This is a genomic window from Pseudarthrobacter siccitolerans (genome assembly GCF_030823375.1).
In the GTDB taxonomy this organism is placed as follows: Bacteria; Actinomycetota; Actinomycetes; order Actinomycetales; family Micrococcaceae; genus Arthrobacter; species Arthrobacter siccitolerans_A.
Genome location: NZ_JAUSXB010000001.1, coordinates 1,478,569 through 1,535,627 on the forward strand (window position 1 = coordinate 1,478,569; position 57,059 = coordinate 1,535,627).

Below are 57,059 nucleotides of genomic sequence, written 5' to 3' on the forward strand. Positions count from 1 at the left end.
GCGAGCGGCAGATCCGCGTTGAGGGTCTCGCGGATGGGCTTGCCGTTGTCCCAGGTTTCGGCCACGGCGAGCATCTCAAGGTTCTCGTCGATCCGGTCGGCGATCTTGTTCAGGATGGCGGCCCGCTCTGCCACCGACGTCTTGCCCCACGACGGCGCGGCCTTGTGTGCGGCGTCCAGCGCCAGGTCGATGTCTTCGGCCGTGCCGCGGGCAACCTCGCAGAACGCCTTGCCGGTCACCGGCGTGATGTTCTCGAAGTACTGCCCCTTCACCGGGGCCACCCACTCCCCGCCGATCCAGTTCTCGTAACGGTCCTTGAACGTGACCTTCGAGCCCTCGGTTCCGGGCTGTGCGTAAACAGTCATTGCTAGCTCCTTTGCTGTGCAGAGGGCGGCGCTTGCTGCTGGCCGCCGCCGTTGGAGCAAGCGTAGGAGTGCGCAGGTTGCAGCCAGGTTGCACGGCCGCTGTGTGGTCAAGGGCCAACCACCGGAGGTACAGGCCCAACACCGGAGGCGGTGCCCTAGGCGTGCAGTTCGGCTTCCAGCCGTTCCAGATCTGCGACGACGGCGGCCCGCTTGGGTGAGCGGGCCGGCAGGAGGCGGAGGGCGGCGCGCCGGACCCCGACGTCGTCTGTTGCCTCGGGAAGTTCGGCGTACTTCAGCAGCGACTCGGCGCTGCCATCGGTCAGGACTGCCTCGCGCAGCAGCAGCGAGGCCTTGTTCCGCAGCTCCACGATGCCGGGGGCTTCGGACCGCGGGAGGACGGCACCCCGGTAGATTTCCAGGGCGATGCGGTGCGCGCCGCGCTGCAGGCAGCTCAGCACCTGGCCGCAGTCCGGCACCACATCCACGGGCAGCCGGTAGGGCCGCGAGCCTGGAACGGCGTCCGGGTTGAGCTGCTGCAGGACCTTGCGCAGCCGGACCATTTCGGCGCGGAGCGTGATGGCGGAGCCGTCCCCGGGGTAGAGCAGGAGGCTCAGTTCTTCCGCGCTGAGCCCGGCAGGGTGGGTGCTGAGCAGTGCAAGGATTTCGCTGTGCCGGGCGGACAACACAACGGTCTTGCCGTCCAGGCTGAGCAAAGCCTGGTCGCGGCCCAGCAGCTGCAAGCTGTTCCGGTAGAGGCTGCCTTCCTTGGCGCCCGCCCCCGGCGCGCGGGAAGCGGTGGCCGTGGCCCGGCGTCGTGATGACCCGCGGGCCAGCTCCGCGGCCAACTGGAGGCGCTCGACACGCAGCTGCGCCTGGGCGGCCGCCACGGTTGCCTCCACGAGGGACAGGGTGTGGGGCGCCACCGCGGTGGCCGTGCCCGTGATGTCCACGACGCCGAGCACCGCGCCGGAATCGGGGTCGTGGAAGGGCACGGCAGTGCAGCTCCAGGCGTGCACGGCCCGCTGATAGTGCTCCGCGCCGGCAATCTGGATCCCCCGGCCCAAGGCAAGAGCGGTTCCCGGAGCGCTGGTGCCCACAGTCGCCTCGGACCAGTCTGCGCCTGCAACAAACATCATGCCCTCCGCGCGGCGCTGCAAGGCGGGATCACCCTCCACCCAGAGCAGCCGGCCCACTTCATCACCCACTGCCACCAGCAGTCCGCTGTCGTGGCTGGGCTGGACCAGGAGCTTGTTGATGACGGGCATGATGGCGGCCAGCGGGTGCTGGCTGCGGTAGTCCTCCAGCTCATCCCGGTCCAGCGCCAGCGGGGCGGCAGGCCTGTCCGGGTTCGCCTTGAAGCCGGCCGAACGCTGCCACGACTCTCGGATCAGGCTCCGGAGGTTGCCGGGAGCATCCGCAAGGGCGCCGCCGTCGAGCTGCTCATGGGCGGCCAAGGCGCCGCGCTGCAGCGGTTCCGGCTGAATCAGGTTCTTCATCGAACTCCTGTGCTGCCTGAAGGCACGGCGTCATAATGCCGGCCTGGGGGTGGTCGCCATTGTAACGCGGCCTCCCTCCCCCACCTAGCTGCGGGAGATCCGGATCATGTCCTCGCGCGGGACCACCTTGATCCGTTCCCGCACTACGTGATCCAAGCCGTCGGGGCCGGTCCAGGCTGCGCCGAGGCCGGCTTCGTGGGCGTCGAGCTTGTTCCAGCCTTCCCAGGTGGTGTATTCGATGCCGCGTTCTTCGAGCAGGTCAATGATGGCCTGCGGGTCAGGGTTCCGGGCGGGCGGCAAGGTGAGCCGGTCCTCGAGCAGGAAGCCGATGGTCTCCAGGGCGTCCCCCTTGGTGTGGCCGATGAGGCCCACCGGGCCGCGTTTGATCCAGCCGGTGGCGTAGATCCCGGGCACCGGGTTGCCTTCGGCGTCCAGCACGCGCCCGCCCTCGTTGGGAATGACACCGCGCTTCGCGTCGTACTCCAGCTCGTCAAGCGCCGAGCCGTGGTAGCCGATGGCGCGGTACACGGCCTGCACGGGGTACTCGATGAACTCCCCCGTGCCCTTGGCGTTGCCGGTGCCGTCCAGCTGCATGCGTTCAAACTTGATCCCGCCCACTTTGCCCGTGCCGCTTTCCCCGCCGTCGGCAAGTATTTCCACGGGGCTGTGCAGGAAGTGCAGGTGCAGCCGGCGGGAGGACGGGTTATCGGACTCGGTGTGCTCTTCCACCAGCCAGTTCGTGAGCGTGTTCACCATGGTCTTGATCTGGTTGTTGCTGCGGATGGCGTCGTCCGAGGCTTCATCGAATTCGAAGTCCTCGGGGTACAGCACGATGTCTACGTCGTTCATGTGGCTGAGCTCCCGGAGCTCCAGCGGGGTGAACTTGACCTGGGCGGGGCCGCGGCGCCCGAAGACGTGCACGTCCGTGACGGGCGAGGCCTTCAAACCCCGGTAGACGTTGTCCGGGATCTCGGTGGTGAGCAGCTCCTCCGGGTGCTTGACCAGCATGCGGGCAACGTCCAGCGCCACGTTCCCGTTGCCGATCACGGCGATTTCCTTCGCCTCCAGCGGCCATTCCCGCGGCACGTCCGGGTGCCCGTCGTACCAGGAAACAAAATCAGCGCCGCCGAAGGAGCCCTGCAGGTCGATGCCCGGGATCGCCAGGTCGGCGTCCTTGACGGCGCCGGTGGAGAAGATCACTGCGTCATAGAAGGCACGGAAATCGTGGAGGGTGAGGTCCCTGCCGTAGGTGACGTTGCCCAGGAACCGGATGTCGCCGCGGTCCAGGACCTTGTGCAGCGCGTTGACGATGCCCTTGATCCGCGGGTGGTCCGGGGCCACGCCGTACCGGATCAGCCCGTAGGGCGCCGGGTAGGCCTCAAAGAGGTCGATGCTGACCTCAAAGTCGCCGTCCTTCACGCCGCTGGACTTGGTGAGGATGTCCGCAGCGTAGACTCCCGCCGGCCCTGCGCCCACGATGGCTACCCGGAGCGGACGTGATGGGGTGGTTTCGCCGTGGTTGGACACTCGGAGCCCTTCTAACCGATGAGGATGCGCGGTAAGAGCAGCGCACAGTCACTTATTCTAATTGGCCGCCGCTGCAAGGCTTCGCCTCGGGAAGCAGGCCTCACCCGCTTTTGGCCAGCGGGACCACGTTGCCTTCACGGTAGAGCAGCGCGCGGAGTTCGGCCTCGGCCGAGTCCGGCCGCTTGGGATCGATGGTTTCGCCCTCGTGGTAGTGGTCCAGGACGCGGGGGTCCACATAGCTTTTGCGGGCGATCGAGGGCGTGTTCCCCAGCACCTCGGCGGCGTCATACATCGCCCGGCTGATGGCCCTCTTCCGCTTCGCGGCCGTTCGCTGGGGGCCGGTCCTGGCCAGGCTCGCTGCCGCCGCCACCGTACCCCGCAGGGTCCGGAAGTCCTTGGCCGTAAAGTCCGAGCCGGTCCGCTCCTTCACGTAGGCGTTGATGTCCGCGCTGGTAACGGGCCGCCACTGCCGGCCGTCCTTGTACGCCAGAAGCCGGGCGTTGGGGCCCCGCCGCTTGAGCAGGCGCAGCAGGGCGGCAAGGTCGGGGTCGCGGATTTCCGACTCCCAGTCCTTGCCGCTCTTGGCGGGGAAGCGCAGGTGGATGCGGTCCTTGCGCACCTGGACGTGGGCGCAGAGGAGGGTGGCCAGGCCGCGGCTGCCGTTTTCGTTGGTGTACCGCTCGGACCCCACGCGCAGCGAGCCGCTGTCCAGCATCCGGAAGGCCGCAGCGAGGACGCGTTCGCGCGAGAAACCTTCGCCGCGCAGGTCCATAGTCACCCGGCGGCGGGCCGCCGGCAGCGATTCGGCCAACTGAAGGGCGCGGTCGAATTTCACCCGGTCTTTCCGCTCCCGCCATTCCGGGTGGTAGATATACTGCCGCCGGCCCACTGCGTCCACGCCGGTGGCCTGGATATGCCCGTTCTCGAAGGGGGCAATCCAGACGTCCGTCCATGCCGGCGGTATTCCGATACTTTCCAGCCGCTCACGGACGGGACCCGGGGGCAGGGTGGAGCCGTCCAGGTCCCGGTAACTGAAACCCTTGCCCGCTGCCACCCGGCGGTAGCCGCGCCCCGAAGCGTTGCTGCGCCGGAGCCTCATGGGGTGGTCTCCAGCCGGTCGGCATTTGTCATAAAAGCAAGCCTACTGACTATTTGCCGGAATACCTGCCCCGGAAGTGATGTTATGGATGTCGTGCCCTCTCCCGATGGATCCTTCTCCCCCGCCCGTGTTCCCGCTCCGTCCGCGCCAGGACCGGCAATGTCCGCGCAGCCGGTGCCGCCAGGTCCGGCAGGAAGTACCAAAGGGGCGTCGCCCAAGGCCGTGGACAAGGAGACGACGGCGGGAATCCTCTTTGGCATCGGCGCCTACGGGCTGTGGGGGCTGCTCCCGCTGTACTTCTTTGTGCTGATGCCGGCGGGCGCCGTCGAAATCGTGGCCAACCGCGTGGTGTGGTCACTGCTGTTCTGCGCGCTCCTCATCACGGTGACCCGCTCATGGGCCGCCCTGGGGCGGGCTTTGCGGAATCGCACCGTGTTCGGCTCGCTGGCCGTGGCCGCCTTCCTGATCGCCATCAACTGGCTGACCTACACCTACGCAGTAACTACCGGCCAGGCCGTGGAGGCCTCACTGGGCTACTTCATCAACCCCCTGGTCTCCGTCCTGCTGGGCGTCCTGGTGCTGAAGGAAAAACTGCGCCCGCTGCAGTGGGCGGCCGTGGCCATCGGCTTCATCGCGGTGGGAGTACTCACGTATTCCTATGGCAAGCTCCCGTGGATTGCGTTGACGCTGGCCATCAGCTTTGGCCTGTACGGCTTCGTCAAGAAACGCGTTGGGCCCAAGGTGGATGCCGCCACCAGCCTCAGCGTGGAAACCATGGTTCTTGCACCGTTCGCTGCCACCACCATGATCTACCTGGCCGCCTCAGGAACCGCCACCCTCACCACGCAGGGCCCAGGCCACTTCTGGCTGCTGCTGGCTTCCGGTGTGATCACGGCCGTGCCGCTGCTGTTCTTCGGGGCCTCGGCCCGCAGGCTCCCCATGACCACCATCGGGTTGCTCCAGTACTTCGCACCGCTGCTGCAGTTCATCCTGGCGCTGCTGGTGTTCAAGGAAGCGATGACCCTGGACCGCTGGATCGGGTTTGGCGTGGTGTGGCTGGCATTGCTGGTCCTGACCGTGGACATGCTGCGCACCGCGCGGAAGACTTCGGTGGCCCGGCGGAGGACCGACGCCTCCCTGAAATCGTCCTGACCCCTGTTGCCGGGAACCCCGGTGGAGTAGGTTGCTCGGATGGAGGACTCATATCAGGTCATCGTCATCGGGGCCGGATTCGCCGGCATCGCCGCCGCCAGGGAGCTTGGCCGCAAGGGCGTTCGCGTACTGCTGATCGATTCGAACAACTACCACCAGTTCCAGCCCCTGCTGTACCAGGTGGCCACCTCGCAGATCGGTGTCTCGGCCATTGCCCGGCCCATCCGGTCGGTCTTCCGGCGGCACAGGAACGTGCGCGTCCTGACGGCGGAAGTGGCCGCCATCGACGCCGAAAACCACACCGTCACCACCGCCGGGGGCGACATGTTCCGGGCCCGGATCCTCGTCCTCGCCGTCGGCGCCGTACCCAACTTCTTTAATACTCCCGGCGCCGAGGAGAACGCCTTCCCGCTGTATTCGGTCACGGACGCCACCAGGCTCGGCACCAGCGTGACCCGGCTGCTGGACCGGGCTGACCGGGAGCCGGGCGCCATGGTGGATATGGTCGTGGTGGGCGGCGGGCCAACCGGCGTGGAGACTGCCGGCGCCCTGGCGGAAAACATCAAATTCGTGGTGACCAAGTACTTCTCCCCCGAACTCGCCGCCCGGTGCCGCGTGCACCTGGTGGACATGGTGCCGAACGTCCTGGCCATGTTTTCGTCAAAGTCGCAGGAGTACACCCGCAAACGCCTTTCCAGGATCGGCGTCCAGCTGCACATGGGAGTGGGCGTTACCGAGGTCCGGGCCGACGGCGTGACGCTGGCCGACGGGACGGACATCCCGGGCGGAATCGTCGTCTGGGCCGGCGGCCTTGAAGGCGGTGACCTCCTGGCCGGCTCCGGCCTGCCGCAGGGGAAAGGTGGCCGGATCGACGTCCGGACGGACCTGACTGTTGCTGACGCGGAAGGAGTGTACGTCGTCGGCGATGCTGCCAACATCACCGATTCAACCGGGGCCAAACTGCCCCAGCTTGGCTCCGTGGCGCAGCAGGCCGGCAAGTGGGCTGCCCGCAACATCCACGCCGATCTCAACGGCGGTACCAGGCAGCCTTTCCATTACGTGGACAAGGGGTATATGGCGATGATTGGGCGGGGCGCCGCCGTGGCCGAACTCGGCCGCAAACGCGTCCAGCTCCAAGGTCCGCTGGCTTTTGTGTCCTGGCTCCTGGTGCACCTTGCGCTGCTGTCCGGATTCCAGCAGAAGGTCCGCGCCCTGTTCTCCTGGCTCAACGGGTACGTCCTGCACAGTCCGGCGCAGGTGGTCATCGGCGGGCCGGACAACGAGATCCGGTAAGAGCGCCCAATAAGCACCGCGCCAGCCGTACTTAAACCCCTGTTGCCCCGGAACAGAAAGTTCCGGGGCAACAGGTTTGTTCGCGCCGTTGCGAGGGGGCGCTAACTCTGTGCGGACCGCGTTACGCGTTGGCCTTGATGGCCGCGGCCAGGACCTCCAGGCCGTCGTTCAGCAGTTCATCGGTGATGACCAGCGGCGGCAGGAGGCGGATCACGTTGCCGTAAGTGCCGCAGGTGAGGATGATGACGCCTTCCTTCAGGCAGGCGGCAGCAACAGCCTTAGTCAGCTCCGGGTTGGGTTCCTTGGACCCTGCCTGGACGAGTTCGATGGCCAGCATGGCGCCGCGGCCGCGGACGTCGCCGACCACGGCAGAACCTGCACCGGCCAGCTCGCTCTGCAGTTCGCGGAGCCGGGCGGTGGCGAGGGATTCGATGTGGCGGGCACGGCCGTTGAGGTCGTATTCCTCCATGGATCCGATGGAGGCCAGTGCGGCGGCGCAGGCTACCGGGTTGCCGCCGTAGGTACCGCCCAGGCCGCCCGGGTGGACGGCGTCGAGCAGTTCTGCCCGGCCGGTGATGGCGGACAGCGGCATGCCGCCGGCGATCCCCTTGGCCATGGTCAGAATGTCCGGGATAACGCCTTCGTGGTTGACGGCGAACCATTCGCCGGTGCGGCAGAAACCGGACTGGACCTCATCGGCGATGAAGACGATGCCTTTTTCCTTGGCCCAGTCGGCGAGCGCCGGCAGGAAGCCCTCGGCCGGGACGATGAAGCCGCCCTCGCCCTGGATGGGCTCGATGATGATCGCGGCCACCTGGTCGCCGCCGATCTGCTTCTCGATCATGGTGATCGCCCGCTTGGCTGCCTCGGCACCGGTGATTTCCGGGTTTTCCTCGCGGAACGGGTAGCTCATGGGCATACGGTAGACCTCGGGCGCGAACGGGCCGAAGTTGGTCTTGTACGGCATTGCCTTGGCGGTGAGTGCCATGGTGAGGTTGGTGCGGCCGTGGTAGGCGTGGTCGAAGGCGACGACGGCGTCACGCCCGGTGGCCAGGCGGGCCACCTTTACCGCGTTTTCCACTGCCTCCGCGCCCGAGTTGAAGAGCACGGTGCGCTTCTCGTGGTCCCCCGGGGTGAGGCGGTTCAACTGCTCGGCGACAGCCACGTAACCTTCGTACGGGGTGACCATAAAACAGGTGTGCGTGAAGTGCTCCACGGCTTCCTTCACGGCCCCGACGACGGCGGGATCGGATGCGCCTACGCTGGTCACGGCGATGCCTGAGCCCAGGTCGATAAAGGAGTTGCCGTCCACGTCGTGGATGATGCCGCCGTCGGCGTCCGCGACATAAACAGGGACGGTGGAGGCGACGCCGGCAGCAACTACGGCTTTCCGGCGCTCGGTCAGGGCGACGGACTTCGGACCCGGGAAGTCGGCCTGGACGCGGCGCTTCTGCTCCAGGCGGAAGGTGATGTCTGATGCGGTGGTGGTCATGGGAAACCTTTCAGGAATGGCGGGGAAGTGTTGGGGCGTGTTGCTGTGGCGGGGCGCTACGCGTCAAGTGCACTCATCACATGCTTGATGCGCGTGTAGTCCTCGACGCCGTACATGGAGAGGTCCTTGCCGTAGCCGGACTGCTTGAAGCCGCCGTGGGGCATTTCGGCGGTGAGCAGGATGTGGGTGTTGATCCAGACGGCGCCGAAGTCCAGGTCCCGGCTGAGCCGCATGGCGGTGCCGTGGTTGGAGGTCCAGACGCTGGAGGCCAGGGCGTAGTCCACGTCGTTGGCCAGCTCCACCGCTTCCGCCTCCGTGCTGAACCTCTGCACGGTGATGACGGGGCCGAAGGTTTCCTGCTGGACGATGCTGTCCGTCTGCTTCGCACCGGTGATGATGGTGGGTTCGAAGAAGAAGCCCTTCTCCCCTGCCCGGTGTCCGCCGGTTTCGATCCGGCAGTTCGCGGGCAGGTTCTCCACCACCGAGGTGACCTGGTTGAAGTGGTTCACATTGTTCAGCGGGCCGAAGTAGTTGTCTTCGTCGTTCTGGGAGCCGGTGTGCAGGGTCTTCGTGTGTTCCACCATGGCGGCCACCACGTCGTCGTGGACTGAGTCCTCCACCAGCACCCGGGTGATGGCGGTGCAGTCCTGGCCGGCGTTGAAGAAGGCGAATTCGGCGATGGCGGCCGCGCTCTTCTTGATATCGGCGTCCTTGAACACGATGGCCGGCGCCTTGCCGCCGAGCTCCAGGTGGGCGCGCTTGAGGCCCTTCGCGGCACCGGAGGCGACGGCGATGCCGGCGCGGACCGAGCCGGTGATCGAAACCAGGCCGGGGACTTTGTGGTCCACCATCATGGCGCCGGTCTGGCCGGTGCCCAGCACAACGTTCAGGACGCCGGCCGGCAGGATGTCGCCGGCGAGGCGGGCCAGCACCAGAGTGGACTCGGGGGTGGTGTCCGAGGGCTTGAGGACAACGGTGTTGCCGGCGGCGAGCGCGGGGCCGACCTTCCAGATGGCCATCAGGAACGGATAGTTCCAGGGGGCCACCTGCGCCACGACGCCGATGGGTTCGCGGCGGACGTAGGAGGTGTGGCCTTCGAAGTATTCGCCGGCGGACTTGCCCTCCAGGATGCGGGCGGCTCCGGCGAAGAAGCGCAGCTGGTCGGCGCCGGCGGCGACTTCCTCAGAGGCAATCAGGGAGCGCACCTGGCCGGTGTTGCGGTGTTGCGCCTCCACGAGTTCGTCGCTGTTGGCCTCGACGGCGTCAGCGAGCTTGAGCAGCATCAGCTGCCGCTGGCCCGGTGTGACGTGCTTCCAGCTCTTGAAGGCTTCCTTTGCTGCGGCCATGGCCGCGTCCACATCCTGCTGGTTGGAGATGGGCGAGAGGGCCACTACTTCACCGTTGGTGGGGTTCACGATGTCCAGCGTGCCGCTGCCGGCGGGCGTGACAAAAGAACCGTTGATGAAGTTCTGCAAGGTTTGGACCACGGTGTGCAACCTCTTTCCTGGGGGCCATCGGCGTCGAAACAGATGGATCTGACTGCCTTGAGCCTATGCCAGCACCCCTGCCCCGTGAATAGTCACCTGCACACCTTTTCTGCTGCTTTTTAGTGCGGTTGACTAGCGCCCGTTTATCCTTGGTTCATGGCCATTTCCCTTGCCGCCCTCCTGGGTGTCCCATCCCTGAACCTGTCCAAAGTGGGGGTCGCCGAGACCACCTGGCACCAGGACATCAACTGGGTGGCAGTGACCGAGCTCGAGGACCCGCAGCGCTTCATCAACGGCGGCGAACTCGTCCTCACCACCGGCCTGCGGCTGAAATCGGCCCCCGAGCAACGGCGTTTTGTCCGCCAGGTGCAGCGGGCCGGCGCCGTGGGCATCGGCTTCGGGGTGGGGCTTTCGCACGAGGCAGTGCCCCCGGCCCTTCTCGCCGAGGCCAACCGCTGGGGCCTGCCCGTGGTGGGGGTCCCCTACGAGACGCCGTTCATCGCCATCGGCAAGCTGGTGGCGGATGCCCAGTCCGCGGACCACTACGCCAAGCTGGAACGGCTGATCGCCGGACACCAGGTGCTGGCGCGTGCACTGCTGACGGGCGGCGGCCTGGCCGAACTCCTGAAACACCTGGGCGGCATGCTCCGGGCGGACATCGCGCTCACGCAGTTCACGGCCCAGCTGTACAACAGCACCAGGGACGCTCCGCAGGCCGATACCTGGGCTTCCTACCCCATCCCCACCGGCCGGCGCGACGCCTGCACCCTGTGGGTCCGCAAGCCCTTCGAAGACTCCGGCATCATCGGGTACGCACAGAACCTGATCAGCGTGGAGCTGAACAACATGGTCAAGCAGCGCCAGGCCGAGCGTGCGCTCTGCGGACAGGTCCTGGAAGACGTGATCCACGGAGCCCTTGAAACCAGCGAGGCCCAGCGCCGCCTGGCCGGTGTGGGCGTCAACAGCACCCGCAAGAACGTGGTGCTGCTGGCCGTCTCGGCCGCCCACCACAAGGCCCTGGTGAGCACCTCCGTGCCGCGGGAACTGGAGAAGTGCGTTGCCGCCGTCGTGGGCAAGGATCTGGTGCTGGTGATGAACGACGACGGCGGGGCGGCCCCCTCGCTGGCACGGAAGTTGAGCGACCACCTGGCGGAGGCGGGGATCCATGCGACGATCGGCATCGGCGGGGCGTACACCAAGCCGAACGGCCTGCGCTGGAGCTACTTCGAGGCGCGCGACGCCGCCAGCCACGGGCTGCCTGTCAACGAGCCGGAGCGGCTGAGCCTGACGTCGCTGCTGCTGGCCAGCGAGGACGTGCCGCTGGCGGATATGGCCCACGAGTCTTTGAACCCCCTGCGGACCTTCGACGCCGCCCATGGTGCGGAGTTGATGACCACGCTGGAAAGCTACCTGAACAACAACGGTTCCGTGGCCGCCGTCGCCGAGGAGCTCACGCTGCACCGGAACACGGTCAGGTACCGGCTGGCGCAGATCACCGAACTGACCGGTTATGACCCCGCGGTTACGACGGACAGGGTGCAGCTTTGGCTTGCACTTGCGGTGGCCCGGCTGTCCGCCCGGCAGGGGAAGTAGCGCCAACCGCAACGCATGTGGGGACTAGATAACCCCGCGCCGCAGCAGGGCGCGGGACTTCTTCCGGGCCTTTCGGTACTTGGCCTCGGCGGCGTCCATCAGTTCCGCCTGACGCTTCCCCAGCTCAGCCAGGGCCTGCGCCGCGGACTCAGGCACGCTGGAACCCGCTTCGATGTCGTGCAGCAGGTTCCGGGCAATCAGGGCATCCCGGAAGTCGCCTAGGATCTTCTGCTGCTTATGGGCGGCCTTGACCACTTTCCCGGCGCGCTTGCCGGTCACCAGCGCCGCTGACTCGGCCACATGGCGCAGCCGCTTGGCGTCCTTGCGCACCTGGTGGAGTGCGTCTTCGTGGTCAGCGCCGCGCCGGGCATTGCGGGCCGCCTTCTGCGAGCGCCGCAGCCGGCGGGCGGACTTGTCCACCGCCTTCCCGGCAATTTTGCGGCCCGGGGCCACCGCTTCCGCCCGCACCGGCGGGTGGTCGCGGAAGTCCTCCAGGTTGTCCAGCAGACGGAAGTAGCGCTCTGACTTGAGGGCCTCCTGGGCGCGCCGGTAGCCGGCGTTGAATGCCCCACCGGCCTTGCGCTCCACCTGCTCCTTGACGGCGTCTGTGGCGTCCCCCGGCGGGAGCTCGTCCAGCTGCCCCCGCAGCCGTTCCAGCACCACCTGGGAGTCCCGCGGATCACCGAGCAGCACGGCCAGCCAGTCGAGCTCATCCCGCAGGCGCGTGACCGGCATGGCCCGGTAAAGCTTCCGGTACGCCACCAGCGCGGAGCGGAGCCGCCGGATGGCGGACCTCATGTTGTGGATGCCCTCAGGTTCCTCCAGCCGGACCGCGGCATCCTCGGCGAGGAGCCGGCGGAGTTGCTCCGCGACATAGACGGTAACGACGGCGGCTGCCGGAGCCTTCTTCCCGGCAAGGAGCGCCGCCGGGCCTTCCCACTCCTCCGGAGCTGCGGCACCGCCCGGGTCACGGCCGAGTGCGCGGGCCAGCTTCGATGCGTGGCCGGCGGGGCGGGCGCCCGCCGCGGTGAGGACTTCCTCAGCAGGGGCAAACAGGTCCGGTCCGCCATGGACGAGTTCAAGCTCCCATTCGCGCCAGCTTTGCCGGTGTTCCGCCGCCTCTCCGTGGTGCAGGCGGGTGGCGTCCACCTGGTCGTCGGCCAGGTCCGCCAGATGGACTCCGTCCTCGCCATACAGTGCGTGCGTCGTGCGCCGGGTTTCGAGCCGGACTACAGGCCTCACTTCGTCTCCCCGCAGGTACGCCTGCACGCGCGCCAGCAGGCTGTCGGGAACGACGCCGGGCTGGCCCAGCGGTGCATGCACCTCCCGGCGCCGCTGCGGTTCTGTTTCCGCGGTGGCTTCCGGCGGCAGCTTCAGGTGCCACCCGGCGTCGGTTCCCCCGGTGCGGCGGCGCAGGGTGATGCGGTGTGAGGCGAGCGTGTGCTGGTCCGTATCGAAATAGACGGCCTCCAGGACGGCTGACCGGGGAGTCCCGACGCGGGCCACCCCCGGCAGTTCTTCCAGCGCGGGCACTGTGGCGTCATCACCGACGTCGTACTTCTTCTCGATCTCAATTCCCTGGGAAGCCATCACAGCCGTCCTTCCGCGTTTGGTCCAGCGCGGGCCTGACGGATTCGCGTCCCGGCCCCCGCAGGCAGTCTATTGCCCCGGCGTGATGGGCCGGGAGAGCTTGCCCACAAAACCCTAAACATCAAACGTCTAACCTTTAGGCTGGAGGGATGCCCGCCACTCCCCCTTCTCCTGCCGCCCTGTTCACCGCGCCCTCTTCGGCACCCGTCACTGCTTCCGCTCCTGCGCCTGCCGGCGTTCCCGCGCCTGCTGCCGCAAGGACTCCGGCACAGAAGCCGCGCTCCGCCGTCGTGTTCGGTGTTATTGCGCTGGTGCTGATCGGGCTCAACCTGCGTGCGGGCATCACCGGCGCCTCCGCCCTGCTGCACGACCTGCAGACAGTGCTGGGTTATGGGCCGCTGGTGGCCGCCATCATCCCGTCGATCCCCACGCTGTGCTTTGCCCTGGCGGGCGCGGCCACGTCCTGGCTGACGGGCAAGCTGGGCGTGGAAAAGGCCATCCTGCTGTCGCTCTCCATGCTGGCCGGCGGCCTCCTGCTGCGGGGCATCCCCGCCACCGGGATGCTGGTGCTGGGCAGTGTGGTGGGAATGTCCGGACTGGCTGTCTGCAATGTGGCCATGCCGTCCTTCATCCGCGAGCACTTCGCGCACCGGACCTCCCTCATGACTGCCGTGTATACGGTGACGATGACCACCGGGGCTACGGTCACCGCCGTCGCCGTGGTACCGCTGGCGCAGGCCCTCGGATCGCCGTCCGCCGCCGTCGGCGCCATTGGGATCACTGCCGTGGCCGCATTCCTGGGCTTCATCCCCGTGGCCCTGCACGCACACCGCAACAGCACGCGTGTGGCAGCACGCCACGTGTCCCCCTGGCCGCTGCTGCGGACCCGGAAAGGGCTGCTCCTGACCGCCATCTTCACGCTCCAGGCCCTGCTGGCCTATGCCCTGCTGAGCTGGTTCCCGTACATGCTCACCACCATGGGAATGAATGCCTCGGACAGCGGACTGATGTTCGGGCTGATGCAGCTGGTCTCGGTGCCCGCGGGCATGCTGCTCATCGCCATTGGCTCCCGTCCCGGAATGCTGCGCCCGGCCTTTTACCTGGTGAGCCTCACCATGGCGGCCGGTCTGGCCCTGCTCCTGGTCCTGCCCGTGGGGCTCGCTGTTGTTCCCGCCGTCCTGCTGGGGTTCGGCCTTGGCATCTTCCCCCTGGTGATGGTGATGATCAGCCGCAGTGGAGCGAGCACGGCCGAAACCACGGCGCTGTCCACGCTGGCGCAATCCAGCGGTTACCTGCTGGCCACCGCGGGCCCCTTCGGCATGGGATTGCTGCACAGCGCTACCGGCGGCTGGGTCCTGCCCCTTGCCCTGCTGCTGGCCCTGTCGCTGGTCCAGATTGTGGTGTCGCACCTGATCACGGGCAAAGCGATGACCCGCGGCATGGCCCACCCCGCATCCCCCGCCGCTGTCCACACTGCCGGATCCCCCACTGCCGAGGGGAAGTAGGACGCCATGGCCCTGAGCCCCTCCCGCCGGCCGCCGCTTGCCGAGGAAGTCACCGCCAAGCTGCGGAATATGATCCACTCGGGCGAATGGCCCCTCCACCAGCGGATCCCCTCCGAACCCGGCCTGATGACCGATCTGGGCGTCTCGCGCGGCACCCTGCGCGAGGCCATCAAGGCCCTGGCGCACAGCGGCATGCTGGAAGTCCGCCGGGGTGACGGCACCTACGTCCGGGCCACCAGCGAGATCTCCGGCGCCGCCCGCCGTATGTACCAGGACCATACCGAGGCACACATCCTGGAAGTCCGGCTGGGCCTGGACACGCAGGCAGCGCGGCTGGCGGCCCGGAATGCCACACCGGGCGACGTGGCTGCCCTGCGTGCCCTCCTCACCGATCGAACCCGCGCCTGGAACAGCGAAGACTATGAGGGTTGGGCGCGCGCGGACTGGGGCTTCCATGAGCGGGTGGCCCAGGCGTCCGGCAACCCCCTGCTGCATGAGCTCTATGTCAGCTTCGGCGCCGCGGTTCATGGGGATCTGCTTAAGCAGCTCCGCCGGCCGGGATTCGACGGACTCCAGCACGAGGGGCACGAACTGCTGCTGGCGGCCATTGAACAGCGCAATGAGGACACTGCCGTGGCCACCGTCAACCGCAACCTGAACTCCTGTGCGGAGTGGCTGGCGGCATAGTCGCGCTGGCCAGGGGTTTCGCTCCTCCCCAAACGATCAGTAGGCTTACTATCTGACGAAGGTTGTCTCCCTGGCGTATACACCCGCGAACCCAGGGCATCCGCCGACAAATGAGGAGTTCCCATGGCGCGAACACGCCTGACCGAACAGGTGCCGGGCACCGACACCGTGCAGCCGGCACCGGCGGCAAATCCAAATGGGCACGGCCCCACCGCGGCAGTCGAGCGGACGCCGCACGTCCCGGCCCCGGTCGCTGCTGCGAAGAAACGGGAAACCAAACAGCCCGGCGCACTCTGGACAGACGGGCTGGGCAGGGTGGGCAGCCGCTCGGCCCAGGTCCTGCTGATCCTCACCGTTGCCGCGGTGTCCGTTTACGCCCTGATGCAGATCAAGCTCCTGGTCATCCCGGTCCTGATAGCCCTGATCCTGGCTGCGGCGATCGGGCCTTTCGTCAACATGCTCCGGCGCCGCGGGCTTCCGGGCGGAGTGGCCACCGGCATCGCCTTCGTGGCATTACTGGCATTACTCGCGGGCATCGCCACCGTGATCTACTTTTCGGTCCGCAACCAGTGGGGCGAGCTGGCCCAGCAGGCGTCGTCCGGGCTGGACGAGCTGGAGCAGTTCCTGCTGACCGGCCCGGTTCCCGTCGAGCAGGAACAGCTGGACCAGGCACGTGAGGGAATCGTGCAGTTTGCCAGCAGCAGCCAGGTCCGCTCCGGCGCCATCACCGGCCTTTCCGTGGTCACCGAGTTCATCGCCGGGGCCAGCCTGGTGGTGGTCATCCTGTTCTTCTTCCTCAAGGACGGCGCCAAAATCTGGAACTTCTTCCTCCGGCCCTTCAGCGGGAGCCGGGAGGCAAAGCTCCGCCGGGTGGGGAGCCGGACCCTCGAGGTGCTGGGCGGGTATGTGCGCGGCACCGCCATCGTGGCACTGGCGGACACGGTGGCCATCGGCGCCGCACTGCTGATCATGCAGGTTCCGTTGGCCTTTCCGCTGGCCATCATCGTATTCATCGGCGCGTTCATCCCGCTCGTGGGCGCCACCGTGGCTGGCATCCTCGCCGCCCTGGTGGCCCTGGTGGCGAACGGGCCGGTGGTGGCCCTGATTGTGGTGGCAGTGGTGGTGGCCGTCAATCAACTCGAAGGTGACCTTCTGCAGCCGATCGTGATGGGCAAGTCACTGCAGCTCCACGCCCTGGTGATCCTGATGGCACTGACCGCCGGCACCATTCTCGCCGGAATCGTCGGTGCGGTACTTTCCGTGCCCCTGGCCGCCGTCGCCTGGGCCATCATCCAGGTATGGACCGCGGAGGACCCGAACCTGCCGGACATGAACCCGGAACTGCCGCCGGCACACAGCCAGCCCGTCTAGTGCTTCGCATGGATCGAAGGACGACGACGGTCCGGCACCTGGGTGCCGGACCGTCGTCGTGCGCTGTGCGTTACCGCCGCTGCGGAAGGGTGATAACTAACCCCGCAGGCCCGCGAATACGTTCTTGGGCCGCTGCATCTCGCCGTGCTTTGCGCCGAGGATGACCACCAGGCCGGCGAACGCGGGGATGACCCACTGCAGCACTTTGAGCTGCTGCTGCGCCGCTTTCAGTTCGTCCGAAGCATCCGGCCGCGGCTCCGTGGCGCCCTCGGCGCCCTGGTCCGCGAGCTTCTCCACCTTCTTGCCGAGAATGCCGGAATACAGCGTCACCGCGGCGCCCACCACTGTCACGGCAGTCTTGATCACCGTGTCCCGGGCGACGCCTTCCTGCTTGGCGATGCGCTCCTTGTTTTCCCAGGCGATAGCAAGGTCCGCCACCAGGTGGGACGCGAACGCAGCCGTCTGGAAGGGTGCCCACTTCATCCATCCGGCGCTGGAGAGCCGCGTCCGCTCGGACGAATCCCTGGCCGCCGCCGCTGCACCGTTCAGTCCGATGGCACCCATCAGGGACCCACCGAACCATGCCGCTGCCGTCAGGTCGTGAACTGACCGGGCAATAAGATTTCCTGCCATGATGTGCATTCCTAACGTTGAACTTGGTTGAGATGCCGTGCCTGCGGACGTTACTTGCCGTGTCCCATCAAGGTCATGGTCCGCCCATGGTAAGCACACTTACTAATGTTACGAAAGCCCGTCTTGCTCGGGCGGACCGCGTAATATCAACGGCATGGGAACTACTGGGAGTTTGTTCGGCTGGGCCTTTGGTGACCCCGCCCGTGAAGATGAGGGCAGGTACGTGGAAGGGCTTCAGCGCGAGGCGTTCGGCAATGCCCGGGCCACCGCGGAAGCCAAGGGAGTGGCAGTGGTGCCAGGCTCCGAGGTCTTCACGGTGCTGAGTGGACACGATTCCCTGGTGGAGCTGGAGAATGCGCCCGGACAACTGGTGGTCCGCTGCACCGTCCACGTGGAGGGACCGGGCGCGGAGAAGATCCGCGCCGAAGGGCCCATGAACGGCTGAGTGATGTCGGACAGCGATTCCACCCTCAGCCAGGCCGCGGACGCCGTCGAGGAGGCCTCGAACCATCCGGCCCTCGACGTCCTTGCACGGGCCGGATTCGCCGTCATGGCGCTGTTGCACGTCATCATCGGGGCGATAGCCGTTGCTGTGGCTTTCGGCCAGCCCGGGGAGGCGGAACCAACTGGCGCCATTGAACAACTCGCGGCCAATACATGGGGGCCGGCCGTGATGTGGGCCTGCGTGGCCGCCTGCATGGGCCTCGCCTTGTGGCAAGCCAGCGAAGCCACGCTGCGTGTGCGCCGCAAGTCCGGCAAGGAGCGTTTGTCCAAGCTGATCTCCTCCGGCTTTCTCGCCGTCGCCTACGGCAGCGTGGGCCTCAGCTTCGCCGGTTTCGCCGTCGGGCTGCGAGGCGACTCCAGCGAGAGCACGAAAGATTTCAGTGCCTCACTGCTGGCCACCCCCTGGGGACCGTGGGCACTGGTGGCACTGGGCCTGACCATCATCGGGATCGGCATCTACTTCATCTTCAAGGGCATCCGCCGTGGTTTCAAGGATGAGCTCTTCCACTTTGACGGGACACGGCGCGGCCGGCTCATCGACGGCCTGGGCGTTTCGGGCCACATCGCCAAAGGGGCGGCCCTGGGCCTCACCGGGCTGCTTTTTGTGATCGCCGCCGCCAAGCACGATCCCAACGAATCAACCGGACTGGACGGCAGCCTCAAGGCCCTCCGCGACCACCCGTTCGGCCCGTACCTGCTGGTCGCCATCGGGGCAGGGTTCATCGCCTACGGGATTTTCGCCCTCATCCGGTCACGGTTCGGGCGGATGTAGTTCCAGGTATTTCCGGGTAGGAAGGAAGCATGACGCACTTGCTGCAGGACCCCCCACAGCGCGGCGGCTCCGTGCCGCGGGACGTCGCCCCCGCCGTCTCGGAGGCTGCGGGACATGCCTTGGCCCGCCTGTTCCAGGTCCTCAAAGCCGTCCGGCCCGTCCGGCCCATCCATCCGAAGGGCGTCGGCCTCACCGGAGAACTGACCCGGACCGGGATCTCCGGCAGTCCCAGCGGCCTGGACTGGCTTGATGCTCCGGGCACCGATTTGGTTGAGGCACGCTTCTCGCGATCAGTGGGGTTGCCGTCCCGGCTTCCAGACGTCCTGGGCCTCGCCCTTCGTCTCACGGCGTCCGACGCCGGGGCACGCGGCACAGCCTCCGACGGCGGCACGGCTTCAGGTGCGCCCGGCGGCGGAACGGCCGACGTGTTGTTTTCCTCCACGGGCTGGCGGCTCCCCGGAAGGTTCTTGCTCCACCCCAAACTCGACGTCACCACCGCCGCCCTGACAACGCTCATGCCCTACCGCGGCCGGAATGGACCGGTGCTGCTCGGGCTGCGGACTATCAGCCTGGCCGGCAGGTCAGTGGCATGCGGGCATTGGGTTCTGGGGCTGTACTGGGCCAAACCGGCAGGCCCGTGGCAGCAGTGCGGCGAACTGAGGCTGCAGGCCGCCCCGGAACCGGCCGATACTCCCCTGCGCTTTGACCCGCTCGAAAACCAGCCGCGGGGCGCAGAGGCCTACGCGTGGACGCGCCGCCTGCGGGAGCGCTCGTACCGGGCAGCGCAGCAGCCCGCGCCGCCCGGTGCCATCCGTGCCGCCGTAGGGTCCGCCGCCGTCGAACGTCCGGAAACAACAAGCAACCAGCCCGCACCAGCCACCACAGGAAGGAACGCCATGTCCACCGTGTCACAGCTGTTCAACACCCCCGCCGCAGACGTCTGGCAGGTCATTGCCGACGGCTGGCTGTACTCCGGCTGGGTGGTGGGTGCCTCACGGATCCGAGCGGTGGATGACACCTGGCCGCAGGCAGGATCGCGCCTCCACCACTCGGTGGGCGCCTGGCCGCTGGTGATCAACGACAGCACCCGCGTGACCGCCGCCGAACCGGAGAAGTCACTGGAACTTGTGGCGCGCGGCTGGCCGCTGGGTGAGGCCAAGGTGGTAATCACCCTCCAGGACCAGGGCAACCAGTGCCTTGTCACCATGGCCGAGGACGCCATCCGGGGGCCTGGCAAGAGGCTGCCTAAGATCCTGCGGGACCCCATGATTACCGTCCGCAACCGCGAGACGCTCAAGCGACTGGAGCTGATGGCAGCAGGCGGGGCCGGGAAGTAGCGCGGCCGGGTTAATTGATCGGCTACTGGGCGGTCAAGGTGAAGGTGGATGCCTGATCACCGTAGTCATCGGTGACCACCACCTTCACCGGCCCCTTCTTGACATCAAACGCGATGACGCCCTGGCGGCCGTCCCCGGCACCCACTTCCTCACTGGGCAAGCCGCCCATGCCGTCCTCCACATAAATCCGCTCGCCCTGGTTGCCCTCCGCGTCGTAGACCTCGAAGTTCATCGGCGCGGCGGTGCTGGTTCCGGTGAGCGTCTCCCAGGAAACCTCGAGCAGCAGGAATCCTCCGTTCGCCGGCTTCAGGTAGGACATGGCGGGAATCTCGGTGGTGTACAGCGAATCGAGGACGCCGATCTTCACAGTGTTGCCTTCGGACACGGTGACCACGAACGAGTTCTCTCGGATGGCGGCTCCCGGTGACGGAGCGGGCGCCGCCTGTGAGGCCGAGGGAAGCGGCGGCGGAACGGGGATATTCCGGCCCTCAGGTGCTTGGGCTGTGATGCTGATGGACACGATGGTCAGCAGGATTCCGGAGATCATGCTGGCGAGCCAAACGATTCCCGTGATGATCCAGGCCTTCTTCCTGTTCTCCGGGTAGCCTTCGAGCTGACGGCCATCCTTGTCCCTGGCGTTACCTGTCAGAGTGATGATCAGGTCCACGATTGCCCAGATTCCGAATCCGCCCAAGGTCAGCAGCTTGGCGACGCCGGTGCCAATCTTGCCCAGGTAGAAACGGTCCACACCCACGGTTCCCAGCAAGAGGGACAAAATCCAGGTGGTCACGAAGGATTTTCCTGGCCCGCCGGCGAAGGGGGCCTGGCCGTAGGGTCCCGGCTGGTATCCGCCCTGCTGCCCTCCCTGATACTGGCCGCCAAAGGTGGACGGAGCAGGCGGAACCGGCGGAACTGACGCGCCGTTTTCGGGTGCGTGCGGGTAACTGGGGTGACTCATGGATCTTCCTTAAGTTGGGGGCAGGCAGGATGGGACGGGCTGGCCTCAGCCCGCAAAGTATTTCTCCAGCGAATTTACTTTAAAGCGCAAAAAAGTGGGATGGGCAGAAATGCCCATCCCACGAATTTGACTTGCACCCCGCACCTGCAGCGGCACGCCCTGCCTCCGTACGGCAGGACGATGGACGCTCGGCGGCCCGGAAAAGCGTTAGACCTGCGCGGCCACACCATCGCGGGAAATAGTCACCATATCCTCGCGCGGCACCACCTTGATGCGTTCGCGCTTGACCTCAACACCGTGCGAGCCGCCAGCTTCCGTGGCTGCTGCGCCGAGGGCGAGCTCGTGGGCGTCCAATGCCAGCCAGCCTTCCCAGCTGGTGAACTTCACGCCGCGGGAGTCGAGGAGTTCCACCACGGCGTCTGCCGCGGGAACGGCGGCGACCGGAAGGTTTTCGCGGTCCTCCAGCAAGTAGGTCACGGTCTCGAGGGCGTCGCCCTTGGTGTGGCCGATCAAGCCGACGGGTCCACGCTTGATCCAGCCCGTGGCGTAGATGCCGGGCACGTGGGTGCCCGAGGCATCCAGGACGCGGCCGCCGTCGTTCGGGACGACGCCCTTCTTGTGGTCGAACTCGATCTCCGGCAGCGCGGAGCCGAAGTAGCCGATGGCCCGGTACACGGCCTGGACCGGGTAGTCCACGAATTCGCCGGTGCCGCGGGCGTTGCCCGTGCCGTCCAGCTCGGTGCGCTCGAACTTCATGCCGGCAACCTTGCCAGGCGTCTCGGCGTCGTCGTAGATCTCCACCGGGCTGTGCAGGAAGTGCAGGTGCAGGCGGCGGGAAGCCTTCAGCTCGGAGAGGTCCTCGGGCTGCTCGGCGATCCAGTTGGTGAGGGTGCCCACCATGGTCTTGGTCTGGTTGTTCGTCTGGATCTGGCGGTCCGATTCCTCGTCGAACTCGAAGTCCTCCGGGTACAGGATGATGTCCACGTCCTTGGAGTGGGACAGCTCGCGCAGTTCCAGCGGGGTGAACTTAACCTGTGCCGGGCCGCGGCGGCCGAAGACGTGCACGTCGGTGACGGGCGAGTTCTTCAGCCCGGCGTAGACGTTGTCCGGGATTTCGGACACCAGGAGGTCGTCGGCGTGCTTGGACAGGACGCGGGCCACGTCCAGGGCGACGTTGCCGTTGCCGATGACGGCGATTTCCTTGGCCTCCAGCGGCCATTCGCGCGGGACGTCGGGGTGGCCGTCGTACCAGGAGACGAAGTCGGCGCCGCCGTAGGAGCCGTCCAGCTCGATGCCGGGGATGTTAAGGTCCGCATCCTTGATGGCGCCCGTGGCGAAGATGACGGCGTCGTAGTGGGTGCGCAGGTCCTCGATGGTGAGGTCGGTGCCGTAGTCCACGTTGCCGAAGAAGCGGATGTCGCCGCGGTCCAGGACCTTGTGCAGGGCATTGACGATGCCCTTGATGCGGGGGTGGTCCGGGGCCACGCCGTAGCGGATCAGGCCGTAGGGTGCCGGGTAGCGGTCAAAGAGGTCGATGCTCACGGTCAGCTCGCCGCTCTTGACGGCTTCGCTCTTGGTGAGGATGTCCGCGGCGTAGACGCCTGCCGGGCCGGAACCCACGACGGCGACGCGCAGCGGACGGTCGGCAGAACCTACGGTGGTGCTTGATGACACGGCTGTGTTCCTTTTCTTCGTTCCGTCCCAACTAAGTAGCGCTAAGTGTCGTTATGAGGGCTCAGAACGACACTTGGCGCTACCCAGTTGGGTGGGGGCTAGGTGGTGAGGACGGTCTTGCGGGGGCTGTTCGGGGTGGTGGTGCCGTAGTCAGCGGTTTTGAAGTGCGCCGGCGCGAACGGGCTCACGCGCACCACGTCACCGATGACTATGACTGCCGGGTTGGCCACACCGGCGGCTTCCGCCTGGTCCGCAATGGAACCGAGCGTGCCGATGGTGACGCGCTGGTTCGGCAGGTAACCGTTCTCCACGATACCAACCGGGGTGCCGGCAGGAAGGCCGGCTTTGCCCAGGGCGGACGCGGATTCGCGCAGCTGGCCCACACCCATCAGCAGCACCACGGTGTGGTCCGGGCGGGCCGGAACCTCGGAGAGTTCCTCGTGGCCGGTCACCACGCTGAAGCCCTTAGCCAGGCCGCGGTGGGTCACCGGGATACCGGCGGCGGCGGGAACGGAGATCGCGGAGGTGACACCGGAAACCACTTCAACCTCGACGCCGTGCTGCCGGCAGTATTCGGCTTCCTCGCCGCCGCGGCCCAGGACGTAGGGGTCGCCGCCCTTGAGCCGGACCACGCGGTGGCCCTTGAGGGCTTCCTCAACGAGGATCCGGTTGATCTCCGACTGCGGCACGGGGTGGTGGCCCGGAGTTTTGCCAACCTCGATGACGCGGACATCCGGTGCCAGCTCATTGAGCAGTTCGCGGGGGCCCAGGCGGTCTGCGACCACGACGTCGGCCTGGCCCAGGAGCCGGCGGCCGCGGACGGTAATGAGGCCGGTATCGCCGGGGCCGCCACCCACCAGCGCAACGGAGCCGTTGCGGGCTGCGCGGCGGCGGCGGAGCGGCAGGTCCCCGGTTTCGAGGGCGGTGGCGACGGCGTCGCGCACGGCCATGGCGCGGCGCGGGTCTCCCCCGGCGTTCACGGCGATCTTCACGTCGTCGACTTCTGCGACGGCGGGGGTCCAGGCGGCGGACGCTTCATGGTCGGAGGCATTGACGCACCAGACGCGTTGCGCCTCGGCGTCGGCGGAGACCTGGGCGTCCACGGCGGAATCGCCGGTTGCGGTCTGGACGAACCAGACGCCGTCGACGTCGGACGGACGGTAGGTGCGCTGCTCCCAGGTGAGGAGGCCGGCGTCGGCCAGTTCCTGGAGTGCGGTGGAGGCATCCGGAGCCACGACGGTGACCCGGGCACCGGCGTCGAGCAGCCCCTTGGCGCGGCGCGCAGCCACCGGGCCGCCGCCCACCACCAGCACGGCGCGGCCCAATAACCGCAGCGCTGTGGGGTAGATATCCTGAATTGCCATGAATCAACGGTAGGGCCGCGTCACAATGGCCTACAAAGGCCGAGCAACAACAGGTCACGTAAGGTAACGCTGCGTAACGTACCGCGGGCCCTCACTCCAGGTCCGACAGGAAGCGCCCGCGCTCCCGGATGAGCCCCGCAGGTAGCAGCCCAGGACCAAACGTTCGGCAAGGCGACCCAAGAGGCTGATCGCGCCATTCCGGGGCAGAGGGCAGACGCAGGTGCCGGAAGTGACGCAAAAGCGTCCGGGGAACAGCAAAGCCCGACGTCGGGAGTCGCCGTCGGGCTCTACAGACACTGTGTTGGGGCTAGCGGGTGCTGCCGGAGAGAAGGCCTCGGCTCCGCAGGAGGCGCTTCTCAATGGGCGCGAAAACCAGCAGTTCAATGAGGATGCCAACGGCGAGGATCAGCAGGATTGCCGCCATGACCACGGTCATGTCGGACAGCACGCGGCCCTGGTCCAGCAGCGAGCCCAGGCCGAAGCCGATGGTGCCGCCCACCGCGATGATTTCCGCAGCCATGAGCGAGCGCCACGAGAAGGCCCAGCCTTGCTTAAGGCCACTCAGGTATCCCGGCAAGGCGGCGGGCAGGATGATCTGCAGCGCCATCTGGAGCCGCGATGCACCCAGGACGGTACCAACCCGTCGGTACTGCGGCGGGATCTGGTCCACGCCGGAAATGAGCCCGTTGATGATGGAGGGAATGGCGCCCATAAAGATCACGAAGTACACGGTGGCATCGGTAAGGCCGAACCAGATGATGGCCGCCGGAACCCACGCCACGGAGGGCAGCACCTGCAGGCCGGATATCAGCGGTCCAAAAGCTCTGCGCAGCGGAGCCACCTGGGCCAGCAGCAGACCCACCGGCGTTGCGATGGCCACGCTGATCAGGAACCCGACAACCCCGCGCTGCATCGAAGTCCAGACGGCTTCCTGCAGTTTGCCGTCACTCCAGAGCACGCCCATCTGGGTCACCACGTCCAGCGGACCGGGCACCAGGTCGCGGCGCTTCACCCCAAGCGAGACGTAGAACTGCCAGATCAGGACGAGGGCCACCAGGGCGGCGATGGGCAGGAGCACGCGGCTCCAGTCGACCCGGTGTTTGCGGTCAGCGTCGGACTGCAGCGAGTCCAGCCCGGACTCAAGTTCCCGCAGGTCCTCATGCCCGGTGGAAGACCGGGTCAAAGCGGCATGAACGTGCCTGGTCTGAGGAGTGGCATCTAAGGAATCGGCCGCGGGACCCGACGCGAGCTTGCGAGCTTCGGGAAGGCCGGTGCCGCTGCCTGAGCCGGCCGCTTCGTCCGCAGGACGAAAGCGGTCCGGCGAAGGGGCGGGGGCGGCATCGGGCGCGGAGCCGGACAGAGACTTACTTGGCATGGCGGCGAATCTCCTCACGCAGCCGGGCGGTGATGACCCCGGTCAGCTGGCCGGCAAGCCCGGCGTCGGTTCGGTGTTCCTCGGTGACTGCCCATTCCTGAACAACGCGGCCCGGGCGGGAGGACAGCAGCAGCACGCGCTGGCCCAGCCGGACAGCTTCGCGGACGTTGTGGGTGACAAAGACGATGGTGCGCCCGGTTTCCTTCCAGATGCGTTCCAGTTCGTCGTGCAGCAGGTCGCGGGTGATGGCGTCCAGTGCGGCGAACGGCTCGTCCATCAGCAGCAGCTGCCGGTCCTGGGCCAGCGACCGGGCCAGGGACACACGCTGGCGCATGCCGCCGGACAGCTCGTGCGGGCGCTTGTCCCCCGCGCTGCCAAGGTGCACCAGCTCGAGGAGCTCCTGCGCCTTCGCCTTGCGCTCGGCCTTGCCCATGCCGCGCAGCTTCAGGGCCAGTTCGATGTTCTCCCGGGCCGTGAGCCAGGGGAACAGCGCGGCGTCCTGGAACATAAAGGCGGCACCGTCGCTGGGCACTTCGAGGGCGCCCGACGTCGGCGCCTCGAGTCCCGCGATGATGTTCAGCAGGGTGGATTTGCCGCAGCCGGAGGCACCGAGGAGGGCTACGAACTCGCCCTGGCCGATGTTGGCGTTGACGTCGTCCAGCACCGGGGCGCCGTCGCCGAAGCGCTTGCCCAGGTTTTCCAGTACGACTGGCATGGTGCCGTCCTTAATTAGGTGGGTGAGGGGGTCAGTTTTGGCCGAGGCCGGCGGCGGAAACCGGATCCGTACCGCTGCCGCCGTCGTCGATGACGTCGTTCAGCGGCTGGAGGTCGAAGAGTCCGTTGATCTCGGCCTGCTTGGTGGTGCCGGCCTCCACACCGTCCTGCAGCAGCCGGGGGTAGCTTCCGGCCAGCGGGTCCAGGGTGAAGGTGATGTTGCTGAGGGACCGCGCGAGGACGTCGTCAGCAAGGGCTGCGCCGGCAGATTCCTGCAGGCCAGCGTTGATGACGGCGGCCTTCTGTTCAGCGGGGGCTTCGTTCAGCCAGGCCACCGATTTTGCGTGGCCGGCCAGGAGCGCCTTCACGGTGTCCGGGTGGCCGGCTGCGAACTTCTGGTTCACGATCAGAACGGTGGTGGGGAACTCGCCGGGTTTGCCCGTACCGGTGCCGTCCCACAGGTCCTTTTCGTCCACCAACACCTTCGCTCCGGCCTGGAGCACCAGGCGTGACGCCCAGGGCTCAGGCAACCACGCGCCGTCGAGCTTTCCGTCCTGGAACAGCTTCAGCGTCTGGGCGTTCTCCGTGGGGTTGATGGCGACGTCGCCGCTGCCGTCCACGTTCGTTTTGTAGCCCTGGTCCGCGAGCCAGGCGCGCAGGGCAACGTCCTGCGTACCGCCCAGCTGCGGGGACGCCAAGGTCTTGCCCTTGAGCTCCGCAGCCGAGCTGATCTCCGGCCTAACCACCAGCTGCGCGCCGCCGGCAGCAGCCCCGGCGATGATCCTGACGGACTCGCCCTGGCTCTTGACGAAGGAGTTGATGGCCGGGTTGGGGCCGATGTAGGCGGCGTCGATGGCGCCGGCGTTCAGTGCCTCGATGGCCGCCGGACCGGCGTTGAAGGTCTCGGTGCTGAGCGCGGTGCTGCCCAGGGCCTCGGCCAGGAAGCCCTCCTTGATGCCCACCAGTGCGGGGGCGTGCGTGACGTTGCCGAAGTAGCCCAGCTTCAGTTCTGCGGCGGCCGTAGGTTCAACGGCCTGGGCCTCGGTGTTGCGGGAAACAGTGGATGCCACCACGGCGCCGAGGGCGATCAGCAGGACCAGCCCAATGGCCAGGGCAGCCTCAATGGCACGCTTGCGCTGGGGGACCGCGCTTTCGCCTGCCACGATGCGGGTCATCCCGGGCTTGGAACTAGTCATTGTTTCACCATAGGGAGTGACCCAAACCCGTTCAATGAAGCGGAAACGGGGGGTCACGCAGGTTCATCTAGCGTCACATTCGGCCAACGCCGGCCGCAACACTTGGAGCCCGCCTTGCCCAATGTGCACAACATTCGAGTACTCACTACTCGTGCTTCCCGGTCGCCTCCCCCGTACCGTCCATAAAAAGTCCTGCTGGGAGGCTCATGGATGGATTGACTTTCAGGGGATTGTCATGGGTATCGAGCTTTGCAGGCATTTGTGCCGGATCGTTGCGCCGGGCGGGCAGCCTGATCGCGGAGGGCAGCCGTGATCCAGGGCAACGGATACGCGCCCCTCCTGGACCCATCCGTCCTGGAAAAGCTGCGCGAAGAACTCGAAGACGACGAGGGCGTCTGGAAAGTGTTCGTGCAAAACTTCATCGGACAACTGCCGGAACGGAATGAGAAGCTGCGGCAGGCCCTCACCACAGGTGATGTCAACGGAGCCATGGATGCTGTCCTCAGCCTCAAGACTTCCAGCGAAATGGTCGGGGCCGAACGGCTGGCAGGCCTGGCCATCAATCTTGAGCAGGCCCTGCGGTACGAGATCCTCAACGCTGATCCGGCCGTGGCGCTGCCCCATCTGGCCGCGGCCCACCTCCGGCGGATCAACCAGTGCAGCCGGCAGACGGCCTACCTCCTGCAGGCGGCCCTGCGGGGGAAGCCTGACCGGGATTGAGCGCCGGGGGCGGCTTCAGTTGCCCTTGACGTTAATCAGTTGCCGAAGCTTGTGCCGGACCTTAACGAGGTCTGCGGCATCCTGCATCACTTGGTCGATGGGTTTGTAGGCGGCCGGGATTTCGTCGATGAACGCCTCAGAAACCCGGAACTCGATCCCGCGCATGGCCTTCTTCAGCTCGTCCAGCGTGAAGGTCCTGCGGGCGGCGTTGCGGGAGTACTCCCGGCCGGCCCCATGCGGCGAAGAGTTCAGGGATGCGGGGTTCCCCAGGCCTTCCACCACGTACGACGCCGTCCCCATGGAACCGGGGATCAGTCCAGGATCGCCGGGGCCGGCCTGGATGGCGCCTTTCCGGGATACCCAGACGGACCTGCCGTAGTGGGTCTCCTGCTGGGTGAAGTTGTGGTGGCAGTTGATCCGTTCGCGTTCCTGCACGCGGCCGCCCACCCAGTGGCCGAACTGGGCGATGACCCGGTCCATCATTTCCTCCCGGTTCAGGAGGGCGAAGTGCTGGGCCCAGCGCAGCTCCGCCATGTAGCGGTCAAACTGCGGCGTGCCCTCGTCGAGGTAGGCGAGGTCCGGGTGGGGCAAGTGGATCTGGTTTTTCCGTGACACGTGCTGGGCGACTGCGATGTGGTGCTGGGCAATTTTGTTGCCGATGCCGCGGGACCCGGAGTGCAGGAACAGCCAGACCGCATCGGCCTCATCGGCACAGACCTCGATGAAGTGGTTGCCCGAGCCAAGGGATCCCAGCTGCAGCTCCCATTTGGCCACGTACTCGGCGGGGTTGAACCCGGATTTGGCGGCCAGTTGCTTCAGTTCGGCGATCCGCGGTTCAGCAGTAGGCAGCACAGTCCTGTTGTTGTGCCCCGCGGACAGCGGAACAGCCCGTTCAATGTTTTCACGGAGTTTCTTCCGGTCCTTCGGGAGGTCCGCCAGCGAGTACTGCGTCCGGACGGCAATCATGCCGCAGCCGATGTCCACCCCCACCGCCGCGGGGATGATCGCGTGCAGCGTGGGAATCACTGAGCCCACCGTGGCGCCCCTGCCCAGGTGGGCGTCGGGCATGAGGGCCAGGTGCGGATAGATAAACGGCAGCCCGGCGGTCATCACGGCCTGCTCCCGCGTCAGGTCATCCAGGATCGAAGCCCAGTTCAGGAGCTTCGGGCTGAGGGTTTGCATGCTTCGCCTCCGCGCAAACGAGGACTAACGTGACTCCTAGGCTAACCCCGTGGCGTGACATCGGCGCAGAAGAAGGAGACGCAACCGTGGTGAACGTCCAGACCCAGATCCATATCAACCGATCGCGGACCGAGGTGGCGGACTACGCGGCCAACCCCGACAACGCACCGAAGTGGTACGTGAACATCCACAAGTCCCAGCGGCTGACCACGGGCCCTGTTGGCACAGGCTCAAAGGTGGCGTTCACCGCGAAGTTCCTGGGCCGGGAGATCAACTACACCTATGAGTTCGTGGAATACGTTCCGGGCGAGAAGCTGGTGATGCGCACCGCCCAGGGCCCGTTCCCCATGCAGACCACCTACACCTGGACGGACGACGACGGCGGGACCCGCATGAGCCTCGGCAACACCGGGAACCCCGCCGGTTTCTCCAGGCTGGCCGGGCTGGTCATGGCACCAATGATCCGCCGCGAAACCCGCAAGGACCTGCAGAAGCTCAAGACGATTCTCGAGGGGCGCGCTTAAGTCCGCCCTTAAACGTCAAAATCGCCGGAGGGCTGCCGGGTCGCCGTCTTGAGACGGCGACCTTGCAGCGTTCCGGCGATTTCGGCGGGATCAGATCGAGTAGCGCTCATCCTCGTGGTCGCCCGGGTGGTCCTTGACCAGGCCGGCCGCCAGGGTGTTGCCGTCCAGCGGGTCGATCACCAGGAACGCGCCGGTGCGGCGGTGGTGCAGGTAGTTTTCGAGCGGCAGCGGCGCGGCGAGCCGGAGCTGGGCGTTGCCGATGTCGTTCAGTTCCAGGGTGGATGCCGGTTCCAGCTTGAAGGTTGCCAGGTCCAGCTTGCCGCCAACGCTGCGAACCAGGGCCTGCACGGTACGGGTGCCGTGCTTGACCAGCACCTTCTGGCCTTCACGCAAAGGCTTCGGGGACAGCCAGCACAGCGATGCGTACAGGTCGGCCGAAGCTTCCCGCACTGTGCCGGCAGCGGCGATGGTGTCACCGCGGGCCACGTCGAACTCCTCCGCAAGGCGGATGGCCACCGACTGCGGGGCGGCGGCTTCCTCCAGCGAGGCGCCGGCGAAGTCGATGCCCACTACGGTGGTGGTGCGGGGGTCCTGGCCGGGGGTCAGGACGGAGACCTTGTCCCCCACCTTGACCGAGCCTTCGGTGATCTGGCCGGCGTACGCGCGGTAGTCGCGGTAGGCCTCTACATCCAGGCCGGCGGCCACGGCGTCGGGAGCCAGGGCACCCTGCGGGCGGATGACCAGCTGCACAGGGAAGCGGAAGCTTTCCAGGTGGCTTTCCAGTTCATCGGCGGCCGGAAGGGTTTCGAGGACCTCAAGCAGGGCCGGTCCCGTGTACCAGGGGGTGCGTTCGGAGCGCTCCACCACATTGTCGCCGTCGAGCGCGGACACCGGGACCACCAGCAGGTCCGTGATGCCGTCTGAACCGAGACCCAGCTCGCGGCCCACCTGCTGCACGTCGGCTTCGATGTCCCGGAACACGGACTCGCTGAAGTCCACCAGGTCGATCTTGTTCACAGCCACAATCACGTGCGCCACGCGCAGCAGCTGCAGCACGGACAGGTGCCGGCGGGTCTGCTCCAGCACACCCTTGCGGGCGTCAATGAGTACGACGACGGCATCTGCAGTGGACGCGCCGGTCACCGTGTTCTTGGTGTACTGAACGTGCCCGGGGCAGTCGGCCAGGATGAAGCTGCGGCGGTCCGTGGCGAAGTAGCGGTAGGCCACGTCGATGGTGATGCCCTGTTCGCGCTCGGCGCGCAGGCCGTCGGTCAGGAGGGCGAGGTCGATGCCGCCCTTATCCCCGCCGAACCCGCGGTCCGCGGAGGTGCGGGCCACCGCGTCGAGGGTGTCAGCCAGGATGGCCTTGGAATCGTGAAGGAGGCGGCCCACCAGAGTGGACTTGCCGTCGTCGACTGATCCTGCGGTGGCGAACCGGAAGAGCGTTGTGGGCAGGGCTGTCTCCAGCTCCGAAGCCAAAGTGTCGGTGCTCATTTAGAAATACCCGTCCTTCTTGCGGTCTTCCATGGCTGCCTCGGAGATGCGGTCATCTGCACGGGTGGCGCCACGTTCGGTGAGGGTGGAGGCAGCGACTTCAACCACGACGTCGGACACGGTGTACGCGTCAGACTCCACCGCGCCGGTGCAGGACATGTCCCCCACAGTGCGGTAGCGGACGGTCTTGGTGATGACGTCCTCGTGCGGGAGCGGCTGGGAAACTTCGCCCACCGCACGCCACATGCCGTCGCGGGCGAAGACCTCGCGCTCGTGGGCGTAGTACAGGCCGGGCAGCTCGATGTTCTCGCGCTCGATATAACGCCAGATGTCCAGCTCGGTCCAGTTGCTGATGGGGAACGCGCGGACGTGCTGGCCCACGGTGTGACGGCCGTTGTAGAGGTTCCACAGTTCGGGGCGCTGGTTGCGCGGGTCCCACTGGCCGAATTCGTCACGCAGGCTCAGGATGCGCTCCTTGGCGCGAGCCTTGTCCTCGTCGCGGCGGCCGCCGCCGAACACGGCGTCGAACTTGTTCTGCTGGATGGCGTCCAGCAGCGGGACGGTCTGCAGCGGGTTGCGGGTTCCGTCGGCGCGCTCGGCGAGCTCGCCGCGGTCAATGAACTCCTGAACGGAGCCCACCACGAGCTTCAGGCCCAGTCGCTCCACCGTGCGGTCGCGGAAGTCGAGCACCTCAGGGAAGTTGTGGCCGGTGTCCACGTGCAGCACGGGGAACGGAACTTTGCCGGGCCAGAAGGCCTTGGTGGCCAGGTGCAGCATCACCACGGAGTCCTTGCCGCCGGAGAACAGGAGCGCGGGCTTCTCGAACTCGGCAACCACTTCGCGGATGATGTGGATGGCCTCAGACTCGAGGGTATCCAGGCTGGACAGGCGCGTGGAGACGGCAGCTTCAGTCACCTGGGTGGTCTCCTCAGTTAGGAAAGTGCTCATACGTGTAGTCCGCATTCTGTCTTGTCGGAGCCTGCCCAGCGGCCGGCGCGGGGGTCGTCGCCGGGCGCCACCTTGCGGGTGCAGGGCTGGCAGCCAATGGAGGGGTAGCCCTGGGAAAGCAGCGGGTTGACGGGCAGGAGGTTGTCGTCCGAGTACTGCACCAGCTGGTCGAAGGTCCACGCAGCCACCGGGTTCACCTTGACCAGGCCGTTGGCCTCGTCCCAGGTGACCAGCGGCGTGTTGGTGCGGGTGGGGGCCTCGTCGCGGCGGACGCCGGTAAACCACAGTTCGTAGCCGGACAGGGTGCGGCGCAGCGGAGCCACCTTGCGGAGGGCGCAGCACTGCGCGGCGTCGAGGGCGAAAAGGTCCTTGCCCAGGAGCCGGTCCTGCTGTTCCACGGTGTTCTCCGGGAGCACGTCCACCACGTTGACGCGGAGGTTGGCGGCCACCTCGTCGCGCGTGGCGTAGGTTTCCGGGAAGTGGTAGCCGGTCTCCAGGAACAGGACGTCGACGCCGGGCAGCTGGTCCGCGACCAGGGCCGGCAGGACGGCGTCGGCCATGGAGCAGGCGACGGCGACCGCGGGCAGGTCGAAGTTGCGCTCCACCCAGGCGATCACGTCGCGGGCGGGCGCGTCCCAGCCGAGCTCGGCAGCGCCTGACTCGGCGAGGTCCTTCAGTTCTTCCTTGCTGCGAAGCTTCCGGGTTTCGACGGGCTCAACCACCGGGTCTACCCCGAGAGAGGGGCCACGGCCGTCGGGGTCCCCGGCCGAGCTTGCGAGGTTGGGGAGCGGCTGGGGATTCACTGGAGTGCCTCCTCGTCTGCTGCGTGGGCCCACTCGGCGAAGGTCTGGCCTTCGGCGCGCTGGGCTACGAAGGTGCGGACTACGCGCTCCACGTAGTCGGGCAGGTCGTCAACGTAGACCTTGAGGCCGCGGACGGTGCGGCCCAGGCCCGCTTCCTCACGGTCGTTTGACGCCAGCCCGCCGCCCAGGTGGACCTGGAAACCCGGGGAGGGGTCGCCGTCGGGCGTTGGCAGCATCATGCCCTTGAGGCCGATGTCCGCGGTCTGGATGCGGGCGCAGGAGTTGGGGCAACCGTTGATGTGCAGCGACAGTGCCTGCGGCAACTGGCCCGAGCCCGCGAGGTCCGCGAGGCGGCGTTCCAGTTCGGCAACCGCGGTGGCGGCCGTGTGCTTGGTCTCCACGATGGCCAGCTTGCAGTATTCGATACCGGTGCAGGCGATGGTGCCGCGGCGGAACACGGACGGGCGGGCGGACAGGCCGAGGGCGTCCAGCTCGGCCACCAGGGGCTCGACCTGGTCCTTTTCGACGTCCAGGACAACGAGCTTCTGGTGCGGGGTGGTGCGCAGCCGGTAGGAGCCGCGGGCCTCCAGGGTGTCGGCGAGCTTGACCAGCCCGGCGCCGGAGAGACGGCCGGCCAGCGGGGTGGCACCGATGAAGAACTTGCCGTCCTTCTGCTCGTGCACGCCCACGTGGTCACCGGGGGTGGCCGGTTTGGGGGCGGCGGGGCCATCAGCGAGCTTGTAGCCCAGGTATTCGTCCTCCAGGATCTGGCGGAACTTCTCCGGACCCCAGTCGGCCAGAAGGAATTTCAGGCGTGCCTTGGTGCGCATGCGGCGGTAACCGTAGTCGCGGAAGATGCTGGTGACGCCCAGCCACACATCGGCGGCCTGGTCCGGCTTCACGAATGCGCCCAGGCGCTTGCCGAGCATCGGGTTGGTGGACAGCGCGCCGCCCACCCACAGGTCGTAGCCGATTCCCAGTTCGGGGTGCTCAATGCCCACAAAGGCGCAGTCGTTGATCTCGTGGACCACGTCCTGGCTGGGGTGGCCGGTGATTGCGGTCTTGTACTTGCGCGGCAGGTTGGACAGCAGCGGGTTGCCGATGAACCGCTCCCCCAGCTCGGCGATGAGCGGGGTGGGGTCGATGATCTCGTCCTTGGCGATGCCGGCCACGGGCGATCCCAGGATGACGCGCGGAACGTCGCCGCAGGCCTCGGTGGTGGACAGGCCAACACCTTCCAGGCGGGTCCAGATCTCGGGGATGTCCTCCACGCGGATCCAGTGCAGCTGGATGTTCTGGCGGTCCGTGAGGTCGGCCGAGTCGCGGGCGAAGTCAACGGAGATCTGGCCGATGACGCGCAGCTGCTCGGTGGTGAGCGCACCGCCGTCGATCCTCACCCGGAGCATAAAGTACTTGTCCTCGAGCTCGTGCGGCTCAAGGGTTGCCGTCTTGCCGCCGTCGATCCCGGGCTTGCGCTGGGTGTAAAGGCCCCACCAGCGGAACCGGCCGTGCAGGTCCTGGCCGGGGATGGCGTCAAAGCCCTCTTTGGAGTAGATGGTCTCGATACGCTCGCGCACGTTAAGGCCGTCGTCTTCCTGTTTCCAGGTTTCGTTGGCGTTCAGCGGCGTCTTGCCGTCCACTTTCCACTGACCGTGCGGTTTTGCGGCGGGTCGGGACGGGCGGGCCGGGCGCTTCGGGGCGGCGGTGTCCGCGGACGCTCCGGCTAGAGCTGTATCAGTCATGCATCGACTGTAGGTCCCGTCCGAATAGCGTCACAAAGGCCCGGAAACGTTGAGTCACCTAGGGAAATATTTCGTCACGAAACGCCGGACGGCCTTGAAGAAGCCCACCTCCTGTGTATTTGCCGCTGGTGGTGCAGGGGCCCCGGTTGTTGCGTCGCCAGGGGCTCCAGCGGGTGTTCCAGTGGGTGCAGCGGCGGCTTCACGGGCCTTCGCGACAGCGGCGTCGTACCGCTCCAGCGCGATCTCCGCAAGCACGGGCGACGGCAGCAGGGGTTCCGTAACAACGTCGGCCCCCGCCTTGGCGAGCTGGTCGTGGAAGAAGCCCGGCGCCAGCAGGTAGGAGGCAATCACCACGCGCCCACCGACGTCGACAGCCCCCGCGGACTCCCCCGCCCCGGCACCCCCCTCCAGTTCCTCGCGAAGCATCGCGACGGCGTCGGGCACTGAAGGCTTGGCGGAGGCACCATAGGCGGCCACCATCCGGTTGGGCCGCAGCTCCTGAAGCTGGCCCAGCAGTTCCTGGACGCTGACGGCGGCCTTGGGGTTGGACGAGCCAGCGGCGGCCAGGACGATCACATCGCGGTCCGTGACGCCGGCCTCGCGCAGCCGCTGGTCGAGGAGGGCGGCGAGGCGGGGATCAGGACCCAGCGGCGCCGCGGCCGCACTGCCGGGCCGGCTCTTCACCGCCCGCGCGATGTCCACCTTCACGTGGTAACCCACGCTCAGCAGCAGGGGCACAACCACGGCGGACTCCCCCGCCGGCAGCCCCGCCACCACGTCCACCAGGTCCGGCTGCTGGACGTCCACGTAGGCTTCGCGGACATCGAGGCCGGGGCGGAGCGCCGCAATGCCATCGCGCAGGGCGGTGACCTCCGCGGCGCCTTGTGTGTTGGACGTCCCATGGGCGCAGGCGATCATGATGGGGCTGTTCATAGGGGCTAGCGTAACGTTGGAGCCGCCCAGTCCGCCCTCTTTGAAACTGCCGGGACGCTCCATGACATTCGCCTTTGACAACGCGCCGGTGTGGCTGGATCTGCTGGGCGTTTTCTTCTTTGCCGTCTCGGGTTCGCTGCTCGCGGCGCGGAAGCAGATCGACATTGTGGGGTCGCTGTTGCTGGCTTCCCTGGTGGGCCTTGGCGGCGGCGTGATCCGCGACATCATCCTTGCTGTGGTCCCTGCTGCCTTCACCAATCCTGCGTACCTGGTGCCGCCGCTGCTGGCCACGGTCCTGGTGTATTTCCTGTTCTCCAGTGTCCAGCGGTACACGTCGCTGCTGACCCTGTTCGACGCCGGCGGGCTGGCCTTGTTCTGCATGACCGGCACACTTAAGGCGCTGGCTACCGGCCTGAATCCGGTGGCGTCAGTGCTTCTGGGAGTGACGACGGCGGTGGGCGGCGGCCTATTGCGGGACGTCACCGCCAACGAGGTTCCTCAGCTTTTCAATCCCAAGGACATCTACGCCCTGCCGGCCTTCCTGGGTGCCGCAATGACGGCCGTACTGTGGGTCCTGGGCGTGTTCAACGTGCTGACGGCAGCAGTCATCGCGGCCGCGGTGTTCACGTTCCGCGTCCTGGCCTGGCGCCGCTCCTGGCAGGCCCCGCTGGCCGTTCGCGGGTGGCACCGGGCAGGGGCTGGCCCCGGCGAATCGGCGGGCCGGGATTAGCTAGGATATGAGCATGACTGACATGTTCCTCGAGAAATTCCGTGCGCTGGTTCCGAAGTATCTCGAGGATGAATGGCAGGAAGAGGACGGCCTGTCCGCCGAAGAGCTGGACAAGGCCCTGGCCGACCACCAATTCCAGATTCCCCTGGTCCTGCGCGAGTTTTATCTGGCCATCGGCGGCTGCGAGGACCTCATGGAGGCGTACCACTACTTCTGGGACCCGGACGAGCTCGAAGTTGATGACGAGGGCTTCCTGATGTTCCTCGAGGATGAGGAAGAGGAATACACCTGGGGCTTCCGCGTGGGCGACCTCAGCGTCCCGGACCCCATTGTCTACCGCCGCAACAACGCCCGCGGGCAGTGGAAGTCCGAGGAGGGCACGTTCTCGGAGTTCGTGTTCGACATGTTCGAGTGGGCCTTCGAGGACGCCGAAGACTAGATTTCCCTGCCTGTCTCATTGCCTCCGCGCGCCGCGTCCCGCTGAGTTTCCCCACCTTTTGGGTCCTGCGACGGCGTGTCACCCGATTTTGCCCGGGTGTCGCCGGGGTTCCGGTCAAAACCTGGGGAATCTCAGCGCACAACCCTGCCCCGCAGCACCTGCCACACCTCGTCAACGATCTTCTGCGGGTTGTAAACCACCTCCGCGTAGCCATATCGGAGCACCGCATAGCCGGTGAGGGTGCTCGCGTTGTTCCTGACCCGGTCCTTCTTGACCTGGCGGGGCTCGAGGTGCGTGCCGCCGTCGATCTCCACAATCAGGAAGCCCTCCAGCAGGAAGTCCACGATGCCGATTCCCGGCAGCTCCACCTGCGTCTCGGTGTGGATTCCTTCGCTGCGAAAAAGGATGCGGGCCACTACCTCGATCGCGGAGTCGGCGGTACCGTCAACCAGGTCCAGCGCCCTTCTGGCGGCACCATTCCGCTTACCCGGCAGCCGTTCCCGCAGGTAGCCAAGGGTGGTCACGCCTTGCCGCGCAGCGCTTTCCACCATGACGGCGGCTTCCACCGCCGGAAGGCAGCGCAGGCTGTGTAGGAGGATGTCGGTGGTACTGGCAACCGGCCGCGGCCCATTGTGCGGAGCCAGGGACTCCCGGTGAACCACCGCATCCTTGGGGCCGGCATGGCGGCACAACAAGTGCAAGGCCTGCGGTTCATGCAACACCCAGAGCCCGCGGTGAACCGCAGCAGAGGCGCACGTGAGCACGCCGTTCCCCAGGACCGCACCCACCAAGTCCGCGGGAGCGTCCGGCAGAGCGACCACTCCATGCCGAAGACGGCGCATTTCGCCCGCTGCCACTGCATTGCGGATGCTGCGGTCCGTGAATCCGGCCTGCAGGAGGGTGGCGGTGCGGGCAACAGCACCGGCGTGTTTAAGGAAACGGGTGAGGTCCATGGAGCCAGCAGATCCAATCTGCGGCAAAGGCGGCAGGGCGGCCGAGGGCTATGTGGACAAAGAACCGCGGAATCTCCCCGGCTTTCGAGGCCCCCGCCGGTGTGTCGCCGCGACCCGCCGGGTGACTCAAGGATGACCGGCCAAAAGGTGGGGAAATCCAGCGGGAAAAGTTTTTGACAGGAGCAGTAACAAGGGACTTGCCTCTTGTGACAAAGCTGTCATAGACTATTCACGGATCCGCTAAACGCCTCCGGCGGGTCTGATGCGAACGGAGAGATAGCCTCGGTTCACAGCAACGTATGACTCGTATCGTTGCTGGGGACCGGGGCTATCCCGTTTAACGCAGCCACCGTACGTAGCCACAAAGAAGCCCGGCTCCGTCCACGGAGCCGGGCTTCCACAGAAAAAGGGCTAGCTGGCGCGGTCCACCACAGCCACCGCGAAGTTGGACAGCGATTCCTTGACCACGCCGTCGGGCAGCGGGGCCAACGCAGCGATGGCTTCGTCGGACCACCGGCGCGCCACTACCCACGATTCGGCAGTGACCGGGTGCTCGCGCAGGCCCGCAACGGCCTCGGCCAGTGCTTCATCCGAACTCAGGTCCCCGTCAATCAGCTTCAGAAGTTCGACGGCGGACTGGTCACCATCGAGGGCAGCCTTGCGCAGGAGCAGCACCGGCAGGGTGGGAACCCCTTCGCGCAGGTCCGTGCCCGGGGACTTGCCGGACTTGACCTTGATGCCCGTTACGTCAATGACGTCGTCGGCAAGCTGGAAGGCCACACCCACCTTCTCGCCGTACTCCACCAGCACGGATTCGTAGGAGGGGTCGGCCCCGGCGAAGATGGCACCGAGCTGCCCGGAAGCAGCAACCAGGGAGCCGGTCTTGTCCGCGATGACCGACAGGTAGTGCTCCACCGGGTCCTCGTCCGGCCGCGGCCCTACGGTTTCGTGAAGCTGGCCCAGGCACAGCCGCTCGAAGGTGCGGGCCTGGATGCCCAGTGCCCGGGAGCCGAGTTCGGACACCAGGATGGAAGCACGCGCAAAAATCAGGTCGCCGGTGAGGACAGCCACCGAGTTGCCCCACACCTCGTGGGCCGTGGGCGCACCGCGGCGGAACGGAGCGGAGTCCATCACGTCGTCGTGGTAGAGGGTTGCCAGGTGCGTCAGTTCCACCACGACGGCGGCCTGCACCACGGCGGGAAGGGACGCGTCACCCAGGTGTGCGCAGAGGAGCGTCAGCAGCGGCCGGATCCGCTTGCCGCCGGCCTCCACCAGGTGGCGCGACGTCGCGTCAGCCAGCGGGTCCGAGTTGGCGATGGCTTCGCGGAGCTTCTTCTCCACCCGGGCCAGGTTGTTGGTGATGGCCGGCCCCAGCTCGGCATCCCCGGCGATGGCGGCGAACCCCGCGGGCAGCTGCAGGCCGGTGGCGATGGCGGTGGTGTTCAGGCTGGGTTCGGAGTCCGGCAGGCCGTGTCCGGCGTGCGTCCAGCTGTGGTCTGCGGGGTTGGTCACGGGTTAACCCTAACTTTTTGTTGCGGATACCGCTGATTCGAAGCCGACGGAGTGGCGGATGTATTGGATGTGGCCGGAACCAGCGACTCCAGAACCCGGATCACCCGGTCCTCGAAGCCCTTGGCGGCGGGGTCCGTGAGGTTGGCCAGGAGCCGGACCACGAACCGCATGAGTACCGGGATGGGCATGCCGGTACGCAGCGCAAGCTTCATAACGGCTGGCTTGCCGATCAGGGCGGCGAACGCCCGGCCCAGGGTGAAGTGCGAGCCCCACTGCTCACGCACATAGTCCGCGTAGCGCGCGAGGTGCGCGTCGGCGTCGTACGTTCCGCCCGAGGAGGCACGGCGCGAGGAGGCGTCGATAATGAACTCAGCAGCGAAGCGGGCCGACTCCATGGCGTAGGAGATGCCCTCGCCATTGAACGGGGAGACCATGCCGCCCGCGTCGCCCAGCAGGAGCATGCCCGGCGAGTAATGCGGGGTGCGGTTGAAGCCCATAGGCAGCGCGGCCCCGCGGATCTCGCCCACCTGGTTTTCCGGCGTGAAGCCCCATTCGGCCGGCATGCCGGCGGTCCATTCGCGCAGGACCTGCTTGTAGTCGAGCTTGCCGAATTCCTTGGACGAGTTCAGGATGCCCAGGCCCACGTTGGAGGTGCCGTCGCCCACGCCGAACACCCAGCCGTAACCGGGCAACAGTTTTCCGTCGCGGCCGGGAAGCTCAAGCCAGCCTTCCATCCAGTCGTCGTCAGTGCGCGGCGAGGTGAAATACGTACGCACCGCCACCCCCAGTGGGCGGTCGTCGCGCTTCTGGATGCCGAGCGACACGGCGGTTCGCGTGGAGTTGCCGTCAGCGGCGAGAACGACGTCGGCACTGAACTCGTGCGTCTGCCCCGTCTTGCGTCCGGACTCGTCCAGGACGGCGGCCCGGACGCCGGTGACCCGGCCGTCGTCGTCCCGCAGCGCTTCAGTGACGCTGTGGCGCTCAAGGATTTCGGCGCCGGCCGCCTGGGCATGGCGGGCCAGTTCCTCGTCGAAGCCGAGCCGGGTGCGGATCAGGCCGTACTGCGGGAAGTCGGACACCTCGGGCCAGGGCAGCTCAACCGTGCGGCCGCCGGCGATCAGGCGAAGGCCCTTGTTGCGGCGCCAGCCGTCGTCGTCAGGGTGCGGCAGGCCCAGCTTCTGGATTTCACGGACGGCCCGCGGGGTGAGGCCGTCGCCGCAAACCTTCTCACGCGGAAAGCTCGTCTTCTCCAAGACGGTGACGTCCAGGCCCGCCCTGGCAAGGTAGTACGCGGCGGTGGAGCCGGCCGGGCCCGCGCCGACAATCAGTACTTTCACAGGTCAGCGCGTGATGTTGCGGCGCAGCTTGGCCACCGGGCCCTTGTGCGCGGCGATGGCAGCAGCGCCGCCGTTGGACGCCGAAGCGGGCTTGAAGGCGCGGTGGACGGCCACGATGCCGCCGGTCAGGTTGCGGTAGGTGACGTTGTCCCAGCCGGCATCCTGAAGCCACACGGCCAGGTGGTCCTGGTCCGGCCAGGCGCGGATGGACTCGGCGAGGTAGACGTAGGCGTCCGGATTGGAGGCGACCTTCACGGCGATGGCCGGCAGGGCACGCATCAGGTATTCCGTGTACATGGTGCGCCAGAGCGGGACCACGGGCTGTGAGAACTCGGCGATGACCAGACGGCCGCCGGGCTTGGTGACGCGGAGCATCTCCTGCAGAGCCTTCTTGGGCTCGTTGACGTTGCGCAGGCCGAAGGAGATGGTGGTGGCGTCGAAGGTATTGTCGGCGAACGGCAGGTTGGTGGCGTCACCGGCGATGAAGTCGATGTCCGGGCGGCGGCGCTTGCCGACCTTGAGCATTCCGAGGGAGAAGTCGCACGCCACCACATCTATGCCTGCATCGGCATATGGCTCGCTCGACGTGCCGGTGCCAGCCGCCAGATCCAGGACCCGCTGCCCCCTGGAGACTTCCATGGCTTCCACCACAACCTTGCGCCAGCGGCGGGTCTGCCCCATCGACAGGACATCGTTGACTACGTCGTATTTGGGTGCGACGTCGTCAAACATCGTGGCTACTTCGTCCGGACGCTTATCCAAGGATGCTCGGTTCACCATGACATTGTCTCAAATGTTCAGGAGGGTCCGGACCAAAGCGGTCTTCGCCACACGGGGCCTGGCCTGCGGCGCTACTGCAGGAATGCCCTCGTGTCCGCCGCCACCTGCTCCGGAACCTCCCAAAGCACCAGATGGCCGACGCCGGGATAGGACTTCAGGATTGAGCGCGGGATCCGTGCCGCGAGGGTTTCGTGGCCTGCACGGGGCAGGAGCCCGTCCTGTTCGCCGCGCAGGATCAGGGCGGGCGCGCTGATGGCTCCTGCTTCCGTTGGCGGTGTTGCTTCGCAGAGCCCTTGAAGCACCGATTTCCATACGTGCGCCGGCACCTTCATTCCGTCGCGCACCCGGTCCTCGAGATACCACTCAGGTACCGGTCGCCCGAGCGGGAACCACAGCAGGGACTCCCGCACCCAGTCCTCGTCGACCGGGTCGGCCAGGGCGTCAACCTCGTCCGCAAACGCTGGCCTGCCGTGCAGGGTCAGGGGTGCGCCCACCAGCACAAGCGCGTCCACGCGGTCCGGATCACCGACCGCCAGCTGCTGCGCCACATAGCCGCCGCTCGAGGACCCCAGCACGGCTGCGGACTCCAGCTGCAGGGCATCGAGGATGGCCGCCGCGTCCGCGGCCTGGTCTTTTAGCGAGTAGCCGTTCCCTGGTTTGTCCGCGTCTCCCTGGCCGCGCAGGTCCGGCGCTGCGATCCTGAATTCCGGAAGGAGCGGGACCAGCCGGTCGAAGCTCCGGCGCGATTCGCCCCACGCATGCAGCAGCAGCAGGGGCTTCGCGTGGGGGTCGCCCTGCAGCAGGCACGGCACCGTGATCCCGGTATTGAGCTGAAGGATGCGGACCTCGGAGTCCATAGCTGAAGGCTACGCCCGCGGGCAGTCCGAGGGTATGCACAGCTCAAGGCATCAGGGTCTACGCTGCCCGTTCAATAAAAGGGAGTACCGTGGAGCAATCATGACCAGCACGTTCCGCACCTTGACAGTCCCCCTTGATGGCCAACAATTCGCCGGGGGGCTGCCGTCGTTTTTGGTCCGGGACGACGTCCTCTGCTGGACCCGCCGGGAGGCCGGACTGGTGGGATTCGGCGAGATCGCCCGCTTCACCGCCACCGGCCCCGAGCGCTTCCTCGAGGCGGACATCTGGTGGCGCCACCTCGTCCTCGAAGCCGAGATCTCGGACTCCGTGGGGCTTCCGGGCACAGGTCCCGTAGCCTTCGGCTCTTTCGCTTTCTCCAAAACATCGGCCCACGAGTCCCGGCTGATCGTGCCCGCCATTGTGGTGGGCGTCCGCGACGGCCAGGTCTGGCTCACCCAGCTGACGTTCGACGACGGTCCCCTCACCAGGGAAGGCGCCCTCGCCGCCCTGGACCACTGGCTGGGCGGCGGTTCCGCAGCCGGCAGCACGACGGCGGCAGCGGACGCTGCGGGGGACGGCACCTCCGGAGGTCTTCCCGCCCGCGCGGGCGGCGCCGTCGTACGTCCCCTGCCCCTGGCTGCCGGGGCAACCCTGCATACGGGCTCGCTCAACGAGGAGGACTGGAAGGCGGCGGTCGCCGCGGGGGTGGCCGAGATCCGGACCGGGGCGCTGGAAAAGCTGGTGCTCGCGCGCGACATCGTGGCCACCGTGCCCACCGGCGTCAATGCCGCGAAGGTGCTGCGGGAACTCGCCGGGCGGTACCGCGAATGCTGGACGTACGGCGTGGACGGCCTGGTGGGCGCGACGCCGGAGATGCTGATCCAGGTGGAGGGGCGGACTGCGCAGGCGCGCGTTCTGGCCGGCACTTTGGACCGCCGTGATGCCCACGGCGAAGACGGGCTTCCCATGGACTACGCCACCCGGGTCCTGGCGGGGTCGGAGAAGCAGCGGCACGAACACGAGATCGCCATCCAGTCGTTGACCACCCAGCTGGCGCCGTTTTCCGAGGCAATGAACGCCCACGACGAGCCATTCATCCTGGAGCTGCCGAACGTGTGGCACCTGGCGTCGGACGTGAAGGCCGAGCTGGCTGAGGTGGAAGGCCACGTGCCCACCTGCCTGGCGCTGATCAACGCTCTGCACCCGACGGCCGCCGTCTGCGGCACTCCCACCCAGGTGGCCGGCGCCCTGATCCGCAAGCTGGAGCACCTGGACCGCGGGCCGTACGCCGGGCCGGTCGGATGGCTGGACGCCGCCGGAAACGGTGAATGGGGCATCGCGCTGCGCGGCGCCGTTATCGAAGGGCCGGACACTGTCCGTCTATATGCCGGCTGCGGAATAGTCGACGGTTCGCAGCCGGAAGCCGAACTCGCCGAGACCTGGGCGAAGTTCCGCCCGATGCTCGAATCCCTGGGAATCAAGAACTAAACCAGCGGGTCCGGTATCTGAGACAGCGTTGCTTCGCCTAGGCTTGAAAACAGGAGTAATTTAGTTATCCAATAGTGAAACTAAGTTTCCTGTGATGCACATCTCTTATTCGGCGCTACACTATGAACCGATTTAGTACCGCATACTCCTGCAACAAAAGGTAAGAAACATGCAGCTCAAGTCCCTGGCCACGGCCAAATTGACCGCCAAGGCAGCAGCACTCTTCGCCGTTGGCGCCCTCACCCTCACTGCCTGCGGCGGCGGAAGCTCCACCCCGGCAGCGTCCCAAGGCGGCGTCCAGCTCATCAACTCCGGCAAGCTCACGGTCTGCTCTGATATCCCGTATGAGCCTTTCGAGTTCGAGAAGGACGGGAAGACAGTCGGCTACGACGTCGACATTGCGAATGAGGTGGCGAAGGACCTCGGCGCCGAACTGAGCATCGTGGACAGCTCCTTCGAGGCCATCGAAACCGGCACCGCCCTGACCCAGTGCGATCTGGGCATCTCCTCCATCTCCATCACGGACACCCGTAAGTCCGTCATGGACTTCTCCAGCCCGTACCTTGATGACGACCTGGCCCTGGTTGCCAGCGACAGCTCCGGCATCAAGAGCCTGGACGATGCCAAGGGCAAGAAGGTCGGCGTCCAGCAGGCCACCACCGGCGCCGACTACGCCAAGGACAAGGGAATCGAAGCCCAGCAGTTCGAGGACACCGGCCTCCTGGTCCAGGCACTGCAGGCCGGCACCATCGACGCGGCACTTGGCAACCAGTCCGTGCTGGGCTACGCCATCAAGGACAACCCCAAGTTCAAGAGCGTTGAGGACTTTGCCACCGGCGAGCAGCTTGGCATCTCCATTAAGAAGGGCAACACCGCTATGGCGGAGAAGGTCAACGGCACCCTGAAGCGCCTGACCGACGACGGCACGCTGGAGAAGTTCAAGACCACCTGGTTCGGCGAGACCGCCAAGTAGCCACCGCCCTGTAGTCGCCGCGCAGGCCTGAGGCTTCCCCGCCTTGGCTCCTTCACGGCCCTCAGAACTACGCAGCTGGGGCCCCGGACGGGCTGTACCGCAGTCCGTCCGGGGCCTCTGCCACGCACAACGAATGTGAGCACCCCATGGCAATGACCGCACGTCAGCGAGCCAGAGTAAGCCTGTATGTCCAGGCCGGAATCTTTGTTGTGGCCATCGCCGCGCTGATCCTGGCCACCGACTGGAAGACCATCGGCAACAGCGTCTTCAACTTCGCCAAAATCGGGCCGATGTTCCCCGGCATCTTCACCACCGGCCTGGTCAACACCCTGATCTACACGTTCCTCGGCTTTATCGTGGGCCTCTCCGGCGGCCTGCTGCTTGCCCTGATGAAGCTCTCCAGCTTCCCGCTGTACCGCTGGATCGCCACCGGGTACATCGAGTTCTTCCGCGGCATCCCTGCCCTGCTGGTGTTCATCGCCTTCGGTTATGGCGTGCCCCTGGCGTTCGGCGTCTCGTGGAACATCACCCTGGTGGTCATGGTGTCGCTGGGCATCGTGGCCTCCGCCTACATCGCCGAGACCCTCCGGGCCGGCCTGCAGGCAGTGCCCAAGGGCCAGCTCGAAGCCGCCCGCTCCCTGGGCATGCCGCAGTGGCGCGCCATGGTGACCATCGTGATTCCGCAGGCCTTCAAGATCGTCCTGCCGCCGCTGACCAACGAGGTCATCCTGCTCACCAAGGACTCCTCGCTGATCTACGTCCTGGGCCTCACCGCATCCCAGTACGAGCTGACCAAGTTCGGCCGCGACGGCATCTCCAGCCTGGGTGCCGGACTGACCCCGCTGCTGGTGGCCGGCGCCTTCTACCTGGTGATCACCATCCCGCTGAGCCTCCTGGCCCGGAAGTTCGAAAGCCGCTCCGCGCGGACCAAGCGATAGGCAGGGAAGACCATGAACGACGTCGTCAACAACCCGCGCGGTGGTACGGCCACCGTGCACGCCGCCGGGGTGTCCATCAAGGACCTGCGCAAGTCCTACGGGACCAACGAGGTACTGAAGGGCATCAGCCTGGACGTGGCGCCGGGCGCGGTGGTGTGCCTGATCGGACCCTCCGGTTCCGGCAAATCCACCCTGCTGCGCTGCGTCAACCTACTGGAGCAGCCCAATCAGGGCAGCATCCACGTGGGCGGCTTTGAAGCCACCCACCCTGACGTGGACATCGACAAGATGCGCCGCAAGGTGGGCATGGTGTTCCAGCAGTTCAACCTCTTCCCGCACCTGGATGCCAAGCGCAACTGCTCCATCGCCCAGACCAAGGTCCTCAAGCGGTCACAGGCTGAGGCGGACAAGGTGTCCATGCACAACCTTGAGCGCGTCGGGCTGGGACACCTTGCCGACCGGTTCCCGGACCAGCTGTCCGGCGGCCAGCAGCAGCGCGTGGCCATTGCCCGGGCGCTCAGCATGGACCCCGAACTGATGCTCTTCGACGAGCCCACGTCCGCCCTGGACCCGGAAACGGTGGGCGATGTCCTCTCCGTAATGCGCAACCTCGCCAAGGAGGGTATGACCATGCTGGTGGTGACCCACGAGATGGGCTTCGCTCGTGAAGTGGCCGACCGCGTGGTGTTTATGGACGGCGGCGTGGTGGTGGAGGAAGGCGTGGCCGAGCAGGTCATTTCCGCCCCTACGCAGCCGCGCACCAAGGAGTTCCTGCGCCGCGTGCTGGATCCAACGCACATCGAGATCGAGGAATAGGCGCACCCGCGACCCCCTGATTCGCTTTCGACGCACAGATGCCCTGTCGCTACCGGAATTCCGGCAGCGACAGGGCATTTGCGCGTTATATCGAGTTCTGTCTGTCAAAAGGCAGCAGAGCAGCGTACGACGGCGGGACGCGCCAACAGATGCCAGCTTTCGTTCCGGCCGGGCCCTTTACTTCGCCGCGTGCGGGAGCCCACAATGGTCCCTCTACAGCCTCCACTGGCTCAGCAGCGCGCTGCCCATCCGGCTCCGTCCCATCCCGGCCGGCCATTAAGAGGAGCGCTGCTATGACAGATCGGACAACCACATCCCGGGCCACCTCTGCGGTATCTGATCGAGCTGCACGGCTGGCATCAATTCCCTCATTTCAGCGGGTGGACGCCTACATCACGGCGGCCAGCCTGCGCCGGAAGGGCCAGTCCGACGTCTGCGATTTCACTTTCGGCAACCCGCACCAGATGCCGGCCGACCGTTACGTCAATACGTTGCGGGACGCCCTTACTCCGCAGACTGACCAGTGGTTCGCCTACCAGACCAACGGCGAGGCCGCCCGGGAGGCTGCCGCGGAATCCCTGCAGCGGCTGCTGGACGTGCCGTTCCGGATGGAGGATATCTACCTCACCACCGGCGGCTTTGCCGCCATCGCCTTGGCGCTGAAAACGGTCGCCGATCCGGGTGATGAGGTTATATTCAGCCTGCCGCCGTGGTTCCTGTACGAGCCGCTGATCCTTGAGGCTGGACTCGTTCCCGTGAAAGTAAAGGTCAACACCACGACGTTCGACCTGGACCTCGACGCCATCGGCGCTTCCATCACTGAGCGCACCAGGGTTGTGATCGTCAATTCGCCCAACAACCCCACGGGACGGATCTATCCTCCCGAACTGCTGCTCCGGCTGGCGGAACTCCTGGAGGCGGCCTCGGCGAGGATCGGCCAGCGGATCTACCTGGTCTCGGACGAGGCCTACAACCGGATTGTGTTCGAGGGCGTCCGCTTCCACAGTCCGGTGGAGTTTTATGCGCACACGCTGCTTGCCTATTCCTACGGCAAAACCCACCTGTCCCCCGGCCAGCGGGTGGGCTACCTGGCGCTGCCACCGGCGATGCCGCAACGGGAGGAGATGCGCCCGGCCATCACCGGCCTGCAGGTAGCGATGGGATGGGTGTACCCGAACGCACTGCTGCAGCACGCGCTTCCCGAACTGGAGAAGTTCTCCATCGACGTCGGACAGCTGCAGCGGCGCCGGGACCGGCTTGTCGATGCCCTGGGTGGCATGGGTTACCTCGTCCACCGGCCGGAGGGCACGTTCTACCTGTATGTGACGTCCCCGATTCCGGACGACGAGGCGTTCACTGAGGCACTCGTCCGCCGGGATGTCTTTGTTTTCCCGGGCGTGCTGTTTGAGACGCCGGGTTTCTTCCGGATCTCCCTTACGGCCAACGAGGGCATGATCGAACGCAGCCTGCCTGCCTTCGAAGCGGCGATGAAGGAAAGCGTGAACAGGAACGGGACATGAGCCAACGGACCTACCCGCAGGGTGTCCCATGCTGGATCGACACTGAGCAGCCTGACATTGATGCGTCACCGTCGCCGGCCGGGACCAGGCGGTGGCGGACGCGCAGCCAGTTCACGCCCTCGGCCGGTTAGCCGTCCCCTGATCGACCCGCCATCCGGACGGGTCCGCACCTAGCGCGCCAGCACTCCCCCGACGGCCACGGCAACGGCTTCCTTGATCCGGGCATGCAGGGCGCGGAGGCCGCTGCGGTCCGTGCGGACTTCGATGATGGTGCGGCCTTCCACCGGCCGGGCGAGCGCTTCGGCGAGTGCCGCCGTCGTACTGACCGGACTGTGCCCGACGCCGTATGCCGCAGCGAGTGCCGCAATGTCCACTGAGTGCGGGGTACCGAAGAGGCGTTCGACGGCGTCACCGTACGTTCCGGCCTCACGCACCGCGCCGTGTTCCAGCAGGTCGAAGATGGCCCCGCCGGAATCGTTGAGGACCACGATCCGAAGCTGCGGCTGCTCCTCCCTTGCCCCAACCAGCAGGCCCCCAACGTCGTGCAGGAACGTGACGTCGCCCAGCAGGACAGTGGTTTCCTGCCGGCCGCCAAGGGCGATGCCGGTGGCGGTGGAGATGGTGCCGTCGATCCCTGCCAGGCCGCGGTTGGCGTAGACGGTGGCGGCGGGCTCGGGCGCGGGCAGGCCGGCCAGGTCCACGTCCCGGATGCCGTTCGAGGAACCCAGCATCAGCTGCCCGCGGGAATGCTTCCAGACGAGTGATCCCACGGACGGGCCGGTGGCCGGCGCGTTTTCCGTGAGGACAAGGTCCAGTGCGTGCTGGGCTGCCGAACCCGCGAGCAGCCAGGTGTCCAGCCAGTCGGACGGGCCGCGGCCGGCGAAGTCTGCGAGGTCGGCGAGGTTTTCCAGGGGCAGTTCGGTGCGCCTGCCGGGCTCGTACCAGGCGACGGGAACCGGCTGGTACAGAGCGGACGGCACGTCTGCGCGTGCAAGGAGGGCCGCCACCGGCCGGGACAACGTCGGCCGGCCGAACAACACGACCCGTTCGATGGGCTGCGCTGCACCAGGCCCGAAGTGCTCCAGCAGCAGCCGGTACGGTCCCACGGCGTTCGGCCCGAAGCGGGCATTCGAGGAAGGCTCCGCCAGCAGCGGCAGGCCGTGGGCGCGGGCGAAGGCCTCGGCGACCGGACCGGCGTCGTGGCCGGCCACCACCACGGTCCGGCGCTCGGGCAGGTCGGTGGAGGCGGGCGGCAGGTTCATAATGAGCGGCTCCGTGCCGATGCGGTAGCGCTGGCGTTCAGCCGGCGCGGACAACTGGTCGGACGGCTCCGGTACCAGCGGATCACGGAAGGCGAGGTTGAGCTGCACGGGCCCCGGGGCCAGATCCGGGAACGCGCCGGTGGCGGCGGAGAGGCCTGTCTGGACGGCCCTTTCCGGGCTGGAGCCCGCGGGAACGTCGACGGCGAACCGCACCTGGTCGCCGAAAATGTCGGGCTGGACCGTGGTCTGGTTGGCGCCGGTGCCGCGGAGCTCGTCAGGCCGGTCCGCGGAGAGGACGATCAGTGGAACCGCGGCGTGGTTGGCCTCCATCACCGCCGGAAGCAGGTTTCCGACGGCGGTCCCGGACGTGGTCAGGACGGCGGCCGGGGAACCGGTGGACAGTGCTAAACCAAGGGCTGTAAAGCCGGCGGAACGCTCGTCGATGCGGACCAGCAGTTCCACCCGGCCCTGCGCCGAAGCCTCAGCCAGCGCGTATGCCATGGGGGCCGACCGGGAACCCGGCGAGACCACCACGTGCTGCACGCCGCCGTCGACCAATGCCCCTACGGCGATCCGCGCCGCAGCCAAGGCCGTCAGCGAGGGTTCCGCGTCGGAAGAATCTGCGTCGGAAGTGTGGGAGGCGTCGGGGGCAGGTTCGTTCAGCGAAGTCACCAAACCAGTCTGCCACCCCCCGACGCCCCATCACCTCCTTCACCAAAACCCCCGACGCCCCATCACCTCCTGCCCCAAAAACCCGAACGCCCCATCACCTCCTGCCGCTGTGGACGGAAAGGTGATGGAGCGTCGCGGGAAAACCCGCGAAAGGTGATGGCGCGTCACGGGAAAACCCGCGAAAGGTGATGGCGCGTCACGGGAAAACCCGCGAAAGGTGATGGCGGGTCCAGGGAAAACCTAGCTGCGGAACACCTGGACCACGGAGGGACGCGGGGCACGCACCTTGCCCGCTGCCGGCGTCGTACCTGCGGCAACGTAATCCGGGAAGTAGGAGTTGGGCGCGTCGAAGGTGCCTTCCTCACCCGGGTGCTGAACCGCGACGAACACGGTGCGTTCCTCGTCGTGGATGATGGGTCCGCAGGTCTCGGCGTCGCGCGGAACGGCGAGGAACTGTTCCACCTTGCCGCGCTCGGCGCCATCCAGCGTGACCTTGAAGAGGCCGTCGTTGTAGCCGATGGTGGAAGGGGCGCCGTCGGTGGAGATCCAGAGGTTGCCCACCGAGTCGAAGGCCAGGTTGTCCGGGCAGGAAATGGGTGAGACCTTGTCCGCCGGGAACCCGGAGAAGTAGGTGGCGCGGGGCAGGGCCGGATCGCCGCAGACCAACAGCAGGTTCCAGTTGAACCTGGTGGAAGCCTGGTCGCCGGTCTCGGTGATTTCCACGATGTGGCCGTCGCGGTTCTGGTTGCGCGGGTTCACCTCCGTGGCGGCTTCATTGGTACCGGTTCCGCGGTTGGTGTTGTTGGTGCAGGCGACGTAGACCTTGCCGGTGTGCAGGCTGGGCTGGACGTCCTCGCAGCGGTCCATCTTGGTGGGGCCAACCTTATCCGCGGCCAGGCGGGTGTACACGAGGACCTCTTCGACGGACATCCCGTAGACCGCGGACTTGCCGCCGACCACCAGGGGCAGCCATTCGCCGGAGCCGTCGAAGGCGCCGTCTGCCGGCACAGCCCCCGTGCCCGTGATGTCGGCTGCCGGCGAGTTGCCGGTGAACTTGGCGACGTACAGGTCGCCCTCGGAAAGCAGCCCCATGTTGTGCTTGCGGTCACCCTCCCGGTAGGTGTCCCTGGAGACGAATTTGTAGAGGTAGTCGAAGCGCTCGTCGTCACCCATGTACGCCACCACGTGCCCGGACTCCGCAACGATCACGTTGGCACCCTCGTGCTTGAAGCGCCCCATCGCAGAGTGCTTGCGGGGCGTGGAGGTGGGGTCGAACGGGTCCACTTCAACGATCCAGCCAAACCGGTTGGCCTCGTTCTCATAGCCCGCGTTGCGGGTGTCGAAGCGCTTGTCGTCGAGTTCCCACTGGCGGGCTGTCGGCTTGGACGTCAGGCCGTAGCGCTTGTCGGAAGTGGACGTGCCGGGGGAAACAAAGTAGCCGTTGAAGTTTTCTTCGCCGGAAAGGATGGTGCCCCAGGGGGTGGTGCCGCCCGAGCAGTTGCCGAACGTGCCCTTGATGGCCTTGCCGGCGGGGTCGGCCACGGTCTTGACGAGGGCCGAGCCGGCAACGGGGCCGGTCAGTTCGTAGGTGGTGTCGGAGAGGAAGCGGCGGTTCAGCGGCGCGCCCTTGATGTAGGCCCAGGGTTTGGTGGTGTTCTTGCGTTCCAGTTCCACGACGGCGAGGCCATGGGCTGCGCGGCCGATGGCGCGGGTCTCCGCGGCGTCATATCCGGCCGGGACCATGATGTTCTCGTTGGTGTACTCGTGGTTGGTGAACAGGACGGCGCGGCGGCCCTTGCTGTCCGGGATCTCCAGGATGTCCGTGTAGTCGTTGTTGTAGCCGAACTGGCGGGCCTGGGCCGCTGCGGTCTGCTTGCCCAGGTCGAAGTCCGGGGAGTCGTTGAAGAGCGGGTCGCCCCAGCGGATGATCGGCTGCCAGGTGAACCCTTCGGGAACGGTGAAGGCATCCACCGCCTTGTCCACCGGCGCGATGGCCGTGAACTGCAGCTTGGACTTGCCGAAGCCTACCGTCGCGGCCTTCGACAGGCCGGCTGCGGAGGCGGGCTCGGCGGAGGTCACCGCGGAACCGAGGACGACGGCGAGGGCACCGGCGGCGCCCAGGCCCAGGGCGGCGCGGCGGGACATCGTGGCGGAGGCGATGTCGCGGAAGTAGCTGTTGGAGCTGGTGTTGCAGACGTCGCCGGCGCAGGCGTTGTCGCACTTGAGCGCACAGGTGACAGCACTGCGCTTGCCCTTGGTATGGCCGAGCATCGGCAGGAGCGGAAATTTGCGGGCAGTCGTTTCAGACATGGGGGCCTTCCAAGGTGTTTCTATGAGGTCCCGCCCACCCTGTCAGCCGATTTCTACGTCAAGTAGTCAGCAAGGTGAAATTCCGGTTAACCGCTTGTGACCTGCAGTAATGAGTGGACGCGGCGGAGCCGGGCCAGCCACCAGTCGCGGCGTTCCCGGGACGCTGCATACTGCTCAAGCAGCCCGGCGTCGGCGCTGACGTCACGGAGGCGGATGGCGCCGTCATCGGCCACCAAAGGATCCGTGGTGACGTCCGATTCGAACAGCGATACCGTCCCCAGCCCGCACGCATACGGCAGTTCGGGAAGTGCGGCCGCCAGCGCAAGGCCCGCGCGGATCCCCACCGACGTGTCCAGCGCCGAACTGACCACGGCGGGCAGCCCGGCCTGAGCGACGATGTCCAGGGCGCGCCGCACTCCCCCGAGCGGTGCCACCTTGACCACGATCAGGTCCGCCGCTCCGGCCCGGGCCACCTTCAGGGGGTCGGACTCCTTGCGGACGCTTTCATCGGCCGCGACCAGGACCGGTGTGCCCGCCAATTGCAAAGCGCGCCGCACCTCGGCCAGGCCCTCGATGGTGGGAACGGGCTGCTCAGCGTATTCAAGTCCGACGCCGGCCAGCCGGGTGAGTGCCTCGACGGCAGTGGGGACGTCCCAGCCGCCGTTCGCGTCCACGCGGATGGCGGCGTCCGGAAGGGCGGAGCGGACAGCGGCGAGGCGGGCGGCGTCGTCGTCGAGCGTCTGGCCCCGCTCGGCGACCTTCACCTTGACCGCGTCCACCCGGCCAAAGCGGGCAAGGACCTCCGGCACGCGTTCAGCCGCAACGGCCGGAACGGTGGCATTGACCGGGATCACCGCCCGCAGCGGTTCGGGAAAGCCTGCCCAGCCGGACTCGATGGCTGCGGCCAGCCAACGGGACGCTTCGGCGTCGCCATACTCGGGGAAGGGGCAGAACTCACCCCAGCCGGCCGGACCGCGCAGCAGCAGCGACTCGCGCTCCATGATGCCGCGGAACTTCACGCGCATGGGCAGGCTGACCACGTGCGCACCGGCCACGAGTTCCTCGATGGCGGGCAGGTCAGGCGGCGCTGTAGGCATGGACCCACTGTACAAGCGGCCACTGACAGGGCCCCTGCGGGCAGGAGCGGAGGCCGGGCCGCGGAGACCGGCTTGAGCGGCCACGGCCGGCCTCCGCTGCTACTCCTTAACCACCCGGATGGTGCCCAGCGACGGGTCCGCCGGATCGGGCAGGACCATGCCTGCCTTGAGCCCGGACTCGAGATACTCGATGACCGCCTCGTTGATCCTCTCCCCCGGGACAATCACCGGGATCCCGGGCGGGTAGGGCGTGATCTGCTCTGCCGCCACCCGTCCTGCCGCTTCCCCGGCCGGAACGTCCTCCCGGGGGCCGAAGAAAGCGTCCTGCGGGAGGGCCACCGTCTCCAGTTCCAGCTCCGACGGCGAGGGCAAGGAGATGTGGGCAGGCGCGGGAAGCGTCGGCGCAGCTTCGATGAGCGCCTGCAAGGCCTCCAGAAGCCGCTGCGCGGAGGCGTCGTCGTCGGCCATGGACAGTGTCGCCATGATGCGGCGGTGGTCGCTGAGGCCCATGTCCAGCCGGCGGTGTTCCCGGAGCCAGTCGGCCCCCTGGTAGCCGCTGATGCCCAGTTCGGAGAGGTCCATCAGGATCTGCATGCGGTCCAGGTCGTGTGAGGACTCGGCGGCCAGAAGTTCATCTTCGAGCACATGGATTCCCGGGAGCGCGTCAATGTCGCGGCGCAGCCTTCGGGCCAGGTCCAGCGCATTGCCCAGGAGTTCGCTCCCGTGCTGGACCATCTGGCGGCGCCAGCCATCCATGGCCGAGTACAAAATGACGTTCGGGCTGGTGGTCATCAGCAGATCCGCGCACTCGGACAGGTGCGCCGGGTCCACCAGATCGCCCTGGACGTGGTAAACCGAGCCCTGCTCGAATCCGGCACCCATCTTGTGCACGGACACCACGCAGACATCCGCGCCGGCACTCATCGCCCAGGTGGGAAGGCCCTCGTGGAAAGGCAGGTGTGCGCCCCACGCCTCATCGACGATGAGGGGCTTGCCGCGGTCATGGCAGACCTTCGCGATGCCGGCGATATCCGCACAGGTTCCGTAGGGCGTGGGGCTGACAATCAGCGCTCCGGCAGCCTCCGGATACCGTTCCCACATCTCCTCCACATCCGCCGGTGACGGCGGGTGGGCCAGGTGCAGCTTGGTGTCCCAGCGGGGCCGGATCCAGCGCGGCTGAACGCCAGAAAACACCAGCCCGGCCGTGATCGACTTGTGCGCGTCCCGGCTGACCAGCAGGTCACCTTTGCCGGCGGCCACGGCAAGGACTGCAGCCTTGACCGAAAGGGAACTGCCACAGGTGGAGAAGAAGGCCTGCTCCGCGCCCACGGCATCGGCCATGAGCTGCTCGGCTTTCTTGAGGTACCCGCCGGAGGATGAACGGTCGTCCAGGCCCGCAGAGGCCAGGACATCGGAATGGAACGCGTCACCCCCGAGGATCCGGCGCACGCGGGGGTCAGCCCCGCGGCCCTGCCGGTGTGCGGGCGGAGTGAAGCCGTAGCGGTCCAGGCTGTGGTAGCGCTCCATGGCGTCCAGCAGGGGTGCTTCGTTGTGGTCCAACATGCTCTCGCTTCCTTGATGCTAAGCAGGCTTACGATCTTCGTAGTAAGCCATCGTAGGGGAAGCAGCGGGCGAAGTCAGATCCCGGTCCCGGCCCTAGATCCACTTGTTGTGCCGGAACGTCCAGTAGAGAACCAGCCCCATGGCAATCATCAGGCCCAGTGCGAACGGGTAGCCGAACACCCAGTCCAGTTCCGGCATCGAGCGGAAGTTCATGCCGTAGATGGTTCCCACGAGCGTCGGGGCGAAGAGGATGGCGGCCCACGACGAGATCCGTTTAACCTGCTCGCTCTGTGCGAAGCTGGATTCGGTGAGGCGGCGCATCTCGTCGTTCTGCCGCTGGGCTACGAGCGCCGCGTTGACGGCGAGCGCATTCTGCAGCAGTGCGCGGAATGAGGCCACGCGTTCGTTGAGCCGCAGCACGTGGTCCAGCACATCACGGAGATGGTCCTGGAGTTCCGGATCGGGCACCCGCTCCGGCGTCCCGGCAGTCAGGACCTGCAGGATGCCCGCCAGGGGGCTGGTGGCACGCTGGAAGGTGATGACCTGGCGGGACAACTCGTAGATCCGGCGGGAAACCTCCGGGTCCGCGCCGAAGAGGTCATCCTCGATCTCGTCGATGTCGTTTTCCAGCCCCGCCGCCACCGGCTCGTACTCGTCCACCACCTGGTCCAGGATTCCGTAGAGGACGGCGTCCGGGCCCAGCGCGAGGAATTCGGGCATCGCCTCCATCCGGCGGCGGACCCTCGCGAGGTCCGGAGATTCGGCGTGCCGGACGGTCACCACGTAGTCCTGTCCCACAAAGACGTGGATCTCGCCGAAGTCCACCTTTTCGACGTCGTCCAGGTACCGGGCGGGCCGCAGGACCAGGAACACGCATTCGCCGTAGTGCTCCAGCTTGGCGCGCTGGTGCCCTGCGAGGGCATCCTCCACGGCGAGGGGGTTGAGGTCGAACTCCTCTGCCACGGACTGCAGTTCCTCGGCATCCGGCCGGTACAGCCCGATCCACGCCATCCCCTCACGCTGGCGGAGCGCGAAGTAGGTTTCGTCCAGGCTTCCAGGGTCCTGGGTGCGCAGCCCGTCCACGTACACGGCGTTATCGATGATGGTCACGGCGAACCTCCCGGGGACATGGCTGATGACGGTGCGGTGTCCCGGCCCCAGCTTTCGCGTTCACGCTCCCATTCGTCCAGGAGCGAGGGCATACGGGCCGCGAGGAACCTATAGAAACGGCCCATTTCCGCGACCCTCGCACCGGCAGCCGATTCTGCCGGCAAAGCCTCCGCCACGCCGTCGGTCAGGGCAGCGAGGCTCTGGTAGACGGGGCTCCGGCGGGTGGAGGCGATGTACCATTCGTCGTCGTGGAGCGCATAGATGTCGCGGCGGCTGCCCGGCCGGGAGACGCGCTGGATGAAGCCCACCGTCTGCAGGTACCGGACCGCGCCGGACACGGCCGCCGCACTCACCCCGAGCTTTTCCGACAGCTCCGCCGCGGTGAGCCGCCCCTCCTCGGACGAGACCAGGGCCATCAGCGCCCGGGCCGGCATCTTGGGGAAGCCTGCGGCGGAGAAACCTGCCGCAGCCAGTTCGACGGCGGCATGAACCTCCGCTTCGTTGCCCGCCGCAGCTTCCCCCGCCTTCACGGCAACGCCGTTTCCCGCCGCTGCATAACCGTCATGGCCACGGCTGCGGCGACCACAGCGATGGCGAACATCCACCACGCACCGCTCCAGTCCGCCGTCGTACCGCCGGATTGCTTGTGCAAACCCACGTTCCTGATGACGGTCTCCATACCCCGCACACTACTCAGCTTCAGGTTTTTGTGAAGACTGGAAATACTCCCTTTCCGAACTGGCTCCGGCGCTTCTTTCGGACAGGCCTGCCGCTGAAATTCCCCAGGTTTCGGCGGCAAACTCCGCGCGCCCCGGCAACACACCGAGTCAAACACCGGGGTTACAGCAACACCTGGGGAATCCCAGCGCCGGCCGAACCCCCGCTGAGCTGGACCCGGCCGGGCTGGAACAGTTGTTACACTCGCCGATGTGACCCCCTCCGGCTCCCGCCTTGCCACCCGCCCCTCGACCGGCCCGCTCTACGCGGCCGGATTCGTCACCGCGTTCGGGGCGCACAGCATCGCGGCGGGCCTGGGCGCCCAGAGTGGAAACATCGGCCTCACACTGCTTAATCTGGGGATCCTCCTGGCGCTGTACGACATCTCGGAGGTGTTCCTCAAACCCGTCTTCGGCGCCCTCAGTGACCGGATCGGCCCCAAACCGGTGATCGT

At 66.8% G+C, this 57,059-nt stretch carries 51 protein-coding genes (2 of these 51 only partly in view); 19 read left to right on the top strand and 32 right to left on the bottom strand.

Going from position 1 to position 57,059, the window contains the following annotated elements:
- The 4 genes from exaC to QFZ36_RS07010 all read right to left on the bottom strand — a co-directional run.
- Positions 1-365 carry the 5' end (the start) of an acetaldehyde dehydrogenase ExaC gene (gene exaC / locus QFZ36_RS06995; protein ID WP_306635001.1) on the bottom strand. The gene continues 1,159 nt to the left of window position 1, outside the view, so only the first 365 of its 1,524 coding nucleotides appear in the window; it begins with the start codon at positions 363-365; its stop codon lies beyond the left edge, outside the window.
- Between the two features lie 155 nt (positions 366-520).
- Positions 521-1,861 carry a GAF domain-containing protein gene (locus QFZ36_RS07000; RefSeq protein WP_306635002.1) on the bottom strand — a complete coding sequence of 447 codons (1,341 nt, stop codon included), beginning with the start codon at positions 1,859-1,861 and terminating at the stop codon, positions 521-523.
- 84 nt (positions 1,862-1,945) lie between these two features.
- Positions 1,946-3,388 (bottom strand): FAD-dependent oxidoreductase, encoded by a 1,443-nt coding sequence (locus tag QFZ36_RS07005; protein WP_306635004.1) that lies wholly within the window; start codon positions 3,386-3,388, stop codon positions 1,946-1,948.
- A gap of 100 nt (positions 3,389-3,488) precedes the next feature.
- A complete protein-coding gene (locus QFZ36_RS07010; RefSeq protein ID WP_306635006.1) occupies positions 3,489-4,487 on the bottom strand; it encodes a DNA topoisomerase IB in 999 nt (332 codons plus the stop codon).
- An 84-nt stretch (positions 4,488-4,571) separates the two neighbouring features.
- Here QFZ36_RS07010 and rarD point away from each other — a divergent pair, with 84 nt between their 5' ends.
- A complete protein-coding gene (gene rarD, locus QFZ36_RS07015) occupies positions 4,572-5,639 on the top strand; it encodes an EamA family transporter RarD (protein ID WP_373427025.1) in 1,068 nt (355 codons plus the stop codon).
- 39 nt (positions 5,640-5,678) lie between these two features.
- The gene (locus QFZ36_RS07020; protein ID WP_306635009.1) at positions 5,679-6,932 is read left to right on the top strand and encodes an NAD(P)/FAD-dependent oxidoreductase; all 1,254 of its coding nucleotides are present in this window, start codon (positions 5,679-5,681) and stop codon (positions 6,930-6,932) included.
- A 121-nt stretch (positions 6,933-7,053) separates the two neighbouring features.
- Here the strand turns inward: QFZ36_RS07020 and gabT are convergent, their stop codons facing one another.
- Positions 7,054-8,424 carry a 4-aminobutyrate--2-oxoglutarate transaminase gene (gene gabT, locus QFZ36_RS07025; RefSeq protein ID WP_306635011.1) on the bottom strand — a complete coding sequence of 457 codons (1,371 nt, stop codon included), beginning with the start codon at positions 8,422-8,424 and terminating at the stop codon, positions 7,054-7,056.
- 56 nt (positions 8,425-8,480) lie between these two features.
- Positions 8,481-9,911 (bottom strand): gamma-aminobutyraldehyde dehydrogenase, encoded by a 1,431-nt coding sequence (locus QFZ36_RS07030; RefSeq protein ID WP_306635014.1) that lies wholly within the window; start codon positions 9,909-9,911, stop codon positions 8,481-8,483.
- A gap of 156 nt (positions 9,912-10,067) precedes the next feature.
- On the opposite strand from QFZ36_RS07030, the gene QFZ36_RS07035 reads away from it, so the two are divergent.
- Entirely contained in the window at positions 10,068-11,504 is a 1,437-nt protein-coding gene (locus QFZ36_RS07035; protein WP_306635019.1) for a PucR family transcriptional regulator, read from the top strand.
- A 24-nt stretch (positions 11,505-11,528) separates the two neighbouring features.
- Here the strand turns inward: QFZ36_RS07035 and QFZ36_RS07040 are convergent, their stop codons facing one another.
- A complete protein-coding gene (locus QFZ36_RS07040; protein WP_306635022.1) occupies positions 11,529-13,094 on the bottom strand; it encodes a CYTH and CHAD domain-containing protein in 1,566 nt (521 codons plus the stop codon).
- A 149-nt stretch (positions 13,095-13,243) separates the two neighbouring features.
- On the opposite strand from QFZ36_RS07040, the gene QFZ36_RS07045 reads away from it, so the two are divergent.
- The 3 genes from QFZ36_RS07045 to QFZ36_RS07055 all read left to right on the top strand — a co-directional run bounded on the left by QFZ36_RS07045 (position 13,244) and on the right by QFZ36_RS07055 (position 16,657).
- Positions 13,244-14,599: an MFS transporter gene (locus QFZ36_RS07045; protein ID WP_306635024.1), complete on the top strand. Its 1,356-nt coding sequence runs from the start codon at positions 13,244-13,246 to the stop codon at positions 14,597-14,599.
- 6 nt (positions 14,600-14,605) lie between these two features.
- Positions 14,606-15,286: a FadR/GntR family transcriptional regulator gene (locus tag QFZ36_RS07050; protein ID WP_306635026.1), complete on the top strand. Its 681-nt coding sequence runs from the start codon at positions 14,606-14,608 to the stop codon at positions 15,284-15,286.
- 123 nt (positions 15,287-15,409) lie between these two features.
- Complete coding sequence (locus QFZ36_RS07055) at positions 15,410-16,657, top strand: AI-2E family transporter (protein WP_306635028.1); 1,248 nt, start codon at positions 15,410-15,412, stop codon at positions 16,655-16,657.
- Between the two features lie 96 nt (positions 16,658-16,753).
- On the opposite strand, the gene QFZ36_RS07060 is transcribed toward QFZ36_RS07055, so the two are convergent.
- On the bottom strand, positions 16,754-17,290 hold the full coding sequence (locus QFZ36_RS07060; protein ID WP_306635030.1) for a hypothetical protein: 537 nt from the start codon (positions 17,288-17,290) through the stop codon (positions 16,754-16,756).
- 154 nt (positions 17,291-17,444) lie between these two features.
- On the opposite strand from QFZ36_RS07060, the gene QFZ36_RS07065 reads away from it, so the two are divergent.
- Genes QFZ36_RS07065 through QFZ36_RS07075 form a run of 3 tightly spaced genes read left to right on the top strand, consistent with a single transcriptional unit; the run spans position 17,445 to position 19,903 of the window.
- On the top strand, positions 17,445-17,735 hold the full coding sequence (locus tag QFZ36_RS07065; RefSeq protein WP_142039092.1) for a hypothetical protein: 291 nt from the start codon (positions 17,445-17,447) through the stop codon (positions 17,733-17,735).
- A 3-nt stretch (positions 17,736-17,738) separates the two neighbouring features.
- On the top strand, positions 17,739-18,566 hold the full coding sequence (locus tag QFZ36_RS07070) for a DUF1206 domain-containing protein (RefSeq protein ID WP_306635032.1): 828 nt from the start codon (positions 17,739-17,741) through the stop codon (positions 18,564-18,566).
- Positions 18,567-18,595: 29 nt separating this feature from the next.
- Positions 18,596-19,903, top strand: a complete 1,308-nt coding sequence (locus QFZ36_RS07075) for an SRPBCC family protein (protein ID WP_306635034.1) — start codon at positions 18,596-18,598, stop codon at positions 19,901-19,903.
- Positions 19,904-19,925: 22 nt separating this feature from the next.
- Here the strand turns inward: QFZ36_RS07075 and QFZ36_RS07080 are convergent, their stop codons facing one another.
- The 6 genes from QFZ36_RS07080 to QFZ36_RS07105 all read right to left on the bottom strand — a co-directional run bounded on the left by QFZ36_RS07080 (position 19,926) and on the right by QFZ36_RS07105 (position 27,163).
- Positions 19,926-20,861, bottom strand: a complete 936-nt coding sequence (locus tag QFZ36_RS07080) for a TM2 domain-containing protein (protein ID WP_306635036.1) — start codon at positions 20,859-20,861, stop codon at positions 19,926-19,928.
- Between the two features lie 207 nt (positions 20,862-21,068).
- A complete protein-coding gene (locus QFZ36_RS07085) occupies positions 21,069-22,535 on the bottom strand; it encodes an FAD-dependent oxidoreductase (RefSeq protein WP_306635038.1) in 1,467 nt (488 codons plus the stop codon).
- Between the two features lie 98 nt (positions 22,536-22,633).
- Positions 22,634-23,899, bottom strand: a complete 1,266-nt coding sequence (gene cobA, locus QFZ36_RS07090; RefSeq protein WP_306635040.1) for a uroporphyrinogen-III C-methyltransferase — start codon at positions 23,897-23,899, stop codon at positions 22,634-22,636.
- Positions 23,900-24,206: 307 nt separating this feature from the next.
- The gene (locus QFZ36_RS07095; RefSeq protein WP_306635042.1) at positions 24,207-25,274 is read right to left on the bottom strand and encodes an ABC transporter permease; all 1,068 of its coding nucleotides are present in this window, start codon (positions 25,272-25,274) and stop codon (positions 24,207-24,209) included.
- Entirely contained in the window at positions 25,264-25,989 is a 726-nt protein-coding gene (locus tag QFZ36_RS07100; protein ID WP_306635044.1) for an ABC transporter ATP-binding protein, read from the bottom strand. Before QFZ36_RS07100 ends, QFZ36_RS07095 begins: the two co-directional genes overlap by 11 nt.
- Positions 25,990-26,020: 31 nt before the next feature.
- A complete protein-coding gene (locus QFZ36_RS07105) occupies positions 26,021-27,163 on the bottom strand; it encodes an ABC transporter substrate-binding protein (protein ID WP_306639129.1) in 1,143 nt (380 codons plus the stop codon).
- Positions 27,164-27,493: 330 nt separating this feature from the next.
- On the opposite strand from QFZ36_RS07105, the gene QFZ36_RS07110 reads away from it, so the two are divergent.
- Complete coding sequence (locus QFZ36_RS07110; protein ID WP_306635046.1) at positions 27,494-27,904, top strand: Hpt domain-containing protein; 411 nt, start codon at positions 27,494-27,496, stop codon at positions 27,902-27,904.
- Positions 27,905-27,919: 15 nt separating this feature from the next.
- Here the strand turns inward: QFZ36_RS07110 and QFZ36_RS07115 are convergent, their stop codons facing one another.
- Positions 27,920-29,086 carry an RtcB family protein gene (locus QFZ36_RS07115; RefSeq protein ID WP_306635048.1) on the bottom strand — a complete coding sequence of 389 codons (1,167 nt, stop codon included), beginning with the start codon at positions 29,084-29,086 and terminating at the stop codon, positions 27,920-27,922.
- A gap of 29 nt (positions 29,087-29,115) precedes the next feature.
- On the opposite strand from QFZ36_RS07115, the gene QFZ36_RS07120 reads away from it, so the two are divergent.
- On the top strand, positions 29,116-29,610 hold the full coding sequence (locus QFZ36_RS07120) for an SRPBCC family protein (RefSeq protein ID WP_306635050.1): 495 nt from the start codon (positions 29,116-29,118) through the stop codon (positions 29,608-29,610).
- Between the two features lie 90 nt (positions 29,611-29,700).
- Here QFZ36_RS07120 and QFZ36_RS07125 read toward each other — a convergent pair whose 3' ends face one another.
- From QFZ36_RS07125 to QFZ36_RS07145, 5 genes are all read right to left on the bottom strand, one after another.
- Positions 29,701-31,104 (bottom strand): sulfate adenylyltransferase subunit 1, encoded by a 1,404-nt coding sequence (locus QFZ36_RS07125; RefSeq protein ID WP_306635052.1) that lies wholly within the window; start codon positions 31,102-31,104, stop codon positions 29,701-29,703.
- Positions 31,105-32,052, bottom strand: coding sequence for a sulfate adenylyltransferase subunit CysD (cysD, locus tag QFZ36_RS07130; protein WP_306635054.1), 948 nt, complete (start codon positions 32,050-32,052; stop codon positions 31,105-31,107).
- A complete protein-coding gene (locus tag QFZ36_RS07135) occupies positions 32,049-32,774 on the bottom strand; it encodes a phosphoadenylyl-sulfate reductase (protein WP_306639130.1) in 726 nt (241 codons plus the stop codon). The genes cysD and QFZ36_RS07135 overlap by 4 nt, the downstream gene beginning before the upstream one ends.
- Positions 32,775-32,851: 77 nt before the next feature.
- Positions 32,852-34,597, bottom strand: a complete 1,746-nt coding sequence (locus tag QFZ36_RS07140) for a nitrite/sulfite reductase (RefSeq protein ID WP_306635056.1) — start codon at positions 34,595-34,597, stop codon at positions 32,852-32,854.
- Between the two features lie 54 nt (positions 34,598-34,651).
- Positions 34,652-35,530 carry a sirohydrochlorin chelatase gene (locus QFZ36_RS07145; RefSeq protein ID WP_306635058.1) on the bottom strand — a complete coding sequence of 293 codons (879 nt, stop codon included), beginning with the start codon at positions 35,528-35,530 and terminating at the stop codon, positions 34,652-34,654.
- A gap of 61 nt (positions 35,531-35,591) precedes the next feature.
- On the opposite strand from QFZ36_RS07145, the gene QFZ36_RS07150 reads away from it, so the two are divergent.
- A complete protein-coding gene (locus tag QFZ36_RS07150) occupies positions 35,592-36,260 on the top strand; it encodes a trimeric intracellular cation channel family protein (protein WP_306635059.1) in 669 nt (222 codons plus the stop codon).
- Between the two features lie 13 nt (positions 36,261-36,273).
- Positions 36,274-36,699 carry a hypothetical protein gene (locus QFZ36_RS07155; RefSeq protein ID WP_306635060.1) on the top strand — a complete coding sequence of 142 codons (426 nt, stop codon included), beginning with the start codon at positions 36,274-36,276 and terminating at the stop codon, positions 36,697-36,699.
- A 131-nt stretch (positions 36,700-36,830) separates the two neighbouring features.
- Here the strand turns inward: QFZ36_RS07155 and QFZ36_RS07160 are convergent, their stop codons facing one another.
- The 5 genes from QFZ36_RS07160 to QFZ36_RS07180 form a co-directional block, all read right to left on the bottom strand.
- Positions 36,831-37,652, bottom strand: coding sequence for a type IV toxin-antitoxin system AbiEi family antitoxin domain-containing protein (locus tag QFZ36_RS07160; RefSeq protein WP_306635061.1), 822 nt, complete (start codon positions 37,650-37,652; stop codon positions 36,831-36,833).
- Positions 37,653-38,063: 411 nt separating this feature from the next.
- Positions 38,064-39,164 (bottom strand): polyprenyl synthetase family protein, encoded by a 1,101-nt coding sequence (locus tag QFZ36_RS07165; RefSeq protein ID WP_306635063.1) that lies wholly within the window; start codon positions 39,162-39,164, stop codon positions 38,064-38,066.
- A complete protein-coding gene (locus QFZ36_RS07170; protein WP_306635064.1) occupies positions 39,161-40,501 on the bottom strand; it encodes a geranylgeranyl reductase family protein in 1,341 nt (446 codons plus the stop codon). Before QFZ36_RS07170 ends, QFZ36_RS07165 begins: the two co-directional genes overlap by 4 nt.
- A gap of 3 nt (positions 40,502-40,504) precedes the next feature.
- Positions 40,505-41,278: a demethylmenaquinone methyltransferase gene (locus tag QFZ36_RS07175; RefSeq protein ID WP_306635065.1), complete on the bottom strand. Its 774-nt coding sequence runs from the start codon at positions 41,276-41,278 to the stop codon at positions 40,505-40,507.
- A 74-nt stretch (positions 41,279-41,352) separates the two neighbouring features.
- Complete coding sequence (locus QFZ36_RS07180) at positions 41,353-42,138, bottom strand: alpha/beta fold hydrolase (protein WP_306635066.1); 786 nt, start codon at positions 42,136-42,138, stop codon at positions 41,353-41,355.
- A 100-nt stretch (positions 42,139-42,238) separates the two neighbouring features.
- Between QFZ36_RS07180 and QFZ36_RS07185 the strand changes: the two genes are divergently transcribed.
- From QFZ36_RS07185 to QFZ36_RS07205, 5 genes are all read left to right on the top strand, one after another.
- The gene (locus QFZ36_RS07185) at positions 42,239-43,627 is read left to right on the top strand and encodes an isochorismate synthase (RefSeq protein WP_306635068.1); all 1,389 of its coding nucleotides are present in this window, start codon (positions 42,239-42,241) and stop codon (positions 43,625-43,627) included.
- A gap of 169 nt (positions 43,628-43,796) precedes the next feature.
- The gene (locus QFZ36_RS07190; RefSeq protein WP_306635070.1) at positions 43,797-44,600 is read left to right on the top strand and encodes an ABC transporter substrate-binding protein; all 804 of its coding nucleotides are present in this window, start codon (positions 43,797-43,799) and stop codon (positions 44,598-44,600) included.
- Positions 44,601-44,746: 146 nt separating this feature from the next.
- Positions 44,747-45,538, top strand: coding sequence for an amino acid ABC transporter permease (locus QFZ36_RS07195; protein ID WP_306635071.1), 792 nt, complete (start codon positions 44,747-44,749; stop codon positions 45,536-45,538).
- Between the two features lie 12 nt (positions 45,539-45,550).
- Positions 45,551-46,354: an amino acid ABC transporter ATP-binding protein gene (locus QFZ36_RS07200; RefSeq protein ID WP_306635072.1), complete on the top strand. Its 804-nt coding sequence runs from the start codon at positions 45,551-45,553 to the stop codon at positions 46,352-46,354.
- Between the two features lie 293 nt (positions 46,355-46,647).
- Entirely contained in the window at positions 46,648-47,874 is a 1,227-nt protein-coding gene (locus QFZ36_RS07205; RefSeq protein ID WP_306635073.1) for an aminotransferase class I/II-fold pyridoxal phosphate-dependent enzyme, read from the top strand.
- A 170-nt stretch (positions 47,875-48,044) separates the two neighbouring features.
- On the opposite strand, the gene menD is transcribed toward QFZ36_RS07205, so the two are convergent.
- From menD to QFZ36_RS07240, 7 genes are all read right to left on the bottom strand, one after another.
- Positions 48,045-49,808 (bottom strand): 2-succinyl-5-enolpyruvyl-6-hydroxy-3-cyclohexene-1-carboxylic-acid synthase, encoded by a 1,764-nt coding sequence (menD, locus tag QFZ36_RS07210; RefSeq protein WP_306635074.1) that lies wholly within the window; start codon positions 49,806-49,808, stop codon positions 48,045-48,047.
- Between the two features lie 240 nt (positions 49,809-50,048).
- Entirely contained in the window at positions 50,049-52,118 is a 2,070-nt protein-coding gene (locus QFZ36_RS07215; protein ID WP_306635075.1) for a PhoX family protein, read from the bottom strand.
- 86 nt (positions 52,119-52,204) lie between these two features.
- Positions 52,205-53,215 carry an o-succinylbenzoate synthase gene (locus QFZ36_RS07220; protein WP_306635076.1) on the bottom strand — a complete coding sequence of 337 codons (1,011 nt, stop codon included), beginning with the start codon at positions 53,213-53,215 and terminating at the stop codon, positions 52,205-52,207.
- 99 nt (positions 53,216-53,314) lie between these two features.
- Entirely contained in the window at positions 53,315-54,778 is a 1,464-nt protein-coding gene (locus QFZ36_RS07225) for an aminotransferase class I/II-fold pyridoxal phosphate-dependent enzyme (protein ID WP_306635078.1), read from the bottom strand.
- A gap of 93 nt (positions 54,779-54,871) precedes the next feature.
- Entirely contained in the window at positions 54,872-55,888 is a 1,017-nt protein-coding gene (locus tag QFZ36_RS07230) for a magnesium and cobalt transport protein CorA (protein ID WP_306635080.1), read from the bottom strand.
- Positions 55,885-56,418 carry a GbsR/MarR family transcriptional regulator gene (locus QFZ36_RS07235; protein ID WP_306635081.1) on the bottom strand — a complete coding sequence of 178 codons (534 nt, stop codon included), beginning with the start codon at positions 56,416-56,418 and terminating at the stop codon, positions 55,885-55,887. Before QFZ36_RS07235 ends, QFZ36_RS07230 begins: the two co-directional genes overlap by 4 nt.
- Positions 56,415-56,567: a hypothetical protein gene (locus tag QFZ36_RS07240; protein ID WP_306635083.1), complete on the bottom strand. Its 153-nt coding sequence runs from the start codon at positions 56,565-56,567 to the stop codon at positions 56,415-56,417. The genes QFZ36_RS07235 and QFZ36_RS07240 overlap by 4 nt, the downstream gene beginning before the upstream one ends.
- Positions 56,568-56,817: 250 nt before the next feature.
- Between QFZ36_RS07240 and QFZ36_RS07245 the strand changes: the two genes are divergently transcribed.
- On the top strand, positions 56,818-57,059 hold the beginning of the coding sequence (locus QFZ36_RS07245) for an MFS transporter (RefSeq protein WP_306635084.1). The gene runs 940 nt beyond the window's last position; only the first 242 of its 1,182 coding nucleotides appear in the window; its start codon is at positions 56,818-56,820; its stop codon lies beyond the right edge, outside the window.

Coding starts and splice junctions, on each gene's coding strand:
- QFZ36_RS07000 (WP_306635002.1), bottom strand. CDS start 1,861: ATGAAGAACCTGATTCAGCCGGAACCGCTGCAGCGCGGCGCCTTGGCC.
- QFZ36_RS07010 (WP_306635006.1), bottom strand. CDS start 4,487: ATGAGGCTCCGGCGCAGCAACGCTTCGGGGCGCGGCTACCGCCGGGTG.
- rarD (WP_373427025.1), top strand. CDS start 4,572: ATGGATGTCGTGCCCTCTCCCGATGGATCCTTCTCCCCCGCCCGTGTT.
- QFZ36_RS07020 (WP_306635009.1), top strand. CDS start 5,679: ATGGAGGACTCATATCAGGTCATCGTCATCGGGGCCGGATTCGCCGGC.
- gabT (WP_306635011.1), bottom strand. CDS start 8,424: ATGACCACCACCGCATCAGACATCACCTTCCGCCTGGAGCAGAAGCGC.
- QFZ36_RS07035 (WP_306635019.1), top strand. CDS start 10,068: ATGGCCATTTCCCTTGCCGCCCTCCTGGGTGTCCCATCCCTGAACCTG.
- QFZ36_RS07040 (WP_306635022.1), bottom strand. CDS start 13,094: ATGGCTTCCCAGGGAATTGAGATCGAGAAGAAGTACGACGTCGGTGAT.
- QFZ36_RS07045 (WP_306635024.1), top strand. CDS start 13,244: ATGCCCGCCACTCCCCCTTCTCCTGCCGCCCTGTTCACCGCGCCCTCT.
- QFZ36_RS07050 (WP_306635026.1), top strand. CDS start 14,606: ATGGCCCTGAGCCCCTCCCGCCGGCCGCCGCTTGCCGAGGAAGTCACC.
- QFZ36_RS07055 (WP_306635028.1), top strand. CDS start 15,410: ATGGCGCGAACACGCCTGACCGAACAGGTGCCGGGCACCGACACCGTG.
- QFZ36_RS07060 (WP_306635030.1), bottom strand. CDS start 17,290: ATGGCAGGAAATCTTATTGCCCGGTCAGTTCACGACCTGACGGCAGCG.
- QFZ36_RS07065 (WP_142039092.1), top strand. CDS start 17,445: ATGGGAACTACTGGGAGTTTGTTCGGCTGGGCCTTTGGTGACCCCGCC.
- QFZ36_RS07070 (WP_306635032.1), top strand. CDS start 17,739: ATGTCGGACAGCGATTCCACCCTCAGCCAGGCCGCGGACGCCGTCGAG.
- QFZ36_RS07075 (WP_306635034.1), top strand. CDS start 18,596: ATGACGCACTTGCTGCAGGACCCCCCACAGCGCGGCGGCTCCGTGCCG.
- QFZ36_RS07080 (WP_306635036.1), bottom strand. CDS start 20,861: ATGAGTCACCCCAGTTACCCGCACGCACCCGAAAACGGCGCGTCAGTT.
- cobA (WP_306635040.1), bottom strand. CDS start 23,899: ATGGCAATTCAGGATATCTACCCCACAGCGCTGCGGTTATTGGGCCGC.
- QFZ36_RS07095 (WP_306635042.1), bottom strand. CDS start 25,274: ATGCCAAGTAAGTCTCTGTCCGGCTCCGCGCCCGATGCCGCCCCCGCC.
- QFZ36_RS07100 (WP_306635044.1), bottom strand. CDS start 25,989: ATGCCAGTCGTACTGGAAAACCTGGGCAAGCGCTTCGGCGACGGCGCC.
- QFZ36_RS07105 (WP_306639129.1), bottom strand. CDS start 27,163: ATGACCCGCATCGTGGCAGGCGAAAGCGCGGTCCCCCAGCGCAAGCGT.
- QFZ36_RS07115 (WP_306635048.1), bottom strand. CDS start 29,086: ATGCAAACCCTCAGCCCGAAGCTCCTGAACTGGGCTTCGATCCTGGAT.
- QFZ36_RS07125 (WP_306635052.1), bottom strand. CDS start 31,104: ATGAGCACCGACACTTTGGCTTCGGAGCTGGAGACAGCCCTGCCCACA.
- cysD (WP_306635054.1), bottom strand. CDS start 32,052: ATGAGCACTTTCCTAACTGAGGAGACCACCCAGGTGACTGAAGCTGCC.
- QFZ36_RS07140 (WP_306635056.1), bottom strand. CDS start 34,597: ATGACTGATACAGCTCTAGCCGGAGCGTCCGCGGACACCGCCGCCCCG.
- QFZ36_RS07145 (WP_306635058.1), bottom strand. CDS start 35,530: ATGAACAGCCCCATCATGATCGCCTGCGCCCATGGGACGTCCAACACA.
- QFZ36_RS07150 (WP_306635059.1), top strand. CDS start 35,592: ATGACATTCGCCTTTGACAACGCGCCGGTGTGGCTGGATCTGCTGGGC.
- QFZ36_RS07155 (WP_306635060.1), top strand. CDS start 36,274: ATGACTGACATGTTCCTCGAGAAATTCCGTGCGCTGGTTCCGAAGTAT.
- QFZ36_RS07160 (WP_306635061.1), bottom strand. CDS start 37,652: ATGGACCTCACCCGTTTCCTTAAACACGCCGGTGCTGTTGCCCGCACC.
- QFZ36_RS07180 (WP_306635066.1), bottom strand. CDS start 42,138: ATGGACTCCGAGGTCCGCATCCTTCAGCTCAATACCGGGATCACGGTG.
- QFZ36_RS07185 (WP_306635068.1), top strand. CDS start 42,239: ATGACCAGCACGTTCCGCACCTTGACAGTCCCCCTTGATGGCCAACAA.
- QFZ36_RS07190 (WP_306635070.1), top strand. CDS start 43,797: ATGCAGCTCAAGTCCCTGGCCACGGCCAAATTGACCGCCAAGGCAGCA.
- QFZ36_RS07195 (WP_306635071.1), top strand. CDS start 44,747: ATGGCAATGACCGCACGTCAGCGAGCCAGAGTAAGCCTGTATGTCCAG.
- QFZ36_RS07200 (WP_306635072.1), top strand. CDS start 45,551: ATGAACGACGTCGTCAACAACCCGCGCGGTGGTACGGCCACCGTGCAC.
- QFZ36_RS07205 (WP_306635073.1), top strand. CDS start 46,648: ATGACAGATCGGACAACCACATCCCGGGCCACCTCTGCGGTATCTGAT.
- QFZ36_RS07215 (WP_306635075.1), bottom strand. CDS start 52,118: ATGTCTGAAACGACTGCCCGCAAATTTCCGCTCCTGCCGATGCTCGGC.
- QFZ36_RS07220 (WP_306635076.1), bottom strand. CDS start 53,215: ATGCCTACAGCGCCGCCTGACCTGCCCGCCATCGAGGAACTCGTGGCC.
- QFZ36_RS07225 (WP_306635078.1), bottom strand. CDS start 54,778: ATGTTGGACCACAACGAAGCACCCCTGCTGGACGCCATGGAGCGCTAC.
- QFZ36_RS07240 (WP_306635083.1), bottom strand. CDS start 56,567: ATGGAGACCGTCATCAGGAACGTGGGTTTGCACAAGCAATCCGGCGGT.